Consider the following 57,671-nt stretch of genomic DNA (forward strand, 5'->3'; position numbering starts at 1 on the left):
ATCGTGCCGGTGGCAGACCGTCTGCCGCTGAATGGATGCGCCTGTAGTTATAAAAGTCGTCGATGTAGGCCCCGATGTCGCGTTCCGCATATGCGTGGTCGGGGTACCCTTTATCGTCGATCCATTCGCTTTTGAGACTTCTAAAGAAGCGCTCCACCGGCGCGTTATCCCAGCAGTTCCCCTTTCTGCTCATGCTCTGGATGATGCCGTTTGCCTTCAGCTCGTTCACGAAGTGCGCGCTGGTGTACTGGCATCCCTGATCCGAGTGGAACATCAGGCCCGGTGGCGGCCGTCGATGCTCGCGCGCCTGCTGCAAAGCCCTGATAACCAGTACCGTATCGGGCAGTTGCGCAAACGCCCAGCCGACGATACGGCGTGAATACAGATCCATCACGATGGCCAGATAGGACCAGCCCTGAAGCGTTCTCACGTACGTAATATCGCCCGCCCATACCTGATTGATCGACGACGGCTCGAACCGACGCTCAAGCAGGTTGGGAGCCACCAGCGCTTCACCGTCAGTCTTGCGATAACGGTGCGTTCGTCGTCGCGCCACCGCCAGTTGTGCCTCGCGCATCAGCGATCGGGCACGGTAACGCCCGATCGCGTGGCCTCGCTGCTGCAAGGCCTGAGCCATTCTGCGACTGCCATAGCTGGCGCGGCTTTCGCCGTGAATTTCGCGCACCGCCTTGAGCAGCGCGGGCGCAGCAGCAACTCTGGCGGGCCGTGTGGAAACGGCGTAATAGCTGCTTCGAGGCACCTTCAGCAGCTCGCACATCACGCTCACCGGCCAGGCCTTCTTCAGCGAATGGATCACTTCGATGAGCGATCCATTTCCTTGACGAAGAAGGCCGTGGACTTTTTTAGGATCTCGCGCTCCCTTTCGAGCTCGATCACCCGCGCCTCCAGTTCCCGGATGCGTCGCTGGTCGGCCTTGACCTGAATCTCAGTGCGCGGCGGCTCAGCCTGTTCGGCCCGCCACTGCGCAACCCATCGCCGCAAGGCCGTGTCTCCTACGCCCAGCGCCTCACAGGCCTTGGAGAATGAATAGCCCTGGGCAACCACCAGTTGCACCGCTTCAGCCTTGAATTCGTCAGTTATGTTCCGTCTGCTCATCTCTCACCTCAGTTGGAGAATTATCCCCTTTAGAGGTGTCCAGGACCATTGGACCACTACAGTGCCGCCCCGCACAGGGGCAACGCTAATAAACCAATAGCAAATCAAGGAAAGGCCAAAGAGTAAGTGCCGCCCCGCACAGGGGCAACGCTAATAGACCACTAGCAAAGCAAGGAAAGGCCAAAGAGTAAGTGCCGCCCCGCACAGGGGCAACGCTAATAGACCAATAGCAAATCAAGGAAAGGCCAACACCACAAAACCACAACCAAACCAGACCACAGACAAAACAAGGAAAGACCAAAAGAAGTCAGAACAAGCCCCCCCCAACTCCGTAGGCAAACAGCACAAAACCCCAACCCGTTACATGCAAACCCGATATAGATATGTCCGATCAATATTTAACAACCGCATGTAGCGCTGCTACCTTAAACCCTTCGAACGGAGCAAAGAAAAGCCCCCAGCAAAAGCCCCAGCCCCGCCGGGCAAAAAACACCACTTAGGGAGACACACACCGTGTCCATCGAATTCATCGGCATGATCCAGACCCGCAAGGTGTCTGAAACCCACGCACCGCAAGGTCCGGTCGTCGACATCGGCTATGTCGAACAATTCGCCCGCGCACACGAAGCCGCGGGCTTCGACCGTATCCTCGTGCCGCATCATTCGACAAGTCCCGACGCGCTTCTCACCGTCGCCCACGCGGCCAGCGTCACAAGCACGGTGCACTTCATGCTCGCGCATCGCCCAGGCTTCGTCGCGCCCACGCTCGCCGCGCGTCAACTGGCTACACTCGATCACTACTCGGGCGGCCGTCTCGCCGTCCACATCATCTCCGGTGGCGACGACGCCGAACAACGCCGCGACGGAGATTACCTTTCGCACGACGAACGCTACGCCCGCACCGACGAATACCTGCACATCCTGCGCCGTATCTGGACCGAGACGAAACCCTTCGATCACAACGGGCAGTACTACCGCTTCGAACAAGGCTTCTCCGAAGTGAAACCCGTGCAGCAACCGCATATCCCCGTGTACTTCGGCGGGGCGTCGGCACCCGCGCTCGAAATCGCCGGCCGTCACGCGGACGTCTACGCACTATGGGGCGAATCGAAAGCGCAAGTACGCGAACAGGTCGCCCGTGTACGAGCCGAAGCCGCCAAACACGGCCGTACAGTGCGCTTCTCCGTGTCGTTCCGGCCCATTCTCGCCGTTACCGAGGCGGCCGCGTGGGAGCGCGCGGAGCACATCCTCGAAGAAACCAGGCGGTTACGTGCGGCGCAAGGGCTCGGTGTCGGCGGCCCGGCGCAAAGCGAAGGTGCGCGGCGCCTGCTCGCGGCATCCGGTGAATCGGATCGTGTCGATGAACGTCTGTGGACCGGCGTCGCCAAGGAAATCGGCGGACGCTCGAATTCGACGGCACTGGTCGGCACGCCCGAACAGGTCGCCGACACGCTCGCGGAGTATTACGCGCTCGGCGTCTCGACTTTCCTCGTGCGTGGCTTCGATCCGCTCGAAGACGCAATCGACTACGGCCGTGAACTGATTCCGGCCACCCGTGAACGGATCGCGCGCGTCGAGCGCGTGGCCGCCTGAACGGAGCCGCGATGACCGATCTGTCCGCCGCGCTGCAAAACACCCCGGCGCCGCAAAGCGCCCCCAAACTGCACACCACGCCGGATACAGCGCCGCTTCAGCGCCACGCGCCGCTGCGCAAATTCTGGTTCGACGAGGTTCCGCCGCGTGAAAGCATCGCGGCAGAACGGCGCTACCGGCAAGAACGGCTTGCCGTGGCGTTTCGCCTGTTCGCGCGCTATGGCTTCGATCAGGGTCTCGCGGGCCACATCACCGCGCGCGATCCGGAATGGCCCGATCACTTCTGGGTCAATCCGTTCGGCAAGCATTTCAGCCGTATCCGTGTGTCCGATCTGCTGCTGGTGAATGCGGAAGGGGAGATCGTGGTCGGCGAGGGGCCGCTGAATCAGGCTGCTTTCGCGATTCATGCGGCGATTCACGAGGCTCGCCCCGACGTGGTCGCCGCCGCGCACACGCATTCGCTGTACGGCAAGGCATGGTCGACGCTCGGCCGCACGCTGGATCCGCTCACGCAGGACTCGTGCGCGTTCTATCAGGACCACGCATTGTTCGACGACTTCCGCGGCGTCGTGCTCGATACCGATGAAGGCGCGCGTATCGCCGCCGCGCTGGGCGAGCGCAAAGCGGTGATCCTGAAGAATCACGGCATTCTCACGGCGGGGCCGAGCGTCGAGGCGGCGGCCTGGTGGTATATCGCGCTCGATAACGCCTGCCATGCGCAATTGCTCGCCGAAGCCGCCGGCACGCCGCAGGCCATCCCGCACGATATCGCCACGCTCACGCACGAGCAGGTAGGCCGCCCGGGCGGCGCGCTGTTCGCGTTCGAGAGCCTGCTGGAAGGGCTGGTCGAAGCCGAGCCTGACGTCCTCACCTGAACGGCCCCACAAGATGACCCAACGTTTCGATTCGCCGGTTTCGCTCCGGCGCCGCCGGTTCGTGTCCGCGCTGCCGGCGGCCGCGTTGCTCGGCGCGGCAGGCACCGGACTGATTTCGACTGCCGCTATGGGCGCCACGCCGGCTGCCGGCGAGCAAGCCGATCCGCACGTCGACCTCAGCAAGGTCCGTTTGCGCGTCGCGACCTACAAAGGCGGCGACGCCACGCTGCTGAAAACCGCAGGCCTTGCGGATACGCCTTACGCCATCGACTGGTCCGAGTTTCAGTCCGGCAACGCCATGGTCGAGGCCATGAACGGCGGCTCGCTCGACATCGCCTCGGGTAGCGAGATTCCACCGATCTTCGCGCGCCTGCAGAACGCCCAGGTCCGCGTGATCGCCGTCTATAAGGACGACGTCAACAATCAGGTCGTGCTGGTCCCGAAGGGTTCCACGGTACGCTCGATCGCCGAGCTGAAGGGCAAGCGCGTCGGCTATCTGCGCGCCACCACGACGCATTACTACCTGCTGCGCATGCTCGAAGAGGCAGGGCTTTCGTTCAACGATATTCAGGCCACCTCACTTGCGCCGCGCGACGGCTTCGCCGCGTTCAACGCCGGTTCGCTCGATGCCTGGGCGATCTATGGCTACAACGTGCCGCTCGCGATCTCGCAAGCGGGCGCGCGCGTGCTGAAAAACGCCAACGGCTATCTGTCTGGCAATTACCTGTACTACGGTCACCCGTCGGTGCTTGCCGACGCGCAGCGGCGCGCGGCATCGGCGGATCTGCTGGTGCGGCTGCAGCGCGCCTGCGCGTGGTTCGGCCAGCATCAGGATGCGTACGCCAAGGTGTTGTCCGCCGAGTTGCGCGTGCCCGAGGAGGCGATCCGCTCGCTGTATCGCAACCAGAGCCAGCCATGCCGCGTGACCGGCGTCACGGCAGCGGACATCGCGAGCGAGCAGCAGGTTGCCGACACCTTCGCGCGTGCGGCGGTAATCGACCGGCACGTCGACGTTGCACCGTTGTGGACCGACACCTTCAACGCCGCGCTCGCCCGCGGTGCGTAACCGGATGTACCCCATGAACGTACCCGAACGTACCCAGGCGTAATCGGATCAAGCCACCCTACCTTCTGATCATTCGATGACTCAAACCCTGAGGCCGGACCGGCTGCGCACGTTCGTCGGCCGGATTGCATCGCTCGTCGACGAACATGTCCCCGAAGCCCATCTGCTCGAAGCGGGCGGCGCCGCACTGCGCGAACTGATCGCCCACGACGACTGGTTGCCCGACGCCTTCGCGCAACCCGATCCCGAGCGCTACCAGCAATTCCTGCTGCACGCGGATTCGCGGCAGCGTTTTTCAATCGTCAGTTTTGTCTGGGGACCGGGTCAGTCGACGCCGGTACACGATCACACCGTATGGGGTTTGATCGGCGTGTTGCGTGGTGCGGAAATTGCTCAGGGATATCGCATCACGTCAGGCGGCGCGCTGGAAGAAGAGGGCGCCGCAAAGCGCCTCGATACCGGCGCCGTGGATGCCGTGTCGCCAGACATCGGCGATATCCATCGCGTGAGTAATGCTTTTGGCGACCGTACGTCGATCAGCATTCACGTGTACGGTGGGAATATTGGCGCAGTGACGCGTTCCGTCTATCCTGCGGGCGGCGGGCGCAAAACTTTTATCTCCGGTTATTCGAATGACGTGTTGCCGAATATCTGGAATGTCTCGAAGGAGTCCCTGATCTCATGAGTTTCGCTAAAGAGTTCCGTACCCGCTCATTCAAAGACGTGCGCCGCGCACTGCTCGAACGCGAGGAAATCGCGCTCGTCGATGTGCGCGAGGAAGATCCGCACGCGCGCAGCCATCCGCTGTTCGCGGCCAATCTGCCGCTGTCGCGGCTCGAACTGGACGCGCCGGTGCGCTTGCCGCGCCGCGACGTGGCGCTGGTCGTGTTCGACGACGGCGAAGGGCTCGCCGAACGTGCCGCGAGCCGTCTGAGCGAGCTGGGCTATACCGACATCGCGCTGCTTGACGGCGGTTTGCAAGGCTGGCGCGCGGCGGGCGGTGAGTTGTTCCAGGACGTCAACGTGCCGAGCAAGGCGTTCGGCGAACTGGTCGAAAGCGAACGCCATACGCCGTCTCTTGGCGCGCCACAGGTGCTGGCGCTCCTCGATCACGAAGCCGATGTGGTGGTGCTCGACGCACGCCGCTTCGATGAATACCAGACCATGAATATTCCCGGCAGCGTCAGCGTGCCGGGCGCGGAACTGGTGCTGCGCGCGCGGCAACTCGCGCCGAACCCCGCCACGCGGATTGTCGTCAACTGCGCGGGGCGTACGCGCAGCATCATCGGCGCGCAGTCGCTGATCAACGCAGGTGTGCCGAATCCGGTTGCGGCGCTGCGCAATGGCACCATCGGCTGGACGCTTGCGGGCCAGGCGCTCGCGCACGGCAGCTCGCGCCGCTTCGAGCCGATCGTCGATGACACGCTTCGTCTCGCCGCCGCCGATTCCGCGCGCGAGGTGGCCGATCGCGCGAGGGTGGCACGCACCTCGCGCGACGAAGCGCGCCGCTGGGCCGACGAAGCGGTACGCACCGTCTACCGTTTCGACGTGCGTACGCCGGAGGAATACGAAGCGGGGCACGTGCCCGGTTTTCGTCACGCGCCCGGCGGCCAGCTTGTGCAGGAGACCGACATGTTCGCGCCCGTGCGCGGCGCGCGCGTGATCCTTGCCGACAACGACGGCGTGCGCGCGAACATGACCGCCTCGTGGCTCGCGCAGATGAACATCGAGGTGTATGTCGTAGACGGCTTGAGCAACGCGGACTTCGCCGAGAAAGGCCCTGCACCCGCGGCGCGCTATGCGCCCACGCCGCCCGAAGTCGATGAGATTTCACCCGCTGGACTGGCAGCGCTCCTGCAGTCGCCGGGCACGGCCGTATTGGATTTCACGACCAGCGCCAACTATGTGAAGCGCCATATTCCGGGCGCGTGGTTCGCGATTCGTGGGCAACTCGAGCAGGCGTTGCGCAAGCTGCCGGAGGCGCAACGTTATGTGGTGACCTGCGGCAGCAGTCTGCTTGCGCGCTTCGCCGCGCCTGAGCTGGCGGCGTTGACGGGTAAGCCCGTGCAGGTGCTAAGCGGAGGCACGAGCGCGTGGATCGAAGCGGGTCTCGCCGTTGAAAGCGGTGAGACGCGTCTGGCATCGCCGCGCATCGATCGGTATCGTCGCCCGTATGAGGGAACCGATAACGCGCGCGAAGCGATGAACGCCTATCTGGAATGGGAGTACGGGCTCGTCGCTCAACTTGGGCGCGATGGCACGCATGGTTTTCGCGTGCTCTGAGGCGCTAGCTTGAGCGAAGCAGGTGAGGCGGGCTACGCCGACGAATCAGCCGAAGCAAGCAAAGTCAGCGCGTGGCTCAAGCCGCGCGCTGTGCACGCGCTTCCTTGAATTGCCGCTCGATTGCCGCGCCGAACTGCTCGACCGGCTGTTGCAATTTGCCCAGCACGCGCGGGTGCACGAGCCAGATGTCGATGAGCGGCTTGAAGTCGCTAATCGAGACGATGTCGAGCGCGTTTGCGTGGGTGCTCGCCTGCAGCAGCGGCAACGGCACGAGTCCAAGGCCGTTGCCGTCGGCAACCAGTTGCAATTGCAGTTCAGTGCCGAGCGTTTCCAGATTGAGCTTGAGCGCGAGCCCCAGGCCCGTCAGCGCGCGTTGCAGTCCGTCGCGAAAGCCGCAACCATCCGGATTCAACACCCAGCCGATCGATTGACATTCCGCCAGCGTATGCGCGCGCTTTTTCAACGCGCCTTTCTGCGCGACCACCGCCAGCTTGATGCGGCCAAGCGAGCGCGCCGACAAGGTCTCGCCGAAGGTCTTGTTGCTCGGCAGCAGGATCGCGGCAGCGTCGAGTTCGCCCTGTTCGACGCGTTGCAGCAGCTGGCTGCCCCAACCGGTTGAAGCCCGCGCCTGCAGATCGGGGTAGGCCGCCTTGAGACCGCGCATCGCGTCGGTGAGTGCGATATCGGCAATCGTCTGCGCGACGCCGAGGCGCAGCGTGCCGACCGGAGGTGTGTCGGTGGCGACGATTTCGCGCAGCACGTCGAGTTCGCGCTGGATCACGCGGCATTGTTCGTAGACGATGCGGCCGGTTGCGGTCGCCTTGAGCGGACGCGTGTTGCGGTCGAGCAATTCGACGCCGAGCGCCTCCTCGAAGTTCTGCAGGCGGCGCGTGATCGCCGGTTGCGTGAGGCCGAGCGACAGGGCCGCCTGTTGCAGCGACTGGCAGCGAATGACGGTGACGTATGCGTCGATTTCGTCGATCTTCATGATGAACGGTGGCTCAATGAGTGCGCTATGGATGCAGCGTTTTGTGCGTCCGATGATACCCGTATCGATGCGCGCGCATGCGCGGGTGCTCAAGAAAATTCGCATATTTGCTTAGCAGAATAATGCGTTTGTCTTATACAGATGGGTGCCTTATCGTCGATGGCACATCATCCGGATGCCACGACGCTATCGCCGCTATGCAGACTTCCCGCTCATCTTTGTTCACCTTATCAACCCTATCCGTCTTGCAACGCGCGTTGTCCAAACCGCTCGGCGCGGCAATATTCGCTTTGTGCGCGACCGTGAGCGCAACGCAGTCTCATGCCGCGGATCTGCCGGTGCTCAAAGTCGGCGACCAGTCTTTGCAAACGCGCGGCATTCTTGAGGCGTCCGGTCAACTGAAAGACCTGCCGTACAGGATCGAGTGGTTCAACTTTCCAGCGGCGCAACCGCTCGGCGAAGCACTGAATGCCGGCGCCGTGGATGTCGGTGGTCTGGGCGATGCACCGCTGGTGTTCGCGCTCGCGGCCGGCGCCCGCGTCCGGGCCGTTGCGGCAACGCGGTCGAATCCGCTGGATCTGGCGATCGTCGTCGGCGTACATTCGCCGTTGAACGATGCGGCGAGCCTGAAGGGCAAACGCATCGCCACCACGCGCGGGTCGATCGGCCACTATCTCGCGCTCGCGGCACTGAAGAAGGCCAATGTGCCACTGAGTGACGTCTCGTTCGTCTTCCTCGCACCCGCCGATGCGAAGGCGGCGCTGGCGTCGGGCAGCGTCGATGCATGGTCGGTGTGGGACCCGTACACGGCACTTGGCGAAGCGCGCGATCACGATCGCATCATCGCGAACGGTGTCGGCCTTTCCGAGGGACTCAGCTACCAGGTCGCGACCGAACGCGCGATCGCGGACAAACGCCCGCAACTTGCGGACTTCCTGCGACGCGTGGCGATCGGCCAGCGTTGGGCGCTTTCGCATCCCGACGAAGTGGCGGCGATGCAATCGAAAGTCACAGGCTTGCCGACCGATGTGCTGAAAACCGTCTATCAGCGTGGCCAGGTGCATCCGGTGGCGATCGACGACAGCGTCGTCACCGCACAGCAGCGCACGGCCGATACGTATGAAGCCGCCAACGTGATCCGTGCGCATCTCGACGTTCGCGCGAGCTTCGATCGCAGCTTCCCTTTGCCTTGATGCCGGCGCGCTTTCCTGGAGACCTTGTATGAATGCCCCGATTGCCGAAAGCGCGGTGACACGCCGTCATCCACCGCTCGATAGCGATGCGTTCGACGCTTTGCTGGCGCGGCTCACGAACGAGTTCGCAGCCGGCGCGGCTCACTACGACCGCACGGCGGAATTTCCGCATGCCAATCTCGCACGCCTGCATGAATTCGATCTGCTCTCGCTGACGGTGCCCGCATCGCTCGGCGGCGCGGGGGCGAGCTTGCCGCAGGCCTTGAAGGTGGTGCGCGCGGTGGCGCGCGGCGAGCCTTCCACCGCGCTGGTGCTGGTGATGCAGTACCTGTTTCATCATCGTTTGCAGGGCAATCCGCACTGGCCCGCCGAATTGCGCGAACGCGTGGCGCGCGACGCGGTGCACGACGGCGCGCTGATCAACTCGCTGCGTGTGGAACCCGAACTGGGTTCGCCGGCACGCGGCGGCTTGCCGTCGACTATCGCGAAGCGCAGTGCCGATGGCTGGATCATCGACGGCAGCAAGCTGTACTCCACCGGCAGCCCGGGTCTCACCTGGCTCGCGGTATGGGCGCGCAGCGACGAGACCCCGCCGCGCGTCGGCGTGTGGCTGGTGCATCGCGATACGCCCGGCGTGCGCGTCGGCAGCGAATGGAATCATCTCGGCATGCGCGCCACGGGCAGCCATGAACTCGTGTTCGACAACGTGCTGGTGCCAGCCAGTCATGCGGTTGACGTTCATCTGCCCGGCGCGCCGAGTGCCGGACTCGACCCGCTCGGTTTTGCGTGGATGAGCGTACTGTTGTCCGCGGTGTATGACGGCGTCGCGCGGGCCGCGCGTGACTGGTTCGCGCAATGGGCCGCCGGGCGCACACCAGGCAGTCTCGGCGCGCCGCTCGCGAGCCTGCCCGCGTTCCAGCAGACGCTCGGCCGCATCGACGCGCTGCTGTTCAGCAATCGCGTGTTGCTCGACGCAAGCGCGCATGCCGAACGCGTGACGCTCGACGAAGCGCCGCTCGTCAAATACACGGTGACGAATCAGGCCATCGAGGCCGTGCAACTGGCCGTCGAGGTGAGCGGCAATCCCGGCTTGAGTCGTGACAATCCGCTCGAGCGCCACTATCGCGACGTGCTGTGCGCGCGGATCCATACGCCTCAGAACGATTCGGTGCTGCAGGGGGCGGGGCGCGCGGGTTTCGCGGCGTGGGTTCGCGCGTGACAAGGGGCGTGCGATCCACACATAAGCCACACACAGGCGGCACACAAGCCGGCTGCGCCGACGGCGCGGCGCAGGGCGAATCATCTGCCGATTTGGTGTAAACGCGCACTCGTCTAAATCCGCCAATCCGTTTAGATTAGCTGCACCTGTAAGGCTTATCGAGGGACCAGGGCGGCCAGACAAGCAGCGGTCTGCCATTCCGGCGATGGCGCAAGGTTAGAGGCCAAGGTCTCTCGCCGCTTCGCCCGGAAACGGACCGCTGCGCGCCGTCCACGGTGCTTCGCTTCAGGCGGCTGGCTGGCCGCTTTCACGTTTGCGCCAGCTCCTGCGCCTGATCTCGCGTCTGACCCGCGCCTAACCCTGTCGGCCGTACCCGGCGATTCTGGCGACGCTTTGCACAGCGTCGCTTTTTTGCGTGTGGCGCCCGTTTTCACGGGTTTCGCCCCTCAGCCAGAACATCACACCGCACGACGGCTTTGGACCCCGTGCCGCTCTCGCTCGCGGTTTTTTCCGTGCGCGGTTATCCTGTAGTAGACCCTACATAACGGGACGCGGGCGAAATTACCGCTGCGCGTCCGTACAGGAAACTCGCTGTGAGCCTGAAACTGCTTACTGTCGCCATGCTGGCCGCGTGCGTCGCGCTGACCGGTTGCGACGACCAACAGAGCGATCGCGCCGTGCAAAAACTCAAGGACTTCTTCAACGCCGTCAAGCCGGATGCGTTACTGCTCAAGAATATGACGCCGGGGATCACCACCGAGGCGCAGGTCCGCGAGCAGATGGGCAAGCCGGAAACCGAGCGTACATTTACCGACGGCTCGAAGCGTTTCGAATATCCGCGCGGCCCGCAGGGACTGAACACGTATATGGTCGATATCGACCGTGACGGCAAATTGCAGGCGATCACCCAGGTGCTGACCGCCGACAACTTCGCGAAGATTCGCGTGGGCATGACCGAAGACGAGGTGCGGCGCCTGCTCGGCAAGCCTGGTCAGATTGCTGTGTTTCCGCTGAAACCGGAAACCGTGTGGAGCTGGAAGTGGCGTGAGCGGGGCGTGACCGAAGAGGGCATTTTCAACGTGCACTTCGATCAATATCAGAAGGTGTACACGACATCGCGCTCGGATGTGATACGTGGGCGATAGCCGATAAAAGGCAGGCAAAATGATACATCGACGTCGGTACAGCCGTATCGGGCTGGTGTTGGGGGGCGGCGCGGCGCGAGGCTGGGCGCATATCGGCGCGATTCGCGCGTTGCACGATGCGGGCATCAAGCCGGATGTGGTGTGCGGCACGTCGATCGGCGCGCTGGTGGGGGCGATCTACGCGAATGGCGACCTCGACTGGCTGGAGGAGTGGGTCTCGCGGCTCACCTGGCAGACGGTGGTGCGGCTGCTTGATCTGCGGCTATCGGGCGGATTGCTTGGCGGGCGCAAGGTGATCAAGTTATTCGCGGACAAATTCAACGGCTGCTCGATTGCCCAGTTGAACATGCCGTTTGCGGCGGTGGCTACCGAGCTCGATTCGGGGCGCGAGAGCTGGTTGCAGGACGGCAGCGTGGTCGACGCGGTGCGTGCTTCGATCGCGATTCCGGGGATTTTCACACCGGTGTTTCACAACGGCGTGTGGCTGGTGGATGGCGGTTTGAGCAATCCGGTGCCGGTTTCGGTGGCGCGCGGCATGCGGGCGGACTGTGTGATTGCTGTCGATCTGAACAACGACATTCTGAATGGCCGCGATTTTGACAGTGCGGTGGTTGATACGCCCGCGCTCGATCCGGCTGGGCCGCCGCCGGGGTCGTTGCGGCGTAACGGCAAGCCTTGGCCACGTTGGCTGGCGCCTGCTGAAGGGCGCGTTTCCGACGATGTGCGTGTGCCGCCGGCGCCGAGTGCGCGTGTGCCTTCGATGCTGAGCTCGATCGCGCAGAGTATCGACATCATGCAGGTGCGGATTACGCGGAGTCGCCTGGCTGGCGAGCCGGCCGATATTCTGATTCAGCCACGGCTGGGGGGAATGGGGATTTTTGATTTTCATCGGGCTGGGCCGGCTATTGAAGAGGGCCGGGCGGCGGTGGAGGTTATGTTGCCGGCGATTCGGGCTCGGTTGGGGATTGGGTGAAGGTTTTTTTGCCTGTCCAGGCTGGGGTGGGCCTTCGCGGCGCTTGTTTTGTCTGTTTGCCTATGGCATTGGTCTTTCCTTGTTCTGGTTTTTTTGGCCTTTCCTTGCTGTGTTATTGGTTTATTAGCGTTGCCCCTGTGCGGGGCGGCACTTACTTTCTTTGCCGCCGCAAAGAAAGATAAGCAAAGAAAGCGGCTTCACACCGCCAGCCCATAAGCGGGTCCCCCGCACAGCCACGGTAGTGGTGCATCTGGAATCTGTGTTCTCGCACATTCGGCGCTCGTGACAAGGGTGTCATACTTCCGGCGGCGCTGCGCGCGCCGAAGCGCGGTTCGAGAACCAGCGCGTTTTTCGACACATCGCCGAGGCGAAGCCGATGGCCCCCGCTACGCGAAACGACCCCCCTGGTTTCCCATGCAGACCCATCCGCGACGCACGCAGTGCGGAGTGGGAGCGGATGAATGCTTTGTCACTTGCGCGGAGTGTGCGAGGGCACAGATTCCAGATGCACCACTACCGTGGCTGCGCGGGGGACCCGCTTATGAGCTGGCGGTTTGAGCCGCTTTCTTTTGCCTATCTTTTCTTTGCGGCAGGCAAAGAAAAGTAGGTGCCGCCCCGCACAGGGGCAACGCCAATAGACCAATAAGAAATCAAGGAAAGGCCAAAGAAGCCGGAGCAACCAAAGCCGAAAGCAGCCAAAACACCGAAACCCCAACACCGTAGGCAAACAGCCAAACAATCGCCGAGCAGGCAAACAACCAGTCCACCGCCTATCAAAAAAGCGACTCAAAACTTGCTAAATCGCCCCAGCGCGCGCAACGCGCCCCACACCTTACAAACCCATACCCCCCACAAAACCAAGCCCTGCAAGCGGGCAGCCGTGGCAAACGGCCCATTGCTGCATCGCAGCATGCGCTCCCCATCCCTTTGAGAAATTAATTTCCGCCTGCGAGACTCCGCGCCATGCCGGATGAGTCGGGCAGGCATGACCCGCCCCCATCCATGACATCCTCAATGAAACCTGGATGGAGACACGCGTGTTCCTTTACGGCTTTGGTCCGGTGTTGCTGGCCGGCACGATCCAGACGATCGAGCTGTCCGTCCTGTCGCTGGCCGCCTCCGTGCTGCTCGGCCTCGCGGGCGCGGCGGCGAAACTCTCGTTCAACCGCCCGCTGCGGGCAATCGCCACCGGCTATACGACACTGATCCGCTCTGTCCCCGATCTGGTGCTGATGCTGCTGCTCTTCTATAGCATCCAGATCGCCGTCAACAATCTCACCGACGCGCTCAATCTGCCGCAATTCGATATCGATCCGTTCGTGGCCGGCGTGCTGACGCTCGGTTTCATCTACGGCGCGTATTTCACCGAAACCTTCCGCGGCGCCTTTCTCGCGGTGCCGCGCGGTCAGCTCGAAGCGGGCAGCGCCTACGGCATGAGCGGCGCACGCGTGTTCACGCGCATCCTGTTTCCGCAAATGATGCGCTTCGCGTTGCCCGGCATCGGCAACAACTGGCAGGTGCTGGTCAAAGCCACGGCGCTGGTGTCGATCATCGGTCTCGCCGATGTCGTCAAAGCCGCGCAGGACGCCGGCAAGAGCACCTTCAACATGTTCTTCTTCATTCTGATCGCCGCGCTGATCTATCTGGCGATCACCACCGCGTCGAACCTCGTGCTGATCTGGCTGGAAAAGCGCTATTCGATCGGCGTGCGCCACGCGGAGCTCTAAGACCATGATCGACATCCTCAATCAATTCTGGCGCGCGTTCCTCTACTGGGACGGTCAGCGTATCTCAGGTCTGGCCGTCACCCTGTGGCTGCTGGTGGCATCGGTCGGGATCGGCTTTTGCCTCGCGATTCCGCTCGCGGTCGCGCGCGTATCGAAGAAACGCTGGCTGTCGACGCCCGTGCGTCTCTATACCTACGTGTTTCGCGGCACGCCGTTGTATGTGCAACTGCTGCTGATTTACACCGGCATGTACAGCCTCGAATTCGTGCGCTCCCATGAGTTGCTCGACGCCTTCTTCCGCAGCGGTTTTCACTGCGCGATTCTCGCCTTCGCACTGAACACCTGCGCGTACACCACCGAGATTTTCGCCGGCGCGATCCGCTCGACTTCGCACGGCGAAGTGGAAGCAGCCCGCGCCTACGGGATGAGCTGGTTCACGATGTACCGCCGCATTGTGATACCGTCCGCGCTGCGCCGGGCGCTCCCGTTGTACAGTAACGAAGTGATCCTGATGCTGCACGCCACCACGGTCGCCTTTACGGCCACGGTGCCGGACATCCTGAAGGTGGCGCGCGACGCGAATTCCGCCACCTATCAGTCGTTCGATGCGTTCGGCCTCGCGGCGCTGATCTATCTTGTGGTGTCGTTCGCGCTGGTGGCCTTGTTCCGCCGCGCCGAGCGCCACTGGCTGGGTTACCTGGCGGTGCGTACGCACTGAGCAGGCGTGTTTCGATTGAGCGGCGCGTCCCGTTTCGCGCCGTCATGTAGATTGATCCGTATTTTCAAAGGGAGAGCATCTTGCTCCACACGACTCAAACCGAAGCTTGCAAGCTCGCCGTTCAGGACATCCACAAGCGCTACGGCGACAATGAAGTGCTCAAGGGCGTCTCGCTGAACGCGAACAAGGGCGACGTGATCAGCATCATCGGCGCGAGCGGGTCGGGCAAGAGCACCTTCCTGCGCTGCATCAATTTTCTGGAGCGGCCGAACGCGGGGCAGATCGTCGTCGACGGCGAAATGGTCAAGACCAAGGCCGACCGCGCCGGCAATCTGGAAGTGGCCGATCACAAGCAACTGCAACGCATCCGCACGAAGCTGGCGATGGTGTTCCAGCACTTCAACTTGTGGGCGCACATGAATGTGCTCGAGAACATTATCGAAGCGCCGATTCATGTGCTCGGTTTGCCGCGTCGCGAAGCCGAAGACCGGGCGCGCGAATACCTCGAGAAAGTGGGCCTCGCGCCGCGTCTGGAAAAGCAGTATCCGTCGCATCTGTCGGGCGGTCAGCAGCAGCGCGTGGCCATTGCGCGCGCGCTGGCCATGGACCCTGACGTGATGCTGTTCGACGAGCCCACCTCCGCGCTCGACCCCGAACTGGTCGGCGAAGTGCTGAAGGTGATGCAGAAGCTTGCCGAAGAAGGCCGCACGATGATCGTCGTCACGCACGAAATGGGTTTTGCGCGCAACGTGTCGAACCATGTGATGTTCCTGCACCAGGGCCGCACCGAAGAAGAGGGCTTGCCCGCGGAAGTGCTGACCACGCCGCGCAGCGAACGGCTCAAGCAGTTCCTGTCCGGCAGCCTGAAGTAACGCGCGGCTCGCGCGTTTCGCGTTGTACCGATCAGTGATGGCTCGCACGTCCAACCCGGCACGCACGACGCAGGTCGCAATCGTCGCCTTGCCGCCGGTGTCGATGTCGGGCGTCGGGCCGATCGTCGACGCGCTCAATCTCGCCAATGAAATCGACGGCCGCGCGCTCTACCGCGTGCAGGTTTGTTCGTGGGACGGCCGCGCGGTGCCCTTGTCGGGCGGCGCGCAATGGCCGGCCGATGCGGCTTTCGGCGATGCGATCACGTGCGACTGGCTGATCATCGTCAGCGAACGGTTCCAGCAGTTCGCCGACTATCGGCTCTTTCTCGCAAGTCTTTCGCGGGTCGGGCAGCGCACGCCGCTCGTCACGGGTATTCATCATGGTGTCTGGTGGCTCGCCATGGCGGGGCAATTGTCCGGCTATCGCGTGAGCGTCAACTGGGAAACCTATCAGCAGTTCTCCGAGCAGTTCGAGCGCTCGATCGTCACTCAGCAGATCTTCGAAATCGACCGTGATCGCGCCACCTGCGCGGGCGGTCAGGCAACCGTCGACTTCATGCTGGCGATGATCGGCCGCGATCATGGGCCGGAGCTGGCTGACCGGATTGCCGATACGCTGGGCGTGGGCGTGTTGCGCGCGGGCGACGAGCGGCAGCGCATTCCGTTCGTGACCGCGCCGGGCGAGCGGCATCCCCGCCTGAACGACGCGTTGATGCTGATGGAAGCGAATATCGAAGACCCGCTGACCACCGATGACATTGCCGGTCTTGTCGGCGTGTCGCGGCGTCAGCTGGAACGGCTGTTTCGCCAGTATCTCGGCTCGATGCCGTCCAAATACTATCTTGGTCTGCGGCTTTCGAAAGCGCGCACGCAATTGCAGCGCACCAGCAAATCGGTGGTGCAGATCAGCCTCGCGTGCGGGTTTTCGTCGGCGGCGCACTTTTCGAATGCTTACCGCGAACGCTTTGGTGTCACACCGCGCGAGGATCGTCGTAACTGGATCGACAAACAGACCGGTGCGAGCGGCGCCGCAGCCAGTGAGCCGCGGCCGGCCGCGCTGATCGAACGGCCCGGCGAGGCGGACTAGGCTGGCCGGGACGTGCGCGAAACGTACTCGAAACGTGTGCAAGACGTACCCGCAGCGCACACGAAGCGCACACGCAAGGCATACGGAAAACGCGCGGTTTGCGGCCCACGCGTGAGCGATTCGCCCGGAAGCTCATAGAAAGCGTCGCGTATGCGCAAGACGTATCGCCTGCGGTTTCCTACACTACGTGTATTACCTCTCACCTGTAACGAGGATTTGCCATGAACGACCTGACTGTGACACGCCAGACTTTCGACGAAGTGATGGTGCCGGTGTTTTCGCCCGCCGCGTTCGTGCCGGATCGCGGTCTCGGCTCACGCGTCTGGGATACGCAAGGCCGCGACTATATCGACTTCGCCGGCGGGATTGCCGTCACCGCGCTCGGTCATGCGCATCCTGAACTCCTGAAAGTCCTGCATGAGCAGGGCGGCAAGCTGTGGCACATCGGTAATGGCTACACCAACGAACCGGTGCTGCGTCTGGCCAAACGTCTCGAAGACCTGACCTTCGCCGACCGCGCGTTTTTCGCCAACTCGGGCGCGGAAGCGAACGAAGCGGCCCTGAAGCTCGCGCGCCGCGTCGCGTTCGACCGTCATGGCGCCGACAAGGCCGAAATCATCTCGTTTACGCAGTCGTTCCACGGCCGCACGTTTTTCACCGTGAGCGTCGGCGGCCAGCCGAAGTATTCGGAAGGCTTCGGCCCGGTGCCGGCCGGCATCACCCATCTGCCGTACAACGATATCGCGGCGGCGAAGCAGGCAATCGGCGCGCAAACCTGCGCGGTGATCGTCGAGCCGATTCAGGGCGAGGGCGGCGTGATCCCGGCCGATCCGGCGTTCCTGAAGGCGCTGCGCGAAGCATGCGACGAGCACGGCGCGCTGCTGATTTTTGACGAGGTACAAACGGGGGTGGGCCGCAGCGGCTATTTCTACGCGTATCAGGACACCGGCGTGACGCCGGACATCCTGACCACCGCGAAGGCGCTCGGCAACGGCTTCCCGATCGGCGCGATGCTGACCACCAACGAACTGGCAGCCTACTTCAAGGTTGGCGTGCATGGCACGACCTATGGTGGCAATCCGCTGGGTGCGGCGATCGCCGAGAAGGTGGTCGAGCTGATCAGCGATCCGAAGGTGCTCGAAGGCGTGCGTACCCGCAGCGAAGCCTTGAAGGGCCAACTCGCGAAGCTTAACGAACGCTTTGGCCTGTTCAAGGAAGTGCGTGGCAAGGGTCTGCTGATCGGTGCTGAATTGACCGATGCGTTCAAAGGCCGCGCAAAAGATTTCGTCACGGCTGCGGGTCAGCATGGCGTGATCATGTTGATGGCGGGTCCCGACGTGCTGCGTTTCGTGCCGTCGCTGATCATGCCGCTCGACGATATGTACGAAGGCTTCGCGCGTCTCGCGAAGGCCATCGAAGAGATCGTCGGCGCGAAAGCCGAAACGGCGTCGCACTGATCGCCGGCACAGACTGACTGCATGATCATGCGTCACATTCAACAGGAACGATGATGCTCTTCGTACGCCCCGGCCGCCTCGCCGATCTCGACGCGCTCGAACACATGGCGCGCACCGCGCAACCGGTGCTGCATTCGCTGCCGCACGACCGGCATGCGCTCGAAGCGCGCGTCGCGTTGTCGGAAGACTCGTTTCGCGCGGACGTCGATTTTCCGGGCGAGGAGTTCTATCTGTTCGTGCTTGAAGATGCGCAGAGCGGCAAGCTGATGGGCACGGCGAGTATCGTCGCCGCGGCCGGTTATTCGGACCCGTTCTACGCGTTTCGCAACGACGCGCTGATTCATGCGTCGCGTGAGTTGCACGTGAATCGCAAGATTCACGCGCTGACCATGTCGCACGAGTTGACGGGCAAGAGCCGGCTGGCGGGTTTTTACATCGACCCGTCGCTGCGCGGCGATGCGGCCGCGCATCTGATGTCGCGCTCGCGCATGATGTATATCGCCGCCAATCGTAAGCGCTTCACGCCGGAGGTGTTCTCGCTGCTGCTCGGCGTGACCGACGACTCAGGCGTGTCGCCGTTCTGGGAAGCGGTGGGGCGCAAGTTCTTCGGCCGCAATTTCGCCGACATCGAAATCGAATCGGGCGGCCGCAGCCGTACCTTTATCGCCGAGGTGATGCCGACCTATCCGATCTACGTGCCCTTGCTGCCGGAGGCGGCCCAGCGCGTGCTCGGCGAGCCGGATTCGAAGGCCTTGCTCGCGTATGAGATTCACCTCGAAGAGGGCTTCGAGACGGACCGCTTCATCGATATTTTCGATGCGGGTCCGGTACTGACCGCGCAGGTGGATCGCAGCGCCTGCGTGACGCGCAATGAAACCCGGGCGGTGCGGGAGGCGGGCGCGGCAGCTGGCGGCGCGACGCATCTGATCGCGCATAACGGCGCGGACGGTGAGTTCCGCTGCGTGCTCGATACCTTGCCCGAGGGGAAGGCAAGCGGCGCTTCACTGTCGCATGCGGCGCGTGCCGCGCTCGGCGTGCAGGAAGGCGACACGGTACGCTGCGTGCCGCTGCATCAACCGCATCAGGAAGTACTTTCGGGAGACGCACAATGATCGTCGTTCGCGTTGTGCAACGAGGCGATGTGGACGCGCTCATGCGGCTCGCGCAGGAGACCGGCCCCGGTCTCACCACCTTCAAGCCGGATCGCGATGCCCTCGCGGCGCGCGTCGAACGGGCGCGCCGCACAATGGAAGACAAGGCCGAACCGCACGAAGCCGGCTATTTCTTCGTGATGGAAGATACCGATACCGGCGACGTGGCCGGCGTATGCGGGATCGAAACTTCGGTGGGTTTGCAGCAACCGTTCTACAACTACCGCGTGAGCACGGTGGTGCACGCGAGCCAGGACCTCGGCATCTGGACGCGCATGCGCGCGCTGAACATTTCCCATGACCTGACGGGTTACGCCGAAGTGTGTTCGCTGTTCCTGAGCCCGCGTTACCGCACGAGCGGCGTCGGCGGTTTGCTGTCGCGCTCGCGCTTCATGTTTCTGGCGCAGTTCCGCGAACGTTTTCCACAGCGCCTGTGCGCGGAATTGCGCGGCCATTTTGACGCGAACGGCACCTCGCCGTTCTGGCGCGCCGTGGGCTCGCATTTCTACCAGATCGATTTCAACGCGGCGGATTATCTGAGCTCGCACGGCCGCAAGGCGTTTCTCGCCGAGTTGATGCCGCGTTATCCGGTGTATGTCGAACTGCTGCCGGAAGAAGCGCAGGAATGCGTGGGTCTCACGCATAACGACACGATTCCGGCGCGCCGCATGCTCGAGTCCGAAGGGCTGCGCTACGAGAATCACGTCGATATCTTCGATGCGGGCCCGGTGCTCGAATGCCATATCGCCGACTTGCGCACCGTGCGTGAAAGCGTGCTGGTGCCAGTCGAGATTGCCGATGTGCCGGCGGGCGCGCCGCAGGATGCGCCGCGTTCGCTGGTATCGAACACGTCGCTGGGCGATTTTCGCGTGGGCGTGGCTGCGGGCGTGCCGCAAGACGGCGTGTTCCGCATGAGCGCCGCCGAGGCGGCCGCACTCGACGTCAAGGCAGGCGACCCGGTACGGGTGCTGCCGCTGAAACACAAACAAGGATGATCATGAGCGAGCTTTTCATCGACGGCGAATGGGCCGCCGGCACAGGACCCGCATTCGCGTCGCGCAACCCGGGTACGGGCGCGACGGTTTGGGAAGGCAACAGCGCGTCGGCGGACGACGTGGATCGGGCGGTGCGCAGCGCACGCCGTGCGTTCGCGGCGTGGTCGGCCTTGAGTCTCGACGAACGTTGCGGCGTGGTGCGCCGCTTTGCTGCGCTCGTGACGGAGCGCAAGGAAGCGCTCGCCGAAGCGATTGGCCGCGAGACGGGCAAGCCGCTGTGGGAAGCGCGCACTGAGGCAGCTTCGATGGCGGCGAAGGTCGAGATTTCGATTCAGGCTTATAACGAGCGCACCGGCGAAAAGCGCTCGCCGATGGCCGACGGCACCGCCGTGCTGCGGCATCGTCCGCACGGCGTGGTCGCGGTGTTCGGGCCGTATAACTTTCCGGGGCACCTGCCGAACGGGCATATCGTGCCGGCCCTGATTGCGGGTAACGCGGTGGTCTTCAAGCCGTCCGAGCTCGCACCGGGCGTGGCGGCGCTCACGGCGCAGATCTGGCGCGATGCAGGCTTGCCTGCGGGCGTGCTGAACCTCGTGCAAGGCGAGAAAGAGACCGGCATTGCGCTTGCCAATCATCGGCAGATCGACGGCCTGTTCTTCACGGGTAGTTCGGATACCGGAACATTGCTGCACAAGCAATTCGGCGGCCGGCCGGAGATCGTCCTCGCGTTGGAAATGGGCGGTAACAATCCGCTCGTGATCGGCCCCGTGGCCGATGTCGACGCCGCCGTGCATCACACGATCCAGTCGGCGTTTCTCTCGGCAGGGCAGCGCTGCACGTGTGCGCGCCGCATCTTCGTGCCGAACGACGCATTCGGCGACCGCTTTGTAGCACGCCTGACCGAAGTCACGTCGCGCATCAGCGTCGGTGAATACAACGCCGATCCGCAGCCGTTCATGGGCGCGGTGATCTCGGCACGTGCGGCTTCGCGTCTGGTCGCGGCACAAGAACGTCTGCTGGCCGACGGTGCGACGGCGCTGCTGAAGATGGAGCAGCGCGATCCGAAGCTTGGCTTCGTCACGCCCGCGATTCTCGACGTCACAAACGTGAAGAACCTGCCGGACGAAGAGCATTTCGGACCGCTGGCACAGATCATTCGCTACGGCACGTTCAACGAAGCGCTCGAAAAAGCCAACGACACCGAGTTCGGTCTTTCCGCCGGCCTGCTCGCCGACGACGAAGCGCTGTGGACGCATTTCCAGCGCACGATCCGCGCGGGCATCGTCAACTGGAATCGTCCGACTAACGGCGCCTCGTCGGGCGCGCCATTCGGCGGCCCGGGACGTTCGGGCAATCACCGGCCGAGCGCATACTACGCCGCCGACTACTGCGCGTATCCGATGGCGTCCGTCGAAAGCGCGCAACTGCAAATGCCCGCGAGCGTCTCGCCGGGCCTTCAATTCTAAGGATCGACGATGCAAGCCACTGAAGCCAATTTCGACGGTCTCGTCGGCCCGACCCACAATTATGCGGGGCTCTCCTTCGGCAACGTCGCGTCGCAGAACAACGAGAAGTCGATTGCGAATCCGAAAGCGGCCGCGAAGCAGGGCCTGCGCAAGATGAAGCAGTTGGCCGATCTCGGCTTTCATCAAGGCGTGCTGCCGCCGCAGGAACGTCCTTCCATGCGCCTCCTGCGTGAACTCGGTTTTTCGGGCGACGACGCAACGGTGATCGCGCGCGTGGCCAAAGACGCGCCCGAGTTGCTGGCTGCGGCGAGTTCGGCCTCGGCGATGTGGACCGCGAATGCGGCGACGGTGAGTCCGTCGGCCGACACGCACGACGGCCGCGTGCATTTCACGCCGGCCAATCTGTGCAGCAAGCTGCATCGCGCGATCGAGCATCAATCCACGCGCCGCACCCTGAAGGCGATTTTCAGCGACGCGGACCGTTTCGCGGTACATGAGGCATTGCCCGGCACACCCGCACTCGGCGACGAAGGCGCGGCGAACCATACGCGTTTTTGCTCGGAATACGGCACACGTGGTGTCGAATTCTTCGTGTACGGCCGCAGTGAATATCGCCGCGGACCGGAACCGAAGCGTTTTCCCGCCCGCCAGACTTTCGAGGCGAGCCGCGCGGTCGCGCATCGTCACGGTCTGGAAGAAGCGGCCACGGTGTATGCCCAGCAGAACCCCGACGTGATCGACGCCGGTGTGTTCCATAACGACGTGATCGCGGTCGGCAATCGCAATACGCTGTTCTGCCATCAGCTTGCGTTTGTCGAACAGAACGCGGTGTACGACGAACTGCGTACCAAGCTCTCCGGACTGAAGGCCGGGTTCAACGTGATCGAAGTGCCTGACGCGCAGGTGAGCGTGTCCGATGCAGTCACGTCGTACCTGTTCAACAGCCAGTTGCTGACGCGCCCGGACGGCAAGCAGGTGCTGGTCGTGCCGCAGGAATGCCGCGAGAACGCGCGTGTCGCTGCGTATCTGGACGATCTGACTTCGCACACCGGTCCGATCGACGACGTGCTCGTGTTCGACCTGCGCGAAAGCATGAAGAATGGCGGCGGTCCTGCTTGCCTGCGTCTGCGCGTGGTGCTGAACGATGCTGAGCGCGCGGCGGTGACGCCTGGCGTATGGATCAACGACGCGCTGTTCGGCCGCCTCGATACATGGATCGAAAAGCACTACCGCGATCGTCTCGCGCCGTCCGATCTGACCGATCCGCAACTGCTCGCCGAATCGCGCACCGCGCTCGACGAACTGACGCAGATTCTCGGTCTGGGTTCGCTGTATGACTTCCAGCGCTGAGCAGGACATGCAGGTTTCGATGCTCGACGATTTCCTCGCCTACACATTGGCGGGGACGCGGCCCGGCGCGCAGGAAGCGCAGGGCGTATGCGCCGGCGGCGGCGTGCGCTGGTCGTGGCTTGACGACGGCATTCTGGAACTCGAACCTGCGGCGCTGGAGACGGGCGCGCGCAGCGTGCTTGCTTCCGCGGGCGTGCATGGCGACGAGACCGCGCCGATCGAACTGCTTTCGTATCTCGTGCGCGATATCGCACAAGGCAGCGCCGCGCTGACGTGCCGTCTGCTGGTGATTCTCGGCAACGTCGACGCAATGCGCGATGCGCGCCGGTATCGCGACGACGATCTGAATCGCCTCTTCAGCGGACGTCACGCGCAACTGCCGCATAGCCATGAAGCGCCGCGCGCGGCGGCACTGGAACGCGCGGCGACGCAATTCTTCGCCCCGGCATCGGCCGAACGCGGCGCGCGCTGGCATATCGACATGCACACGGCGATTCGCGCATCCGCATTCGAGCAGTTTGCGCTGCTGCCGCATACCGGCGTGCCTTTTTCGCGCGCGATGTTCGAGTGGCTCGGCGAGGCACGCATCAGCGCGGTGCTGCTGCATACGACCAAGGGCAATACGTATTCACACTTCACCGCGCAGGCGTGCGGTGCTGAGGCGTGTACGCTGGAACTCGGCAAGGTGCGCCCGTTCGGCGAGAACGATCTGACGCGCTTTGCCGGTGCGGACCAGGCGCTGCGCTATCTTCTGGCGGGTATCAACGGTATCAACGGCGCCGCCGGCACAACGAATCATGCGAATACCGCGTTGCCGCGCGCTTTTACGGTAATCGACCAGATCACCAAGCAGAGCGATGCATTCGAATTGCGGGTTGCAACTGACGTGCCGAACTTCACGCCGTTCGTGAAGGGCACGGTACTCGCCTGCGACGGCGATTATCGCTATGTCGTGAGCCGCGACGAAGAGCGCATTGTGTTTCCCAACGCGACGGTCAAACCGGGCTTGCGTGCCGGCTTGATGGTAGTCGAGACGACGCAGGAGACGTTGTCCGGTCTGGTCTGACACCGCAGCGTGGATGAAACGTTATGCACCGGAGGTGCTCAACATTTCATCCACGGCATACGGCGGGGCGCTTAAGCCGCGTTCGCCTTCACCAAACCTTCCGCCACCATCGCCTCACGCACTTGCGGCCGTGCCGCGACGCGTGCCAGATACGCGTTCAGATGCGGATACGCGTCCAGATCGATCGACAGCATCCGCGCCCAGCTCAACACCGTGAACGCGTACGCGTCGGCGACCGAGTACTGTCCATTCAGGTAGTCACGTTCCGTGAGCACGCGCTCGAGTTCGCTGAACCGGGTGGCGAGCTTGGCGCGGCATTCGGCCTTGGTCGATTCGGCGGTCTCCTGATGCCATAGCCACGGGCTGAACGTCTTGTGCAGCTCCGTGCTGATATAGGTGAGCCATGCGAGCGCCGCGAGCCGTTGCGGCGAACCTGCGGCCGGCAATAAGGCCTGCTCGGGCGCGAGATCGGCGATGTGCTGCAGCAGTGCGGCGCCTTCCGTGTGGCGTGAGCCGTCGGCGAATTCGACGAGGGGCACATAACCGCGCGGCGAGATCGCGTAGTAATCGTCGCCGTTGGCGAGTTTGTGCGTTTGCAGGTTGACCTTGACGGTTTCGAAGTCGAGCCCGGCTTCGCGCAAGGCAATGTGAACGGCCAGCGAGCAGGCGCCCGGCGCATAGTAGAGTTTCATGGTGTCACCGCAAATAAAACAGGAGTGGAGGTCCGGCAGGCGCCGGGGGCAAGGCTCGTCGGCCGACAAGTCGATGTGGTAAAAGTAGCCCGGATCGCATTCAGAATAAACAGGCGGCTTGCCAAACCATGCGTGCAAAAACGCAATACGAACTGACTTCGGCGGATACGCAGACCATTCTCGCGTTGGTGCGCGCCGGCACACTGGCGGAAGCGGCCCTGCGTCTGGGCATCGACGCGTCGACGATTTTTCGCTCCGTGCAGCGGATCGAACGCGGGCTGGGCCAGCGTCTGTTCGAGCGCTCGCGCAGCGGTTATCGCGCGACGCCGCTCGGCGCACAACTGGCACGTCATGCCGAGCGCATCGAAAGCGAACTGGCGGCGGCGCGCTCGACCGTTCAGGCGAGCAGCGATCGCGTATCCGGCAGTGTTCATGTGACCACCACGGACACCGTGCTCTATGGCCTCGTGCTACCCGCCTTGCATGATTTCGCGGCGCTGCACCCCGCGTTGTCGTTCGAGTTGACGGCTGCCAACAGCCTCGCGAGCCTCACTAAACGCGACGCCGACATCGCCGTGCGTGCCACGCGCCGTGCGCCGGAGCATCTGGTGGGCAAGCATGTCGGCCCGCTGCGTATCGCGGTGTTTGCCGCGAAGGGGACCGGCATCCACGCGAGCGACGCCGATGCGCTGTCGCGCTGCGATTGGGTGGCACCGGACAGCTCGCTCGGCGATCATCCTTCGATCCTGTGGCGCAAGCGTCACTGCCCGACGGTCGAACCGCGTTACAAGACCAATAGCGTGATGGCGGTGTTCGAGATGGTGGTGCGTGGCTTTGGCGTCGGCATCTTCCCGACCTTCCTCGCGCGCGGCCGCGACGATCTCGTGCAATTGACGCCGCCGCTCGACGAAGCCGAATCGCAGGTCTGGGTGCTCGCGCATCCGGAGTCGCGTCATTTGCCGCATGTCGCGGCGGTCTATACGCATCTGTCACGACGGCTCGGTGAAGATTTCGCTGCCGGTGACGGAGCGGTCTAACGGCTATTCGACGCGTATTTTTTTGCCTGAACGCGACACGCAATTGCGCCTTTATGCATGCCGAACCGGCTTCGTCAAACGAGGCGCGCGCCGTCGCGCCCGCCAGGCGTGCATTGCGAAGCCTGTACAATTCCGCCCGCGCGGCTGTTGCGCTGCACCACACCGGCCGCTGGAGTTTGAATCGCATTTTTGGCCCGGCAATCATGCTGGCCCGGATTCGGCTCCGTCTTATTCAATACCGTAGAGGAACACCCGTAATGAAGATCAATTGGCGAAACATGGCCGCGCTCGCGCTGTTCGCGACGGCAACGGTAACGGCAGGCGTCGCGTCCGCGGCGGATATCAAGGAAGTGCGCTTCGGCGTCGAGGCGTCGTATGCGCCGTTCGAATCGAAGTCGCCGTCGGGCGAGCTGCAAGGTTTCGATATCGACATCGGCAATGCCGTGTGTGCGAAGCTGAAGGCGAAGTGCGTATGGGTCGAGAATTCGTTTGACGGCCTGATTCCGGCGTTGGAAGCGCGTAAATTCAACGCGATCAACTCGGACATGACGATCACGGAACAGCGCCGCCAGGCCATCGATTTCACCGATCCGATCTACACGATCCCCAATCAGATGATCGCGAAGAAGGGCAGCGGTCTGTTGCCTACGGCGGCCTCGCTCAAAGGTAAGCACGTTGGCGTGCTGCAAGGCACGATCCAGGAAACGTATGCAAAGGCGCGCTGGGCGCCGGCGGGTGTGGACGTCGTGCCGTACCAGACGCAGGACCAGATCTACGCCGACCTCGCGTCGGGTCGTCTGGACGCCGCGTTCCAGGATGCGGAAGCTGCTTCGAAGGGCTTTCTGAAGAAGCCGCAAGGCGCGGGTTTCGAATTCGCCGGTCCGGCCGTGACTGATGAGAAGCTGCTCGGCGCGGGCGTCGGTTTTGGGATTCGCAAGGGTGACAAGGCGTTGAAGGACGCGTTGAACCAGGCGCTCAAGGAACTGAAGGCCGACGGTACGATCGACCGCTTCGCCGCCAAGTACTTCGACGTGAAGGTGGTGTTGAAGTAAGGCGTGTGAGTAGTTGAATGAGTGACATGCAAACGGCCGCTGATGCGGCCGTTTGCATGTTGGGCCGCGCGAGCGCGGATCAGCGGAGGTTGGCCTTCGGTTGATCGAGATAGTCGAAGGCGACCTCACCGAGTCCGAGCGTCAGATCCGCCAGCAGATGGCGGGCTTCGACGATTTCCAGCACCGGCAATTCCGCGACCGGCGCGAGGGCATGGTGTGCCAGTTCGAGCGATGCGGGACCCGTCCATGCGCCCTTCAGGGTGATGTTCTGCAGGTAGTAGCGCACCAGTTCGCAAATGCGCGGTGTGCCGTCCACGTGCGGAATGACTTTCAGCAGGAAGTTCGGCGCTTCCAGGCGCTTCTGCTGCTGCGCGAGATCCAGTTGTCGATGCTTGTAACCCATCGTGCCGGTGGCGATGCGCACCGGGCCGTAATCGAGCGTGCCGACGAGCGTATCGGTATGGACTTGCAGCACCGGCGAGGCGAGCTTCTTCGGAAAGCCCCACAGCTCGCGGCCGCCGGCGATCGGCGGGTGGTCGTCGAGATACATGGCGAGCGTGTAGCTGCCTGCCACACCGTTGTACGACACCGGGATCACCTGACCGCTTTCCGTGTAATCGCCGAAGCCGGTCGAATCCGGCATGCGAATGAATTCGTAATGTACGAGCGGCTCGCCGATCTGGAGCGGCTCGGGCACCACCGCGCGCAATTTGTCCGGATCGGTGCGGTAAGTGATGATCAGGAATTCCCGGTCGACGAAACGATACGGACCCATCGGAAACGCCGGGCTCGTGATCGGCATCGCGAAGGCATTTGACAGCACGCTTTTGACGTCCATGATTTTCCTTGGTGGTTGAAGGCGGGATTGCAGCCAGGTGGTGCAGGCGACGGAACGCTTTTGCACTGCACAAGAGTATCGTCGATTCTGTCCCGGCCTTCAGCGAGACCGGCATCCAATTCCATCCAATTATTTCGAGATATTGCGGCGTTGACATGTCCGCGCGCGATGGCCTGCGCTAAAATCGGCGGGCGCACCGCACACGCCAAGGGCCTCGGGCTCTGGATGTGCGCGATTGGTGCAGCGAAAACCAAAATACAGCAGGAAGCGCCAGGGCGGCGCTTAGCGGGGGAGCAGAATGACCACCATCGCAATCGAGAATCCGAGGCAGTTGAGCGCTTCGGACGATGCGCAACTCAATGCCAGCTTTGCACGTCAGCCGATTCTGAATCGTGACGGCATGCTGTGCGGGTATGAAATCAAAGTGCGTGCGCCGGATGTGCCCGCGGCCGTCGAGTCCGACGCGGCAGCGGCCCATGGCGCCGATTCGGCCGCGACTGCCGATGCCTTGCCGGGCCGCGCGCCCGAGCCGGCGCAGCTGGTGGCGCGTGCCGTGCTGCGCGGTCTGCTCAGCGGCAACGTGCGCAGCGCGCTCACCGGGCATCCGGCTTACGTCGATGTAAGCCGCGAGATGCTGTTCGACGATTCGATCCTGCACCTGCCGGCCGAGCGCTTCATGTTCGAATTGTCGCCGTCGATGCAGGTCGACGATGCGCTGATTGCGCGCATTGTCCAGTTGCACGGACGGCGCTATCGCTTCGTCCTCGACGAAGTGACGCAACCCGATGAAACGTTTGCGAAGCTGCTGCCTTACGCGGAAGTGGTCAAAATCGATTTCACGCACGCGTCGCCGGCGCTGTTGCCCAAATTGACGAGCGTGCTCAAGTCGGCGGGCAAGCTCCTGATCGCGCTGGGTCTCGACGCGCAGGCCGATTTCGAAGCCGCGCACGGTCTCGGCTTCGACCGCTTCCAGGGCTACTTCTTCGCGCGTGCGCAGACTTCCACGACGCGGCGTGTCAGTGCGCCGCGGCATGCCTTGCTGAATCTGCTGCAACTGCTGTCGGGGGACCCGACCGTCGCGCAACTCGAAGCCGAACTCAAGCTGAATCCGGTGCTGGTGATGCATCTGATGAAGCTCGCGAATTCGAGCGGCCTTGCGGTCGGCCACAAGGTCACGACGCTGCGCGAAGCGATCAACGCGACCGGCACGAACCGGATCGCACGCTGGACCCAATTGCTGTTGTACGCGGACGGCCGCAAGGTTGCGCTCGAGGACGATCCTCTGCTGCAACTGGCGGCGACCCGGGCGCGTTTCATGGAACTGGCGATTGAACGTTTGCCCGAAGCCGGGCGCGACGAAGCCGATGCGGCGTTTCTGACCGGCGTGTTTTCGTTTGTCGACGCGGTGTTCGGCGGCTCGCTGGAAAGCACGCTGAATGTGCTGACGCTGTCACGGCCGATTCAGGCGGGCATCCTGCATCGGCAGGGCGTGTTGGGCCTGCTGCTGACCGCGGTGGAAGCACTGGAGCGCGGCGCTTGGGATGAGATCGAAGCCTTGTGCGCGCGTTTGCAACCGTTGACGGTGGAAGAGATCGCGGTGCTTGGGTTGGCGGCGGGGGCGTGGGCCGGGGTCGGAGATCACAGCGCCGAGGGGTTGGAGCGGATCGAGGATTGAGGGGGTAGGTCGGTTGGCGAATTGCTGGATGAAGTGCGTTGAACCACAAGTGGGAATGTGGCGGCGCAAACAGATGTGATCTTCCCTGAATGTCGATTGAAAGGTACAGGCAATTCATTGCATTGCAAAACGGCGAAGCACGGCTTCGCCGTTTTACGTTTACGACGTGCCATGCTTTGAACGAGTACCAGACCGAAGCTCGAGGTATTTACCTTCCTTGAGTTCTGACGACGCTGTCAGAAGGGGCCGATAGCGCATTTTGGTTAGGTGCGATAGATTCGCGACCAATTCTTTCGACGTGAAAGGATTGATTGCCGTCCTTTTGATTCCTCTATCGTATTCATGGCCGCTTCTGTCGACTACAACGCCGCTGCTGACGCTTTCCAGATAACGTTTTCGACCGGCTACCGGGTCAGATTTTTCATCATCAATCTTCTTTTGTTGGTCTTGGCGCTACTGGTGCTGATCGCGACGCTTATCGTGGCGACAAAAGGCGGCGGACTATTTGGCGCTCGCTGGTTCTGGTTGCCTGCTGCGCTCGGCGTGGGCGCGCTTGTTTTTCGCAGGATCCTGATCGCGGGTCTAACGGCGCCGCCGATCATTGTTGATCGTTCTGGTCATGTTCGCCGCGGATTTCAGCGCGTGCAATTCGGAGATCGACCCGGTGTAATTCTCACAGGGCCTGCGGCAGAGTCTGATGAGCCGATTGGCTTCAACCGGCGTGGCGTGAGGCTCAATTCATCGATCATTCTGGTTGGGCCGTACGGAGCGCGCTTTGTCATCTACTCGGCGAAGAATGTTCACACTGTCCGCCATATCTTTGGTGGCATTCGTGAATGGACGGGCGTTACAAACCGCGTTGTGCCACAAACGAGTGTGCCGGCAGGACGCCTATTGCTATTCGGACTGGTCGCAGTGGGGATTGTGTCGATCGTCGGCTTACTCGTACTCGTTTCCGATTACCTGCTTTTTTACCCCGCTTACATCGGTGCTTGGGCGCTCGGAGCCAGCGTATTAGCGACTGCGTGCCTGATTCAGTTTGCATTGATAGTGAGGCGTTGCAACTGGCCGGTCCAAGCGTTGAGAGTGCCACGTGTTCTGCGAGCGGCACATACGCTACTTGCGGGGCTGTCCATCGCCTGCTTCGCAGCATTGTTCTTTCACCTCGCTAACCTGATCGAGTTTCGCTGGACCCCGGGGCAGGTACGCACTGTGCAGACCGTCGTTTTGCGAACACAAACATCGACGAAAGGATGTCATACGCCGGTGTACCTGCTGGAGCCGACTGCCAATCACGAAATCCGTTTCTGCGGTACCGGTTCGCGGAGCGATTGGCCGGTAGGGCAGCGGGTGGAGATCGACGAATATGTCAACAGGTTTGGTGTGCGGTTGATTGGCGTGCGGGCTTTAAATGGTGAGTAGAACGCGCGTGCGTCGGATGTGGCGAAGCACGCCTCATCAAAACTGGCGCTTAACGAAGGAGACGCAGTGGATTTTTTAGTTTGGTTCTTCATCGACATACTCTGTTGGGGCGTCGGGGCGTTCGGATTGAAGATTTTATCTTTTGGAAAACTAAGGGTTTCGAAGTTGGAACCCAACTGGGTTGCCGGATTCGGAGCTGTCGCCATAATTGTTGCGTTAGCTTCGGTGATTTATATGGTCAAGGGGAGGTAATTTGAAAATTGCAAGTCGCATCAAATGTCGGGTAGAGCGATGTGGACATCTTGAGAAATAGAATGGGTAATAAAAATATTAGTCTGCCATCGCATTTATAAGATGTAATTTGAAAATGCGCGGTTGTCGATGAAACATGAAGGATGCCTGAGGTCCCTGTCAGAATGTCGGTGGCGCTGTTTTTTACTTTGTGAATTTTCCTCATTATATCGAGAAAAAGCGCATGGCGTGACTCGGGGTCAGGCCGGTATAAAATCAATACGAATGAGGTCGTCGCTGCCGCGGCGGTCAGAAGAGTCTGATTGGCGATAAGCGATCGGCGTGTTGTCATACCTGAATTTTCGTACGTGTAGTCGAAAATATGATTTTAAAATTTTTTAAATTTATTCTTCTGACGATAGCTTTCCTCTATTTTGGAAGCGGGCCAGTCAGGATATTGCTCTACAGTCCGCCAACGCACGAAATGCTCAGTTATTCATCGGGTGTCGCGAAGGTTGGAAAAATATACAGGGGGGGCGAATATATATCTCTGATTGGAGATTCGGGCGGAATAACGTATCACTGTGGATATCGTCAATCTGGTTTGGACGTAGGGTTTTGCCCTCTGGAGATCCGGGGTGGGAAAAATATCGATGGTAAGCAGGTTGTTATTGGTTGGTACGTTCAGAAGAGAAGCTTTTGGGCTTTTTCTCAGAGACAGATTTTTGAGGTGCGTCAAGGTAAGGGAGACGTATTGGCGTTTGATCAGGCAGTTAAATACTATCAGTCCCAAAGTAATCCGATTTTTTGTAAATCATTGTTGTTTTTTATGGCTTTAATCTATTTTGTGGTATTGCGCAAGATTTTTTATATGAAGCAGGATCGAAGGTTGAGGGCAGTGTTATGAAAGGTTTGAACGTTGATTACATCGGCATTGCTATTGGCCAGTTGGCGAACGGTCAAAACGCTGCGCAGGTTGGAAAATCGGTTGGTTCCGTCGCTGAGGGCCAGAAGGGTTCGGGATATCAAGCGGCACTGTCAACACTTCAATTCGTTGATGGCTTGATGGGCTCCGTGGGAAGGTCCGTTCTTCCAATTGGAACATCCGTTGGCAATATTCCGTGGTTCGGACCATTGATTGGAGCTGCTGCTTTGGTCAACGACGTTTCCGACCTCGCGTCGCAAGTTCCAAATGGTACGGTAAGCACTGGAACCTTATACGCGGCCATCGGGGATGCGTCGTCGCTGATCGGGGGAGTCATGCTGAACGTCGCCGGACTATCGATCGCCAGCGGTGCGGCTGTCCCCGGACTAGCCGGGGTGGGCGCAGCCCTTCTCGTCGCCGGAGTAGGCCTCAGCATCGCATCGATGCTTGCCGGCAACGAAACGACGAGCGTCATCAACGACATGCTAGACGCAGCTGCCGCTCTGCAAAGTGCGCTTGGAAACGCAATTAGCGATGCAGTAGGTGACATTGGCGCCATGCTCAACTCCGTTGCTACCGGTGTCGGCGATTTCGCTGATGCATTCTCGAACTGGCTCAAAGGCAAGTACGACGACGTCCTGAAATTCGCAAAGGAATACTTCTTTGGTGCCAATCTTGTCGACCCCCTCATCCTCGACATCGACGGTGACGGTATCCACACCACCAATCCCGACAATTCGAATGCCTACTTCGATTTCGACGGCAGCGGCAGCCGCACACACACCGGCTGGATCAGCGCGGGTGACGGTTTCCTCGTTCTCGACCGTAACCACAACGGCATGATCGACTCCGGCGCAGAACTATTCAGCAACTTCACGCCGCTTGCGAACGGCACACTCGCTGCGAACGGCTTCGACGCACTCCGCGAATTCGACATCAACAAAGATGGCGTCATCGACCGCAACGACGCGATCTGGTCTTCGCTAAGAATCTGGCGCGATGCAAACGGCGACGGCACCTCACAATCCGGCGAGCTGCTAAGCCTCGACGAACTCGGCATTATCTCGATCAACCTGAGCAAGGACGCGACCATCCGCACGCTCGAAAATGGCAACATGGTGCGCGGCACCGGCTCATTCGTGCAGATGGTCGACGGCGTTCCCGTCGAGCGTGACATGCAGGAAATATGGTTTGGTCAGGACACGCTGCATCAGAAGTTTGATACGACCATCCCGCTGCGTGATGACGTAATCGCAATGCCGTACGTACAGGGCGCGGGCAATGTGCGCGATCTTTGGCAAGCCGCGAGTCTGGATACGGCAGAGGGTATGGCCCTGCGTACGCTGCTTGACCAAATCACGCACGCAAAGACCGCTACAGAACAGCAGGCGCTGATCGAACCGTTGCTCAAGGCGTGGGCCGCGACATCGGGCATGACAACCTCACAATCGCTCAAAGAATCCGGCAAGCGCACTATCACAGGATTCGCAACCGACGCCGACTGGCTCGGCCGCCTCACGGTGCTGGAGAAGATGTCCGGCACGATGTTGGGCGCGAACGCGCAAGGCACCGTAAGCCTGTCAGGTACACGCGGCGAATATGTGTCGAATGCATGGTCGACCCTTGTCGAGTCCGTGTACAAGGCCATCGCGATGCAGACGGTCTGGAAACCTTATCTCGACGCAATCGCGTATGACGTCAACGACGCAGGTCAGGTGCACGTGGACTTCAGTGCCATGATGGCGAAGCTGAAAGCGGCAGAAAGTGTGGTCGGCGCGGCAGATGTCGCGTTCGTGCTGGCCGGGCTGACGAAGGCTTTCGGTGTGAACTGGATACAGCAGGGTTTCGATATCGGTGCGGAACTCCGCAGTTATGTCGAAGCGCACCAAAGCGACGCGTTGCGCGAGGCGCTTGGGCAACTGGGCATCTCATTCGGTAGCGGTTCGCTGAACGCTGCAACCGGTGGTCCGATGTCGGGCAGCATTCTCATCGGCTTCACAGGCAAAGACGTGCTCAACGGCGGCAGCGGCGATGACATCCTGCTAGGCGGCGACGGCAACGATACGCTTTACGGTGGTGCTGGCGATGACGTGCTTGATGGTGGCGCAGGTGACGACCTGTTGGTCGGCGGAACGGGCAGCGACACTTACCTGTTTGGACGGCACTCGGGCAACGACACGATCGAAGAGGCCTACGACTTGTACGGCAACGACACCGACGTGGTGGTTTTCGACGCGGACATCCGTCCGCAGGACGTTACTGTGCGTCGTGACGGTCAAGGCGCTGATCTGTTAATCACGTTGTCCGGCTCGAACAACGTCTTGCGTATCAAGATGCAGTTTTATCAGAGCGGTTTGGTTTTCCCTTACGGCGTTGAACAGTTCAAGTTTGCCGACGGCACGATCTGGACCAAGCATGACGTTGCCTTGATGGCATTGCAAGGGACACCAGGCAACGACGTGCTGGTCGGCTACAACGGCGACGACATACTCGACGGAGGTGCCGGCAACGATTTGCTGATCGGCGGCACAGGCAGTGACACGTATCTGTTCGGTCGCAATTCCGGCAACGACACGATCGAGGAGGCATACGATCTGAACGGCAAGGACACCGATGTCGTGCTGTTCGACGCGGACATCCGTCCGGAAGACGTGACGGTGCGTCGCGATGGCCAAAGTTCGGATCTGCTGCTTACGATTGCCGGCTCGAACAATGTGCTGCGTGTGAAGATGCAGTTCTATCAGAGCGGTCTGCTTTTCCCCTACGGTATCGAACAATTCAAGTTTGCCGACGGTACGATCTGGACCAAGCAGGACGTCGCCCTGATGGCATTGCAGGGCACGCCGGGCAACGACGTTCTGGTTGGCTACAACGGAGACGACATACTCGACGGCGGCGCCGGCAACGATTTGTTGATCGGTGGAACAGGTAGCGACACGTATCTGTTCGGCCGCAATTCCGGCAACGACACGATCGAGGAGGCATATGACCCGCTAGGCAAGGACACCGACATCGTACTATTCGATGCGGATATCCGTCCGGAAGACGTGACGGTGCGTCGGGACGGCCAAAGCGCGGATCTGTTGCTCACAATTGCCGGCTCGAACAACGTGCTGCGTGTGAAGATGCAGTTCTATCAAAGTGGTTCGGACTTCGCGTACGGCATCGAACAGTTCAAATTTGCCAACGGCACGATCTGGACAAAACAGGACATCGCCCTGATGGCATTGCAAGGCACGCCGGGCAACGACGTGCTGGTTGGCTACAACGGTGATGACGTTCTCGACGGCGGCGCGGGTAACGACCTGCTGATCGGTGGCCCAGGCAGCGACACCTATCTGTTCGGTCGCAACTCCGGAAATGACACGATCGAGGAGGTGTACGACCCGCAGGGCAAGGACACTGATGTCGTGCTGTTTGACGCGGATATCCGTCCGGAAGACGTGACGGTGCGTCGCGATGGTCAAAGCGCGGATCTGTTGCTCACAATTGCCGGCTCGAACAACGTGCTACGTGTGAAGATGCAGTTCTATCAAGGTGGTTTGGACTTCCCGTACGGCATCGAACAGTTCAAATTCGCCAACGGCACGATCTGGAACAAGCAGGACGTCGCATTGATGGCATTGCAAGGCACGCCAGGCGACGACGTGCTAGTCGGCTACAACGGTGACGACGTACTCGACGGCGGCGCAGGTAACGACCTGCTTATCGGTGGCGCCGGCAGTGACACGTATCTGTTCGGCCGTCATTCCGGCAACGATACGATCGAGGAGGCCTACGACCCCAACGGCAGGGACACCGACGTAGTTTTGTTCGACGCCGATGTCAAACCTACTGACGTCACCGTGCGTCGCGACGGCAACAGCACTGATCTGCTGGTCACGCTGTCGGGTTCGGACAACACGCTCCGTATCAAGATGCAGTTCTATGAGAGCGGTTCGACTCTTCCTTACGGTGTCGAGCAGTTCAGATTCTCCGACGGTACCACGTGGGACAAGGTCACGATCAACGCGAAGGCGCTCGCGACACAGCCGAAGCTTATGTCAGCGTCGCGGGCTTTCACACCGGACACGACTGCTGCATCGGCGTACATCGAAAGTAGACTGGATTTGCTGATCCAGACAATGGCAAGTGCCGCGCCACCGCCGTTGTCGGACTCGACCTGGCAACAAGGTGCAACACAAGCGCTGACGGCGCCGATTGCAGTCAACTGCTTCTAGTTCGAACCACCACGCTCAGGGTCGCGCGACGCTTAAGTCGCGCGACCGGTTTACCCGTCGCAAGAAAGAAGCAATACCGAATGCAATCCAACGCCGTCCCGCATACCCAGCACACCGATCCATTCCCACACAAACCCGACGCTTCCACGATCGATCCCGGCATCTTCTGCCTCGTGATGTTGGCGCGCTATCACGGTATTGCGGCGGACCCAGACCAGCTAGCGCACGAATTCAAGCCGGGAGCCAGGTCTTTCAGCACGACGCAGCTTCTGCTCGCCGCAAAATCTCTCGGGCTCAACGCGAAGCACACTAAAGCGCGCTGGGATCGACTGGACCGGGTCGTGTTTCCTGCCATTGCTATCGACAACGCAGGTGACTTTTTCATCATCGGCCGCATAGAAAAGAACAAAGCGATCATTCAGCGCCCCGATGCCGCGCAGCCTGTCTCTATCGACATTGAAGTACTAAAAGGCGATTGGCCAGGGGAAGTGATCCTTTTCGCCTCACGGGCATCAATGCTCGGCGAACTGACGAAGTTCGACTTCACATGGTTTATTCCGGCCTTGATTAAATACCGGCGTCTTCTGTGCGAGGTGCTCGTCGTTTCATTCTTTATCCAGGTGCTGGCGTTGATTACGCCGCTGTTCTTCCAGGTTGTGATGGACAAGGTGCTGGTTCATCACGGATTGACTACGCTCGACGTAATCGCTGTCGGACTGACGATCGTTGTGCTATTCGACGTTGGGCTGACCGCGCTACGCAGCTACGTGTTCGCGCATACCACGAGCCGCATCGACGTCGAACTCGGAGCAAATCTATTCCGCCATCTGCTCAAATTGCCGCTGGCGTATTTCCAGGCGCGACGCGTCGGCGATTCGGTGGCGCGCGTCCGCGAGTTGGAGAACATTCGCGCGTTTCTGACCGGTAATGCGATCACTCTCGTGATGGACTTGTTGTTTTCGTTCGTCTTCATCGCGGTGATGGTGTTTTACAGCGGTCGGCTCACGTTGATCGTGCTTGTATCGCTCCCTTGCTATGTGTTGCTCTCGGTGGCTTGCACACCGGTGCTGCGCCGCCGTCTGAACGAGAAGTTCGCCCGTAGCGCAGAGAATCAGTCGTTTCTCGTTGAAACGATCAGTGGTATCGACACCGTCAAATCCATGGCGGTCGAGCCACAGTGGACGCGCCAATGGGGCAACCAGCTTGCTGCCTATATCGGTGCGACTTTTCGCGCGTCGACTGTCGGCATCTGGGCGAGCGGCGGCGTCAGCCTTGTCAACAAACTCGTCACTGTGGCGCTAATGTGGGTCGGTGCTCGGCTCGTGATCGACAGCAAGCTCACAGTCGGCGAATTGATCGCATTCAACATGCTGGCCGGTCAGGTCGCGGGACCGATCATGCGGCTTGCGCAACTCTGGACCGATTTCCAGCAAACCGGTATTTCAGTCGCGCGTCTCGGCGACATTTTGAACAGTCGCACGGAAGCAGCTGGCGCGAAGAGTGCGTTGCCCGCTGTCAAAGGGCGTATCGAACTGGAAGAGGTCGTGTTTCGCTATCGTGCGGACGGCCCGGCCATTCTCAGCGGCGTGAACCTGTCAATCACGGCGGGCGAGGTGATCGGCATCGTCGGGCAGTCCGGTTCGGGGAAGAGTACGTTGACGCGTCTGGTGCAGCGCCTTTACACACCGGAGCGTGGGCGAATCACGATCGATGGACAGGATCTCGCGTTGATCGACACGACATCGTTGAGGCGTCAGATCGGTGTCGTGTCGCAGGAAAATGTGCTATTCAGCCGGAGTATCCGCGACAACATTGCGCTGACTGATCCGGGTGCACCGCTCGATGCGGTTGTCCACGCGGCGAAACTGGCCGGTGCGCATGAGTTCATCGCGGGCTTGCCGGAAGGCTACGACACGCCAGTCGGAGAGCATGGCTCGACGTTGTCGGGGGGGCAGCGGCAGCGCATTGCCATTGCCCGGGCACTGATGCACGAGCCGCGTATTTTGATCTTCGACGAGGCGACCAGCGCGCTCGACTACGAGTCCGAACGCATTGTGCAGGACAACATGCGTGCAATCTGCCGCGGACGTACGGTGCTGATCATTGCGCATCGTTTGTCAGCCGTGCGGCGGGCGGACCGGATCATCGTGATGGAACGTGGCGCGATTATCGAGCAAGGCGCGCACGACGTTCTCATTGCTGCAATGGGCGCTTATGCGAAGCTTTGGCATTTACAGGCGGGTGTATGACGAACCGTGCGCTGCTTTGGCTAGGCGCGGCCCGGGACCTGACTTGCCAGTATTTTAAAGTCTGGCGCGCGGCATGGCGCGTGCGCGAGCGGAACGCACCGCGCTGGTCGGCCGCTGAATCGGAGTTTCTCCCTGCGGCACTGGCGCTCCAGCGGCAGCCTGTTTCGCCGCTGCCACGTGTTGCGATGGCGACAGTCGTCTCGCTGCTATTGATTGCTCTCTTGTGGGCCATAGTCGGGAAGATCGATATCGTCGCGACCGCGCAGGGAAAAATCGTCCCTGACGGCCGCGCGAAAATTATCCAGTCGATCGAAACCGCCAAAGTCACCGCCATTCATGTTACTGACGGCAAGCTGGTAAAGACCGGCGACGTACTTCTCGAACTGGATTCAACGATATCTGCGGCGGATCGTCTGCGGCTACGCGACGACTGGGCCGAAAGCTGGCTGAGTGCGGCGCGTGCGCGGGCTTTGCTCAAAGGTATCGATAGCGGTGAGGCACAACCCATCGACATGACGGTCGAGGCGGAGGTGCCCGCCGAACTGATGCCACCGGTCGCTCGTGTTGAACAGGAGCAACGTTTCCTGGATGGTGAGTTCGCCGAGTTGCGTTCCAAACTCGCGCGCCTGGACGCAGAGATTGCGCGCAGTGCAGCTGAACTTCAAACGGTCGGGGCGGTAATCAACAGATTGCAAAGCACGCTGCAAATTGCTCGCAGCAGGGAAGCCGATCTGGACGAACTGGCAGCAAAGAACTATGTCTCGCGTCACGAATATCTGGAGAAGCAACAAATCCGGATCGAGCAGGAAGGCGAACTGGCCGCACAGAAAAGCCGTCTCGGCGAGATCCGCGCATCGATCGTGAGTGCTCGGCGCCAACGCGAAGAACTCACGGCTTCGACCCGCCGTGCGACGCTCGAAAGTCTTGGCAACGCGACGCAAAAAGCGGCTGAGCTTCGCCAGGAGTACATCAAGGCGGATGCACATGATCGCTTCATGACGCTCAAGGCGCCGGTGGATGGCGCAGTGCAGCAACTCGCGGTGCATACCATCGGTGGCGTCGTGACTGCAGCTCAACCGCTGATGGTGATTGTTCCAAACGAACGTCCCGCCGAGATCGAAGCGTTCCTGGAGAACAAGGACATTGGATTTGTCGCAGTGGGGCAACTTGCTGCCGCGAAGATTGAAACGTTTCTTTATACACGCTATGGCACGCTGCCGGCTGAGGTTGTCAGCGTGTCGCACGACGCCATCGAGGACGAAAAACGTGGGCTGATCTACGCAGTGAGGTTGAGGCTGCATCAGTCGAGCATGATGATCGACGGCCAGCGTGTGGCCCTCAGCCCTGGTATGGCGGTGAGCGTCGAGATCAAAACCGGCAAGCGTAGATTGATCGAATATTTTTTGAGCCCCTTGCTCACACGCGTCGATGAGAGTTTGCATGAGCGCTGATACCCATCACGTTGGGCGCGTCACGCGGCTTACAGCAAATGGCTTGCTTGTGACGTTGACCGCGCTGTTGCCGCCGTGTCTGTACGCGCATCCGGGTCTGGATGGCTTCGATCCACTCGGCACGCAACAGCAAATAACCGCACCCCCCGTTATTTCACGCGTACCCGACATGGTCGGCGTGGCGCCGTGCGAATTCGGTCCGCCGAGTACGACCTTGTCGCTGGAGGACGTCGCGGCACGCGCGTTGTGCCGCAATCCGCTGACCCGGCGAGCCTGGGCGAGCGCTCAGGTTCAGGCCGCCCGTTTGGGCGAAGCCAAAGCCGCACAGTGGCCGACGCTTTCGGGCGTGTTGAGCGGCTCGCGTAACCGGACGCAGACGTCTTCGACAAACAGTTGGATGTCGCAGGAATCCTACAACGGCACGGCGCGTGCGGCAGAACTTGCCTTTGACTGGGTAATGTTCGATTTTGGTGCGCGTTCAGCTGAAATGCGGAAGGCGCGTGAACTGCTGGTCGCCGCCAGTGAATCCTTCAACGCAGCGGTACTCGACGTCCTCTACACCAGTGCTCGTGATTATTTCGCGGCGCTTACCGCGCGAGCACAAGCCGACGCGGCGCGCGAGGCCGAGTCCAATGCTGCACAAAGCCTTGCTGCTGCACATGCGCGGATGCGCTCCGGGATCGTGTCGATCGCAGATGACCTGCAGGCGCGCACAGCGCTCAATCAGGCGAAGTTAAGCGTAGTCAGAGCCGACAGCGCGCTGCACGAAGCGATTGGCACGTTGGCGCTCGACATGGGTCTCACGCCGGACGTGCCGCTCATGCTTGCCGAGGCGCCAGTTATGTTGCCGGGATCGGCTCCGCAAATGGACGCGATCAAGGCACTGCTGGATCAGGCACTCGAAAGCCACCCCCGCTTGCAGGCGGCGCGCGCCGAATTGCAAGCCGCGCAGGCGTCGATCGATAGCACGCGTGCGCAGGCGTGGCCGAGTGTTCGTCTGCAAGCTGGGCTCTCGGCGAGCAACCGGCCAGCGGCGTCGATCGATGCGGCTGGCGGTATGTCGTCGACGTCGCGAAACAATTATGTGGGCGTACGGGTGACCATTCCGTTTTTCGAGGGTTTTGCCTCGGCTTACCGGATTCGCGAGGCGAGGGCGCAAGCGGATTTCCAGCAGGCAAATATTGCCGAGACCGAACAACAGGTTGCGTTGAATGTCTGGAAAAGCTATGAGGCGGTGAGGGCCGGCGCACAAACCGTCCAGCAGGCCCGAGCTCTGCAGGAGGATGCGGAATTGGCGTTCGATGCAGCGCAATCGCGCTACAGAGTCGGCGTGGCGAACATCATTGAACTGCTGCACGCCCAGGATGCGCTGGTGGCGGCCAACCAGCAGCGTATCGTGAGCGTTTCCGACTGGCTTACCGCTCGCCTGAGCCTGGCGGCGAGTCTTGGCAAACTTGACTTAGGGCAAATACAAAACTGGTGAGAGTGAAGCACCGTGATCAACGATCACGCCACGTCTTCACATCGTCTCCATTTCCTGCATCTGCCCCAGGCCGAAAAAACGTCCTAACTCCCTTGCCAGCTCATTCAACGCGCTCATTTCCTTCTGCGATATTCGTCGCGGTTCGTAAGTGTGCGACCAGTCGCCGTAGAGCAGCGCCACCGTCTGATCGGTTTCGTCGACTACCGGCAGGAGCACGAAGGAGCGGGCATCGTCGAACGAACGCCGGAACCACTCCGGTAATCGCGCCACCATCTTCGGGTCGCGTGCGTTCTCGATGAAGATACCGACCGAGTTCGCGATCGCCAGATGAAACACATCGGGCTCGAACGCGGTGCTGAACGACAGCTTCGGCATCGCCGCGTCGATCTTCGGACCGAGCCCGAGGCGCGCCTTGAAGGTACCGTTGCTGTGCTTGACGAACACGACGGTGCGCGCAAAACCGAGCGCCGCCAATACCGTTTCCGCAGCCAGTGCGAGCGCCGGCGCGAGCGGGCTGCCGTCGGGCAGGCCGCGCAGATCTCCCACGCCCGCCGCGATGCGCGCTTCGGGATTGAGCGCTTCGCGCGCGATCGCATCCGCATTGGCGCGCAGCTCGACGATCTCGCGCATCACGCCGTCGCCACCTTCCTCGCGGGCGAGCGCGACGCTCATCTGATGCAGCACTTCGGGGTCGGTATTCAGCGCGTGGCTGTATTGTTGCGCCAGCTCGGCGATGCGCTCCTCACGCTGCCAGTCCGGCATGTTCTGCTGGGTCAGCACGTCGGCGACCGCCGTCGAATAGTTGGTGATGGCACGCAGCCATTGCACCTGGCGAGGCTGTTCGACGTCCAGCGGATCGAATTCGCCCATGCCGGAGCGGATCATGTCGGGCAAACGCCAGCGTACCGCGGCTTCCGCGCCGATTTCCTCGAACGTGACGCCGAGCACCAGCACGCAGGCATCGGCTTCGAGCGTGCCGTCGTCGATATGCCGGCGGATCTGATCCCACTCGGTATCGAGATAGAACACCACCAGCAGCTTGCCGATCTGCCGCATCAGCGTGCAGACCACGGCTTCCTCGCCGGCGCGCAGATCGCCGCGCTCGGTCAGCTTGCGGGCGACGCAGCCCGACAACAGCGTGCGGTTCAATTCGAGTTTCGCGTCGATGCGGCGCGGCGCGCTGTGATGAAAGTGATCGACGATTTTCAGGCCGACCACCAGATGGCCGACCGCGTCCATGCCGAGCACCATCAGGGCGCGCGACACGGTGGTGATATTGCCGCCGAACGCCATATACATGGCCGAGTTGGCAAGCCGCAGCACCTTTTGCGTCAGGGCGAAATCCGACAACACAACCTGCACGAGGCCGGTGAAGTCGAGATCGTCGTTGTTCATTGCCGCCATGGTGGTACGCAACGACTGCGACAGCATAGGGAAATCGCCGCGCTCGCTCATTCGCGTCCAGAGCCGGTCGAGCACCGCCGCCTTTACCATGTGAGTCCCGCAAAAGCCATACATGTTCCAAAGAGTGCCACGCCGGCGTTACACCGGCATCTTGCGCTGCGCACGAGGTTTGTCTGCATCGCTATGCGGTGTGCAGGTGCAGCGTGCGCGCTTCGAATCGCTGCGCGAGTTCGTCGGAAGGCAACGCCTTGCAGACGAGCCATCCCTGTATGTGGTCGCAACCCATCTCGGTGAGCAGGGCGCGCTGGGCTTCCGTTTCGACGCCCTCGGCAACCAGTTCGAGATCGAGTGTCTGTGCGAGTCCGACGACCGCGCTAACGATTGCCTGATCGTTCCGGGAGGTTAGCAGATTCTCAACAAAACTCCTGTCGATCTTGAGTTTGGCCAGGGGGAATCGTTGCAGGTAAGCCAGACTCGAATAGCCGGTGCCGAAGTCGTCGACGGCAAAACGGATGCCCATGGCGGTCAACTCTTCGAGCAAACCCTTGGCGTGAGCAGGGTCATGCATCAGCAGGCTTTCGGTGATCTCGAACACGAGGCGGCGCGGATCGATGCCCGTCAGCTCGATCGCTTCGCGCACGGCATCCTTGAAGCGCGGATCGCGGAACTGCTGCGGCGACACGTTGACGGCCACGTACTGCAACGTGATGCCTTGTGCATCCCACTGGATCAACTGCATGCAGGCGACCTTGAGGACCCAGTTGCCGAGGAAGTTGATCAGGCCGATCGATTCCGCAAGCGGAATGAACATCGAAGGCGGAACCAGGCCATGCACGGGATGCAGCCAGCGGATCAACGCTTCGACGCCCACCACGCCGTGCGTGCGGCTGCTCGTGATCGGCTGGAAGTGCAGCGAGAACTCGCCATTGCGCACGCCGTCGTACAGGTCGGCCTCCAGCTTGAGGCGCTCGGCGTCGGCGGGATTGTCGTCCGGTACGTAGAAGGCGAGTGTGTTGCCGCCGGCCGCCTTGGCCTGCAGCAGCGCATGGTCGGCCCAGCGCAGCAGGTGGGTGTCGTGCACGGCGGTATCGTTGGCGTGGCGCACGTCGGGGTAGAGCGCAATGCCGATGCTCGCCGACAGATGCACCTGCTGGCCGCTGAAGACATACGGCTGCTGGATCGCGGTCAACAGGCGGCGCGCCAGTGCTTCGGCCGCGGCGGCCGCGTCGGTGCGGCTCGCGGCCGGTTTCACGAGGATCGCGAACTCGTCGCTGGCCACCCGCGCCACCGTCTCGTTCGGGCTCGTCATATTCAGGAGACGCCGCGCGGTGTCGCGCAACATCTCGTCGCCGGCATCGTAGCCGAGCGCGCGGTTCACGCGCTGATAGTCGTCGAGGTCGAGCAGCAGCAGCGCGGCCGGCGTGCCATGGGCATCGGCCTGCTGTTGGGCGTCAAGCAGCGCGGGGATCAGCGCCGACTGATTGGCCAGGTTGGTCAGGCGGTCCAGGTGTAACGCCTGGGTCAGACGTTCCTCGGTGGCGCGCCAGGCGGACACGTCGAAGCCGGCGATCGCGTAGCCGTCGGTGCCGTCATGGCTGCTGCGCACCACGCGCAGTTCGACCGTGATCGGATAGGTCAGTGACTTGATGAGGCCGAGCGTGGCTTTCTCGACGTTGCCCGTGGCGGTCGCGCGCGTCAGCAGCGCGTCGAGGCGCGGCACGTCGGCGGGCGCCACGAGATCGTGCAGCGTGATGGTCTCGAGGTATTCCCGGTGATAGCCGATGAAGCGCAGGCTGGCGTCGGAAACATAGAGGAAGCGCAGTTCTTCGTCGACGTGCGCCAGCAGGTCGACGGCGCCGACCACCTGTTCCAGCTGCGCCGTGCGGCTCGCGCGTGCCTCCGGTTTGCCATAGGCGCGCCGGCCGAGCGCACGAAACCGGTCGATGACCGTTCGCAAGGAGCCCCGGCGGGGCGCGGTGATCCTGTTCGCTTCCATGTTTGTCGCTGGCAACCTGTGTTCGTCTGCAGGCGGAGCGGCTCGCCGCCCACCGTGTCCGGGCGGTTAAGAGGTATCAGGCCGCCCCATCAGAACAAGATAACGACCCGTGGCCGGAAATCTTTAGCGCCTGCTGTAAAAAACAAATGGTAAGGAAACGGCAACCGGGCGCGCCGTCGTGGCGGGGGCGATTCGGTTAAAGTGCAACGGCCTCGCGTCCGTTAATACGACAAACCCTGTGCAGTGCCGGCTGTGACGTCGCTGCGCAGCTTTCCGAATACTTGCACCGATGAGCCATGTCTGAACGTCACTTTGTCAGGGCCACTCCCCGGCACATCGAGGTGCTTGATCCGTGTGCCGAAGACGCCGACCCGGCGGCCGGCGCGCAGTTTGTCTATCTGGGCCGTCAGCCGATCCTCGATCGCAACGGCGCGCTCAATGCGTATGAGCTGCTGTTCCGAGCCAGTGCGCATAACTACGCCGAGGTCACCGACGACGCCCAGGCAACGGCGCAGGTGGTGGCCCGCGCGATCGGCGGGATTGGCGTCGCGGCCGTGCTGGGCCAGCACCGCGGTTTCGTCAATATCGACCGCGCGCTGCTCTTTAACGACATCGTCCATTTGATGCCACCCGAGCGCTTCGTGCTCGAGATCCTCGAAACCGTCGAGTTCGACGCGCATCTGGCCCGCCGGCTCACCGAATTGCGCCGCGCCGGCTTCCAGATAGCGCTGGACGACGTCAGTGAGCTGTCCGACGAACTGCTGGCCGCGCTGCCGTACGCCGACATCGTCAAGATTGACTTTTTGCAGACCGAGCGGTCCGCGCTGGCCAGGCTGGCCTCGGCGGTACGCAGCCATGACAAGGTACTGATCGCGGAAAAGGTCGAGACGCGCGACGACTTTGCGCTGGCCCGCGAGCTTGGCTTCGATTTGTTCCAGGGGTACTTTTTCGCTCGGCCGCAGGTTCTGGCCGCGCCGCGTAACCGCTCGCCGCGGCCCGGCTTGCTGCGTCTGCTGGCGCTGCTGTCGCGCGATGCCGGAATTATCGAGCTTGAAGCGGAGCTCAAGCAGAATCCGAGCGTGGTGGTGCAACTGCTGCGCCTCGTCAATTCGAGCGCGTTCGGGCTGGGACGCAATATCGCCTCGCTGCGCGAGGCCATCATTGCCGCCGGCACGCGGCAGATCGCCCGCTGGGCGCAACTGCTGCTGTACGCGGACAGCGGCGAGCTGCCGTGGCGCGCCGATCCGCTGGTGCAACTGGCCGGTACGCGCTCGCGCTTCATGGAACTGGCCGCGGGCTGGATGCGGCCGTGCGACGACGACTTTGCCGACGCCGCTTTTATGACCGGGATTTTTTCGCTGGTGCACGTGGTGGTCGGCAGCACCCCCACCACGGTTCTCGAAAAACTGGGCCTCGCGCCACAGATTCGCGAAGCGATCGTCACACGCGGCGGCGCGCTCGGCGCCTTGTTGCGGATTGCCGAAGTGGCCGGCGAGGGGGGCGATGCCGCCGCGATCGCGGCTGGGCCCGATGCGCCGCCCGGCTTCGCGGTGCTCACGCCGGCGATACTGGCCGAACTGAACCTGTCGGCTGCGGCGTGGTTCGGCGCGCATATCGACGAGGCGGCCGCCTGATGCATCCTTTCTGCAGATTCTGACGTACCTTGTCTGTACGTGGTCCAATAGCGTGTGGAGATTGCCGGGGGCTCGCCTGAGCGCCTCGGCCTTGCCAACCATGGGCACACGTGCACACGTGTATTAACGCTTCGAGGGACTGCAGATGAACAGGAAACTTATACCGGCGGCGCTCGCCGCTGTCTTGTCGGTCGGATTCGCGCTGCATTCGCTGACGGCCTCGGCCACGCTCAAACCGGGCGATACCGCGCCAGCGTTTACCGCACAGGCATCGCTCGGCGGCAACACCTATACGTATTCGCTGGCCGACGAGTTGAAGAAGGGGCCGGTGGTGCTGTACTTCTATCCGGCGGCTTTCACGAAAGGCTGCACGATCGAAGCCCATGAGTTTGCCGAGGCTGTTGACGAGTACAAGAAGTACGGCGCGTCGGTGATTGGCGTGTCGCACGACAACATCGACACGTTGACGAAGTTTTCGGTAAGCGAATGCCGCAGCAAATTCCCGGTGGCGGCCGATGCCGACGCGAAGGTGATCGGCGCCTACGACGCCGGCCTGCCGATGCATAACTCGATGGCCAATCGCGTCTCATACGTGATCGCGCCGGACGGCAAGATCATTTACGAGTACACGAGCCTGTCGCCGGAGAAGCATGTCGAGAACACGCTGAAGGCGGTGAAGGATTGGGCGGCGGCGCATAAGTAAGCCCATCACGCCTGGGCTTTGCGCGGCGGCGCATTTTTCGCAATGGTTTTTTGCCATCAGGTTTGGGGCTGCGCCGTGCTAGGCTGATTTTTTTGTCTGACGAGCAAGCGATGCCGATTCTTGTTGCGTTTATTGCGCTGATCGCGCTGGTGTATGGTGCTGTGCGAGCGTTTTATGCCTTGCAGGCGGCTTGGGGTCTGGCCGTTGCTGTTGGTGTTGCTGTGCTTGTTGGTTTGCTTTTGATTGCCGCGGTTGTTCGTTGGTGGCGGCGTCGGAAGGAGGTCGCTCCTAATATTCGCGACGGCGATTGGACTCATGAGCTTAAAGGGACCTGGGGAACGGTCCGGCTTGCCGCCGGGAAGCGGCTATGTGAGATTCGCCTTGGCGGCGAGCATGGGGCGTATATCTTTGCCGATCTGCTCGGCGCTGAGGTGCAAGGCCATGATGCTCAGTGGCAGGTTGCTTTGACGGTTAAAGATGCAAGGCATCAGGTTTGGGTTTTGCCCATGCTGGGCGAGCGGCAGGCTAAGCAGTGGAGGCGGGTTTTTTTGCTTGCTGTTGAGCAGAGGCTTTGAGGTTTTTTTTGCCTGCGGCGTGGGGGCTTTTTCTGGCTGCTTTGGCCTTTCCTTGATTTGTTAGTGGTCTGTTCTGTCTGTGGTTTTATGGTTTTGGCCTTTCGTTGCTCTGGCCTCTTTGGCCTTTCCTTGTTTTGTTAGTGGTCTATTAGCGTTGCCCCTGTGCGGGGCGGCACTTACTTTCTTTGCCGCCGCAAAGAAAGATAAGCAAAGAAAGCGGCTCACCCCGCTAGCGCATAAGTGGGTCCCCCGCACAGCCACGGTAGTGGTGCATCTGGAATCTGTGTTCTCGCACACTCCGCGTTAGTGACAAGGGCGTCATACTTCCGGCGGCGCTGCGCGCGCCGAACGGTCCTTCATAAAACTACCCGCCACGCGTTCGCTCCCACGGTTTGCCCCGTTCCCTGATTCGTCGTTGTATCGCAGTCGCTGGCACGACTGCAGCCGTGCCGTGAATGCAACGCATCGCTGTTTGATTTGAAGTGGGGGTTTGCCAATGAGAGCGAAAGCACCTCGCCGAGGCGAAGCCGATGGCCCCACCAAACCCAACCGAAGCCCCTGGTTTCCCGGGCAAACCCGTCCGCGACGCACGCAGTGCGGAGTGGGAGCTGATGAGCGCTTTGTCACTTGCGTGGAGTGTGCGAGGGCACAGATTCCAGATGCACCACTACCGTGGCTGCGCGGGGGACCCGCTTAAGAGCTGGCGGTTTGAGCCGCTTTCTCTTGCTTACTTCTCTTTGCGGCAGGCAAAGAGAAGTGAGTGCCGCCCCGCACAGGGGCAACGCTAATAGACCAATAACAATTCAAGGAAAGGCCAACGCTGCAGCCGCACAGACAGAATAGACCATTAAGAAATCAAGGAAAGGCCAAAGAGGAAGCCATAACAAGAAAAGGCCAACCCCATAGGCAAACACCCAAAGCGCCGCGCAGGCAAAAAAACATCAACCTGCCGCCATCCCGGCCCGGCGAGCCTTCCTCGCCTCCCATCTAACTCGAATCCGATCCATATAGAGATACACCACCGGCGTGGTATACAGCGTCAACATCTGACTAACAATCAACCCACCCACAATAGCAATCCCCAACGGCGCCCGCAGCTCCGCTCCTTCTCCGCTCCCGAAGGCCAGCGGCAACGCCCCAAGCAGCGCCGCGCAAGTCGTCATCATGATCGGCCGGAACCGCAGCATGCACGCCTGATAAATCGCATCCCGCGACGACAATCCCTGCCGGGAGGCCTCAATCGCAAAGTCCACCATCATGATGGCGTTCTTCTTCACAATGCCGATCAGCAAGATCACCCCAATCAGCGCGATGATGCTGAACTCAGTCCTGAACAGCAACAAGGCCAGCAACGCCCCCACGCCCGCAGAGGGCAGCGTGGACAAAATCGTCAGCGGATGGATATAACTCTCGTACAGCATCCCCAGCACGATATACACGGCCGCCAACGCGGCCAGAATCAGAATCGGCTGGTCGGACATCGACTGCTGAAACGCCTGAGCCGTGCCCTGGAAACTGCCATGTATCGTCCCCGGCATGCCGATCTGCGCCATCGTGTCGTAAATCGCCTGCGTCGCAGTCGATAAAGACACGCCCGGCGGCAGATTGAACGAAATCGTCGAAGCCACGAACTGGCTCTGGTGATTCACCGACAACGGCGTATTCCCCGGGCCGAAGCTAGCGATCGCCGACAACGGCACCATCGTTTCCTTCGCGGTCGATACCGCCGCGCCCGACGAAGCACTCGACTTGCCGCTCGCCGCAATCGAATTGATCGCCTGGTTGCGCGCGGAATCGGCAGCGATGCTTGCCGCGCTCGAAGCAGTCGTGCCCGCCGTGCCGCCGGTTGTCGCGCTCGAGGTTGTCTGCGCAGTCACCGTGCCGGCCGGCGCATTGGTGGTCTGCGCACCGCTCGCGCTGCCGCCTGAGGTGCTGACGTAAATCTGATTCAGGATGTCCGGGCTCTGCCAGTACTTGGGCGCGACTTCCATCACCACGTGGTACTGGTTCAGCGGGTTGTAGATCGTCGACACCTGGCGCTGGCCGAACGCATCATACAAGGTGTTGTCGATCTGCGCCGGCTTGATGCCGAGGCGCGCGGCGGTTGCGCGGTCGATCGTCACCATCGCCTCGAGTCCGCCTTGCTGCTGGTCGGAATTCACGTCCGCGAGTTCGGGGCGCGCCTGCAGTGCCTCCGTGAGTTTCGGTCCCCACTTGTACAGATCAGGCGTCGAATCGGCCAGTAGCGTGAACTGATACTGCGCGTTCGATTGCCGCCCGCCGACGCGAATGTCCTGCACCGCCTGCAGGAAGGTCCGCGCGCCGGCGACATCGCCGAGCGGGGCGCGCAGTTGCTGGATCACCTCGTCGGCGGATAGCTTGCGTTCACTCTTCGGCTTGAGCGACACGAACATGAAACCGGAGTTGGTCTGCCGGCCGCCGGTGAAGCCGGCCACGCTGTCCACCGCCGGATTCTTGCCGACGATCTCCATCATCTCCGAAAACTTGCCCTTCATCGCCTGGAACGACGTGCTCTGGTCGGCCTGGATGCCGCCGATCAGGCGGCCCGTGTCCTGCTGCGGAAAGAAGCCCTTCGGCACGATGATGTACAGCCAGATGTTCAGGCCGATGGTCGCGATCAGCACCGTCACGATCAGGCGCGGATGCAGCAGCGCCCAGCCGAGCGTGCGCTCGTAGCCGCGATGCATCGCGCTGAAGCCACGTTCGAGCCAGCGCCCGAAGCGGCCTTCTTCCTCCTTCTCGTGCGGCTCGCGCAGCAGGCGCGAACACATCATCGGCGTCAAGGTGAGCGAGACGATCAGCGACACGCCGATCGCAAGCGACAGCGTCAGCGCGAATTCACGGAACAGCCGCCCGACAATGCCGCCCATCAGCAGAATCGGCAGGAACACGGCGACGAGCGAGATACTGATAGACAGCACCGTGAAGCCGACTTCGCGCGCGCCGAGGAAAGCGGCCTTCATGCGCGGCACGCCGTTTTCTATATGCCGTGAGATGTTCTCCAGCACCACGATGGCGTCGTCGACCACGAAACCGGTCGCGATCGTCAAGGCCATGAGCGACAGATTGTCGATCGAGAAGCCCAGCAGGTACATCGCGCCGAACGTGCCGATGATCGAGATCGGCACGGCCACGCTCGGAATCAGAGTGGCGCGCCAGTTGCGCAGGAACAGGAACACCACCATCACCACCAGCGCCACCGCGATCATCAGCGTGCGCTCGGTGTCTTTCAGCGACGCGCGGATGGTCGTGGAACGGTCGGAGGCCGGCGCGATGTCGACGTCGGCGGGCAGCGACGCGTGCAACTGCGGCAGCATGCCCATCACGCGGTCGATGGTGTCGATGATGTTGGCGCCGGGCTGGCGGTACAGAATCACCAGCACCGAACGCTTGCCGTTGAAGAGACCCAGGTTGCGCAGATCCTCGACCGAATCGACCACCTCGGCCACATCGGACAGCTTGACCGCCGCGCCATTCCGGTAGGCGATGATCAGATCCTTATACTGCGAGGCCTTGCTCGCCTGGTCGTTGGTGTAGATCTGCACGCGGTTCGGGCCGAACTCGATCGAGCCTTTCGGGCTGTTCGCGTTGGCCGCGGCAAGCGCCGCGCGCACGTCTTCGAGGCCGATACCGTAGTGGGACAGGGCGTGAGGCTCAAGCTCGACACGCACCGCCGGATTGGCCGAGCCGCTCACGTCCACTTCGCCGACGCCGTCCACCTGCGACAGCGACTGCTGCAACACAGTGGCCGCCGAGTCGTACAACTGGCCGGCGGTCAGCGTTTTCGACGTGAGCGCCAGAATCAGGATCGGCGCGTCGGCCGGATTCACCTTGTGATACGTCGGATTGCTGCGCAGGCTCGCCGGCAGATCGGCGCGCGCGGCGTTGATGGCCGCTTGCACGTCGCGGGCGGCGCCGTCGATGTCGCGATTCAGGCCGAACTGCAGCGTAATGCGCGTCGAGCCGACCGAGCTCTGCGAGGTCATTTCGGTGACGTCGGCGATCGAGCCGAGATGCCGTTCAAGCGGACTGGCGACACTGGTCGCCACCGTGTCCGGGCTCGCGCCCGGCAAGGTGGCCTGCACGGAAATAGTCGGAAAGTCGACCTGCGGCAGCGGCGCCACGGGCAGTTTGGTGAACGCAAAAATCCCCGCCATGGCGATGCCGATCGCCAACAGCGTGGTGGCGACCGGACGGGAGATAAACGGACGCGACAGGTTCATCGCTTAAGTCCCTGCATCGGTGACGGGCGGCACCGGTTTGCCGCGATTGAAGCGCTCACGCACACGGCGCGCAAGCGAGTCGAAGCCGAGATAGATCACCGGCGTGGTAAACAGCGTGAGCAACTGGCTGACGATCAAACCGCCGGCAATCGCGATACCGAGCGGACGGCGCAACTCCGAGCCCGCGCCGGTGCCGAGCATCAGCGGCAGGGCGCCTAGCAGGGCGGCGAGCGTGGTCATCAGGATCGGCCGGAAGCGCAGCAGACAGGCCTGATAGATGGCTTCGCGCGGCGACTTGCCTTCCTCGCGCTCGGCGTAGAGCGCGAAGTCGATCATCATGATGGCGTTCTTCTTCACGATACCGATCAGCAGCACGATCCCGATGATGCCGATGATGTCCAGATCGTGCCCGGTGATCAGCAGCGCGAGCAGTGCACCCACGCCAGCCGAGGGCAGCGTCGACAGAATCGTGATCGGGTGAATGAAGCTTTCGTACAGCACGCCGAGCACGATATACATCGTGACGATCGCCGCCAGGATCAGGAACAGCTCATTCGACAACGACGCCTGGAACGCGAGCGCCGCGCCCTGGAAGCGCGTCTGGAACGAGGGCGGCAAGCCGATATCCTTCTCCGCCTGGGCGATTGCTTTTACCGCCGCCCCGAGCGACGAACCCGGCGCGAGGTTGAACGACACGGTCGTGGCCGGGAACTGGCTCAGGTGCGTGACCAGCAGCGGCGCGGGCTTCTCGATGAACTTCGCAATCGACGATAACGGCACCTGGCCGCCCGTCGAGGTGGAAGAGGGCAGGTAGATCGAGTTCAGCGATTCCGTGTAGTGCTGCATGGACGGCTGCGCTTCCAGAATCACGCGGTACTGGTTCGATTGCGTGAAGATGGTCGAGATGATGCGCTGACCGAAGGCGTCGTACAGCGCGCTGTCCACGGTAGCAGGCGTGATGCCGTAACGCGACGCGGTGGCGCGGTCGATTTCGATGTAGACCGACTGGCCGTTGTCCTGCAAGTCGGTGGCCACATCCGCCAGTTCGGGCGACTGCTTGAGCCGGTCGATCAGCTTCGGCACCCAGGTCGTGAATTCGCTGATGTTCGGGTCGGTCAGCATGAACTGGTACTGCGTCGGGCTGACCGTGGAGTCGATCGTCAGATCCTGCACCGGCTGCATGTACAGCGCGGCGCCCGGAATATGCGCGACGTCCTGCTGCAACTGGCGGATCACGTCGCTCGCGGTATTGCTGCGGTCGTCGCGCGGCTTCAGGTTGATCAGCATGCGGCCGCTGTTCAACGTGATGTTGCTGCCGTCCACGCCGATGAACGACGTGAGGCTTTCCACGTCCGGATTCTTCAGGATCTGCGCGGCGAGTTCCTGCTGACGCTCGGCCATCGACGCATACGACACCGATTGCGGGGCCTGCGTGATCGCCTGGATCACGCCGGTGTCCTGGACCGGGAAGAAGCCTTTTGGAATGAACACGTACAGCACGCCGGTCAGCACCAGCGTGAGCAACGCGACAAACAGGGTGGAGCGCTGCCGGTTGAGCACCCAGGTCAGCGCGACCGCGTAGCGGGCGATCACCCAGTCGATAAACTGGTGGGCCTTGGCTTCGAAACGGTGGCTTTCAGGCGGCGGTGTGTGGCGCAGGAGCTTCGCGCACATCATCGGCACGAGCGTCAGCGAGACGACGGCCGAAATCACGATCGTCACGGCGAGCGTAATGGCGAATTCGTGGAACAGGCGCCCGACCACGTCGCCCATGAAGAGCAGCGGGATCAGCACGGCGATCAGCGAAACCGTCAGCGAAATGATCGTGAAGCCGATCTGCTTCGAACCCTTCAGCGCGGCCTCCAGCGGAGACTCGCCATCTTCGACATAGCGCGCGATGTTCTCGATCATCACGATGGCATCGTCGACCACGAAACCGGTCGCGATGGTCAGCGCCATCAGCGACAGGTTATCCAGCGAGAAACCGCACAGGTACATCACCGCGAGCGTGCCGATCAGCGAGAGCGGTACCGACAGACTCGGAATGATGGTGGCGTAAATGTTGGCGAGGAACAGGTACATCACCAGCACCACCAGCACTACCGACATCAGCAATTCGAACTGCACGTCGCGCACGGAAGCGCGGATCGTCGTGGTCCGGTCGGTGACGATTTCAACTTCGAGCGCGGCGGGCAGCGACTGTTGCAGTTGCGGCAGCAGCGCCTTGATGCTGTCGACCACCTGGATCACGTTCGCGCCCGGCTGGCGTTGCACGTTCAGGATGATCGCCGGCGTGTTGTCGACCCATGCGCCGAGCTTGGTGTTCTCCGCGCCCTGCACGATGTTGGCGACGTCCGTCAGCATGACCGGGCGGCCGTTCTTATAGGCGACCACGGCGCTCTTGTAGGCGTCGGCGTCGGTCAGTTGATCGTTCGCGTTGATGGTGTAGTTGCGCGTCGGGCCGTCGAAGTTGCCCTTCGGTGTGTTGACGTTCAGGTTCGAAATCGTGGTGCGCAAGTCGTCCAGATTCAGGCCGTATGCGGCAAGCGCGCGTGGATTCGCCTGAATCCGCACGGCCGGGCGTTGACCGCCTGACAGGCTCACGAGACCCACGCCCGCCACCTGCGAAATCTTCTGCGCGAGACGCGTGTCGGCCAGATCCTGCACCTGCGTGAGCGGCATCGTCTTCGAGGTGATCGCGAGCGTGATGATCGGCGCGTCGGCGGGATTGACCTTCGCGTAGATCGGCGGCGCGGGCAGGTCGGACGGCAGCAGGTTGCCTGCGGCGTTGATTGCCGCCTGGACTTCCTGCTCGGCGATATCGAGCGGCAGATCGAGGCTGAACTGCAGCGTGATGATCGACGAGCCGGCCGAGCTTTGCGACGACATCTGATTCAACGACGGCATCTGCCCGAACTGGCGTTCAAGCGGCGCGGTGACCGAGGAAGTCATCACGTCCGGGCTCGCGCCGGGATAGAACGTCTGCACCTGGATCGTCGGATAGTCGACCTCGGGCAGCGCGGAGAGCGGTAAAAAGCGCAGCGCGACGAGACCGACCAGCATGATTGCCGCCATCAGCAGCGCGGTGCCGACGGGGCGCAGAATAAAGGCGCGGGATGGATTCATGCAGTAGTCGCCGTGCCTTTATTCCGAGGCTTGCGCCGCGTGTTTGCGACGATGCCCACGTGCGCCGGACGCGCCCGAAGCGGCGGCCGCGCCGCTCGCACCGCTCGCGCCTGAAGCACCGCGCGGCTTGTCGGCCGGAATCGTGATCTTCGCGCCTTCCTTCAGCCGGTCCGAACCGTCGATCACGACGCGCTCGCCGACCTCGAGGCCGGATTTGATGCTGGTGCGCTCGCCATCCACCGGACCGACCTTGACCGCGCGCACCGTGACCGTGTTGTCCGGCTTCACGACGTACACGAACGGGCCCATCGAGCCGTTCAGCACGGCCGGCGTCGGCACGATCACCGCGTCCTTGATCGTATCCACGAGCAGGCGGGTGTTCACGAACTGATTCGGGAACAGCAGGTTCTTGTCGTTCTGGAAGATCGCGCGCAGCTTGACCGTGCCGGTGGTGGTGTCGATCTGGTTGTCCAGCGTTTCGAGCGAACCGCCTTCGAGCGACGTGGTGTTGCTGCGGTCGTACGCGGTGACCGAGAGCTTCGCGCCGGTTTGGGTTTGCTGGATGATCTGCTGCAAGTTGTCTTCAGACGTCGTGAAGATCACGCTGATCGGCTGCAACTGCGTAATCACGACGATGCCGTTGGTCAGGCCCGGCGTCACGTAGTTGCCCGGATCGACCTGGCGCAAGCCGACGCGCCCCGATACCGGCGCGGTGATGCGCGCATAGACGAGGTCGAGCTTGTAGGTATCGATGTTCGCCTGGTCGGACTTCACCGTGCCTTCATACTGCCGCACGAGCGAGGCTTGCGTATCGACTTGCTGGCTGGCGATCGAGTCTTGCGCGAGCAGCGTCTGATAGCGCTTCAGGTCGAGGCGGGCGGTTTGCAGCAGCGCCTGGTCGCGCGCGAGCGTACCTTGCGCGTTTTCCAGCGAGATCTGATAGGGGCGCGGGTCGATCTGGGCGAGCACATCGCCCTTCTTGACCATCTGGCCTTCCTTGAAATACACGTCCTGCAGCATGCCGCTCAACTGCGGCAGCACGGTGACGTTGGCAAGCGGTGTGACCGTGCCGAGCGCGGTCAGTACGACCGGCATCTCACCCTGTCTGGCCGTCGCGACGTGAACAGGCTGCGGCATGCTTGCGAAGCTGGCGGGGCCGCCGCGGCCAGCACGGCCGCCACTCGCACCGCCCGCCGCGTTCGCGCCGCCGGGCGCGCCCCACGGATGCCAGCGCCACAACACCACCCCGAGGATAACCAGCGCCGCCACGAGCAGCGCGATATTGCGGCCGCGATGACTCTTCGCCGGGACCGGCTTGGGGCCGGGACCGCCGGCAGGCTTGCCGGGGGCGGACGGGTGAGAGCCGGGTTGAGGAGCCGGAGCGGCTGGGCGTGTGGTTTCCGAAAACTTTTGTTGTTCGTCCATCGGTTCGGTCAGGTGACTGGCTTTGATGTGAGCTGCTCGTGCGATTGCGCCGCTTCGACAGCTTGGAGGGCCGGCACGCAGGCGGCATGGCAGGCGGTTTCGACAGCGGACGCGCCACAAATGTTCAGCGCGATGCTACCCGAGGCGCGGGACAAAGATGTTAACGCAATGCGGCGGTGCGCCATCATGACAGGCCGGCGGGCCGTTATCGAAAGAGCGATAGCGGCAAGCCAGGCGCGCGGCCCGCGACGGGAATGCGTGATCCTACGTTGCGGGTGCTGTAACAGTCCACCCGTCTATTTTTCTATTGATTACGAAAGTTACAGTGCGCGCGGAGGATCGCCTTGCAAATGCCGTGGCCGCCGCGGCGATCCTTCGCATATTTCAGTTGTCCAGACGGCGCCCAGGTGTGCCGCCGATCTCGAGAACGATCTTGCTGATGCACTCGAGCAGCGCCGGCGCTGCGCGCGATATGAGCCAATCGCGCGGGCACTGATCCGCCGAGCCGCCGCAATTGACCGCATAGCGCTCGCCCGAGGGGCCGATGAATCCCAGGGCGATGGCGTTCAGGCCGTTGTACCATTCGCCCGTGGCGATCGCGAAGCCTTGCTCGGCGGTTTCCCGCAACGCGCTTGTCAGGCGGCCGCTGATATGGGCCCAATCGTCGCCCTCGGCGGCCTGCAGGCCGATCAATAATTTTTCCCGTTCCGGTTCGGCGAGCGCCGACAAATAGGCACGGCCCACCGCGGTGCGGGTAAGGCTCATGCGCGAACCGATTTCGAGACGCGATACCAGCACCGCCGAACGCGGCCGGATCGCGTCGATCACCACCATGTCGAGGCGGTCGCGTACGGCCAGATGAACGGACAATGCGGTGCGTTCGGCGAGTTCGATGAGGAAGGGGCGGGCGCGGGCCCGGATGTCGAAGTTGCGCAGAAAACCATTGCTC

At 62.0% G+C, this 57,671-nt stretch carries 41 protein-coding genes (1 of these 41 running past the window's edge); 31 read left to right on the forward strand and 10 right to left on the reverse strand.

The window, feature by feature from the left end; genetic code table 11:
- Nucleotides 1-1,116, reverse strand: a protein-coding gene (locus BCY88_RS05160; RefSeq protein WP_220669656.1) for an IS3 family transposase whose coding sequence is annotated in 2 segments (ribosomal slippage) — nucleotides 1-858 and nucleotides 858-1,116 — 1,117 coding nt annotated over the 2 segments. Because the reading frame shifts where the segments join, the coding sequence is not laid out codon by codon here. This gene is flagged as partial in the annotation.
- 513 nt (nucleotides 1,117-1,629) lie between these two features.
- Between BCY88_RS05160 and BCY88_RS05170 the strand changes: the two genes are divergently transcribed.
- From BCY88_RS05170 to BCY88_RS05190, 5 genes are all read left to right on the forward strand, one after another.
- Nucleotides 1,630-2,709, forward strand: a complete 1,080-nt coding sequence (locus BCY88_RS05170; protein ID WP_120343235.1) for an LLM class flavin-dependent oxidoreductase — start codon at nucleotides 1,630-1,632, stop codon at nucleotides 2,707-2,709.
- 11 nt (nucleotides 2,710-2,720) lie between these two features.
- Entirely contained in the window at nucleotides 2,721-3,584 is an 864-nt protein-coding gene (locus tag BCY88_RS05175; RefSeq protein WP_259461251.1) for a class II aldolase/adducin family protein, read from the forward strand.
- Nucleotides 3,585-3,597: 13 nt separating this feature from the next.
- Nucleotides 3,598-4,650, forward strand: a complete 1,053-nt coding sequence (locus BCY88_RS05180; RefSeq protein WP_120343236.1) for an ABC transporter substrate-binding protein — start codon at nucleotides 3,598-3,600, stop codon at nucleotides 4,648-4,650.
- Nucleotides 4,651-4,726: 76 nt separating this feature from the next.
- Nucleotides 4,727-5,335 carry a cysteine dioxygenase family protein gene (locus BCY88_RS05185; RefSeq protein WP_120343237.1) on the forward strand — a complete coding sequence of 203 codons (609 nt, stop codon included), beginning with the start codon at nucleotides 4,727-4,729 and terminating at the stop codon, nucleotides 5,333-5,335.
- Nucleotides 5,332-6,933, forward strand: coding sequence for a rhodanese-related sulfurtransferase (locus BCY88_RS05190; protein ID WP_120343238.1), 1,602 nt, complete (start codon nucleotides 5,332-5,334; stop codon nucleotides 6,931-6,933). The genes BCY88_RS05185 and BCY88_RS05190 overlap by 4 nt, the downstream gene beginning before the upstream one ends.
- Nucleotides 6,934-7,009: 76 nt before the next feature.
- Here the strand turns inward: BCY88_RS05190 and BCY88_RS05195 are convergent, their stop codons facing one another.
- Nucleotides 7,010-7,921, reverse strand: a complete 912-nt coding sequence (locus BCY88_RS05195) for a LysR family transcriptional regulator (protein WP_120343412.1) — start codon at nucleotides 7,919-7,921, stop codon at nucleotides 7,010-7,012.
- 197 nt (nucleotides 7,922-8,118) lie between these two features.
- On the opposite strand from BCY88_RS05195, the gene BCY88_RS05200 reads away from it, so the two are divergent.
- The 14 genes from BCY88_RS05200 (at nucleotide 8,119) to astE (ending at nucleotide 24,340) form a co-directional block, all read left to right on the forward strand.
- Nucleotides 8,119-9,114: an ABC transporter substrate-binding protein gene (locus BCY88_RS05200; RefSeq protein WP_120343239.1), complete on the forward strand. Its 996-nt coding sequence runs from the start codon at nucleotides 8,119-8,121 to the stop codon at nucleotides 9,112-9,114.
- 28 nt (nucleotides 9,115-9,142) lie between these two features.
- Nucleotides 9,143-10,333, forward strand: a complete 1,191-nt coding sequence (locus BCY88_RS05205; RefSeq protein ID WP_120343240.1) for an acyl-CoA dehydrogenase family protein — start codon at nucleotides 9,143-9,145, stop codon at nucleotides 10,331-10,333.
- Nucleotides 10,334-10,926: 593 nt separating this feature from the next.
- Complete coding sequence (gene bamE, locus BCY88_RS05210) at nucleotides 10,927-11,478, forward strand: outer membrane protein assembly factor BamE domain-containing protein (protein ID WP_120343241.1); 552 nt, start codon at nucleotides 10,927-10,929, stop codon at nucleotides 11,476-11,478.
- A gap of 19 nt (nucleotides 11,479-11,497) precedes the next feature.
- Nucleotides 11,498-12,451, forward strand: a complete 954-nt coding sequence (locus BCY88_RS05215) for a patatin-like phospholipase family protein (RefSeq protein ID WP_120343242.1) — start codon at nucleotides 11,498-11,500, stop codon at nucleotides 12,449-12,451.
- A 1,037-nt stretch (nucleotides 12,452-13,488) separates the two neighbouring features.
- The gene (locus BCY88_RS05225; protein WP_120343413.1) at nucleotides 13,489-14,178 is read left to right on the forward strand and encodes an ABC transporter permease; all 690 of its coding nucleotides are present in this window, start codon (nucleotides 13,489-13,491) and stop codon (nucleotides 14,176-14,178) included.
- A gap of 4 nt (nucleotides 14,179-14,182) precedes the next feature.
- Complete coding sequence (locus tag BCY88_RS05230) at nucleotides 14,183-14,896, forward strand: ABC transporter permease (RefSeq protein ID WP_120343243.1); 714 nt, start codon at nucleotides 14,183-14,185, stop codon at nucleotides 14,894-14,896.
- Nucleotides 14,897-14,976: 80 nt separating this feature from the next.
- Nucleotides 14,977-15,768 (forward strand): ABC transporter ATP-binding protein, encoded by a 792-nt coding sequence (locus tag BCY88_RS05235; protein WP_120343244.1) that lies wholly within the window; start codon nucleotides 14,977-14,979, stop codon nucleotides 15,766-15,768.
- Between the two features lie 37 nt (nucleotides 15,769-15,805).
- The gene (locus BCY88_RS05240; RefSeq protein WP_120343245.1) at nucleotides 15,806-16,855 is read left to right on the forward strand and encodes a GlxA family transcriptional regulator; all 1,050 of its coding nucleotides are present in this window, start codon (nucleotides 15,806-15,808) and stop codon (nucleotides 16,853-16,855) included.
- Between the two features lie 221 nt (nucleotides 16,856-17,076).
- Nucleotides 17,077-18,312: an aspartate aminotransferase family protein gene (locus BCY88_RS05245; protein WP_120343246.1), complete on the forward strand. Its 1,236-nt coding sequence runs from the start codon at nucleotides 17,077-17,079 to the stop codon at nucleotides 18,310-18,312.
- A 53-nt stretch (nucleotides 18,313-18,365) separates the two neighbouring features.
- Nucleotides 18,366-19,424 carry an arginine/ornithine succinyltransferase subunit alpha gene (gene aruF, locus BCY88_RS05250; RefSeq protein WP_120343247.1) on the forward strand — a complete coding sequence of 353 codons (1,059 nt, stop codon included), beginning with the start codon at nucleotides 18,366-18,368 and terminating at the stop codon, nucleotides 19,422-19,424.
- Nucleotides 19,421-20,458, forward strand: coding sequence for an arginine N-succinyltransferase (gene astA, locus BCY88_RS05255; RefSeq protein WP_120343248.1), 1,038 nt, complete (start codon nucleotides 19,421-19,423; stop codon nucleotides 20,456-20,458). The genes aruF and astA overlap by 4 nt, the downstream gene beginning before the upstream one ends.
- Nucleotides 20,459-20,460: 2 nt before the next feature.
- Nucleotides 20,461-21,924 (forward strand): succinylglutamate-semialdehyde dehydrogenase, encoded by a 1,464-nt coding sequence (gene astD / locus BCY88_RS05260; RefSeq protein WP_120343414.1) that lies wholly within the window; start codon nucleotides 20,461-20,463, stop codon nucleotides 21,922-21,924.
- A 9-nt stretch (nucleotides 21,925-21,933) separates the two neighbouring features.
- Nucleotides 21,934-23,274 (forward strand): N-succinylarginine dihydrolase, encoded by a 1,341-nt coding sequence (astB, locus tag BCY88_RS05265; RefSeq protein ID WP_120343249.1) that lies wholly within the window; start codon nucleotides 21,934-21,936, stop codon nucleotides 23,272-23,274.
- Nucleotides 23,258-24,340: a succinylglutamate desuccinylase gene (gene astE / locus BCY88_RS05270; RefSeq protein WP_259461252.1), complete on the forward strand. Its 1,083-nt coding sequence runs from the start codon at nucleotides 23,258-23,260 to the stop codon at nucleotides 24,338-24,340. Before astB ends, astE begins: the two co-directional genes overlap by 17 nt.
- A 71-nt stretch (nucleotides 24,341-24,411) precedes the next feature.
- Here astE and gstA read toward each other — a convergent pair whose 3' ends face one another.
- Nucleotides 24,412-25,032 (reverse strand): glutathione transferase GstA, encoded by a 621-nt coding sequence (gstA, locus tag BCY88_RS05275; protein ID WP_120343251.1) that lies wholly within the window; start codon nucleotides 25,030-25,032, stop codon nucleotides 24,412-24,414.
- A gap of 128 nt (nucleotides 25,033-25,160) precedes the next feature.
- Between gstA and BCY88_RS05280 the strand changes: the two genes are divergently transcribed.
- Nucleotides 25,161-26,069 (forward strand): LysR family transcriptional regulator, encoded by a 909-nt coding sequence (locus BCY88_RS05280; RefSeq protein WP_120343252.1) that lies wholly within the window; start codon nucleotides 25,161-25,163, stop codon nucleotides 26,067-26,069.
- A 257-nt stretch (nucleotides 26,070-26,326) separates the two neighbouring features.
- Nucleotides 26,327-27,121: an ABC transporter substrate-binding protein gene (locus BCY88_RS05285; RefSeq protein WP_120343253.1), complete on the forward strand. Its 795-nt coding sequence runs from the start codon at nucleotides 26,327-26,329 to the stop codon at nucleotides 27,119-27,121.
- Between the two features lie 79 nt (nucleotides 27,122-27,200).
- Here BCY88_RS05285 and BCY88_RS05290 read toward each other — a convergent pair whose 3' ends face one another.
- Entirely contained in the window at nucleotides 27,201-27,959 is a 759-nt protein-coding gene (locus BCY88_RS05290) for an acetoacetate decarboxylase (protein WP_120343254.1), read from the reverse strand.
- Between the two features lie 298 nt (nucleotides 27,960-28,257).
- On the opposite strand from BCY88_RS05290, the gene BCY88_RS05295 reads away from it, so the two are divergent.
- The 7 genes from BCY88_RS05295 (at nucleotide 28,258) to BCY88_RS05330 (ending at nucleotide 41,615) form a co-directional block, all read left to right on the forward strand.
- Entirely contained in the window at nucleotides 28,258-29,634 is a 1,377-nt protein-coding gene (locus tag BCY88_RS05295; RefSeq protein ID WP_120343255.1) for an EAL and HDOD domain-containing protein, read from the forward strand.
- Nucleotides 29,635-29,976: 342 nt separating this feature from the next.
- Entirely contained in the window at nucleotides 29,977-31,056 is a 1,080-nt protein-coding gene (locus tag BCY88_RS05300) for a hypothetical protein (RefSeq protein ID WP_120343256.1), read from the forward strand.
- A 613-nt stretch (nucleotides 31,057-31,669) separates the two neighbouring features.
- A complete protein-coding gene (locus BCY88_RS05310) occupies nucleotides 31,670-32,194 on the forward strand; it encodes a hypothetical protein (protein ID WP_120343258.1) in 525 nt (174 codons plus the stop codon).
- A 353-nt stretch (nucleotides 32,195-32,547) separates the two neighbouring features.
- Nucleotides 32,548-36,432 (forward strand): calcium-binding protein, encoded by a 3,885-nt coding sequence (locus BCY88_RS40690; protein ID WP_183081289.1) that lies wholly within the window; start codon nucleotides 32,548-32,550, stop codon nucleotides 36,430-36,432.
- 80 nt (nucleotides 36,433-36,512) lie between these two features.
- Nucleotides 36,513-38,681, forward strand: a complete 2,169-nt coding sequence (locus BCY88_RS05320; RefSeq protein WP_120343260.1) for a type I secretion system permease/ATPase — start codon at nucleotides 36,513-36,515, stop codon at nucleotides 38,679-38,681.
- Nucleotides 38,678-40,132 carry an HlyD family type I secretion periplasmic adaptor subunit gene (locus BCY88_RS05325; RefSeq protein WP_120343261.1) on the forward strand — a complete coding sequence of 485 codons (1,455 nt, stop codon included), beginning with the start codon at nucleotides 38,678-38,680 and terminating at the stop codon, nucleotides 40,130-40,132. The genes BCY88_RS05320 and BCY88_RS05325 overlap by 4 nt, the downstream gene beginning before the upstream one ends.
- Nucleotides 40,122-41,615 carry a TolC family protein gene (locus BCY88_RS05330; protein WP_183081290.1) on the forward strand — a complete coding sequence of 498 codons (1,494 nt, stop codon included), beginning with the start codon at nucleotides 40,122-40,124 and terminating at the stop codon, nucleotides 41,613-41,615. The genes BCY88_RS05325 and BCY88_RS05330 overlap by 11 nt, the downstream gene beginning before the upstream one ends.
- Before the next feature lie 36 nt (nucleotides 41,616-41,651).
- On the opposite strand, the gene BCY88_RS05335 is transcribed toward BCY88_RS05330, so the two are convergent.
- Nucleotides 41,652-43,109, reverse strand: coding sequence for an HDOD domain-containing protein (locus BCY88_RS05335; protein ID WP_120343263.1), 1,458 nt, complete (start codon nucleotides 43,107-43,109; stop codon nucleotides 41,652-41,654).
- A gap of 91 nt (nucleotides 43,110-43,200) precedes the next feature.
- A complete protein-coding gene (locus BCY88_RS05340; RefSeq protein ID WP_120343264.1) occupies nucleotides 43,201-45,015 on the reverse strand; it encodes a putative bifunctional diguanylate cyclase/phosphodiesterase in 1,815 nt (604 codons plus the stop codon).
- Nucleotides 45,016-45,311: 296 nt separating this feature from the next.
- Here BCY88_RS05340 and BCY88_RS05345 point away from each other — a divergent pair, with 296 nt between their 5' ends.
- The 3 genes from BCY88_RS05345 (at nucleotide 45,312) to BCY88_RS05355 (ending at nucleotide 47,927) form a co-directional block, all read left to right on the forward strand.
- A complete protein-coding gene (locus BCY88_RS05345; protein ID WP_120343265.1) occupies nucleotides 45,312-46,649 on the forward strand; it encodes an EAL and HDOD domain-containing protein in 1,338 nt (445 codons plus the stop codon).
- A 145-nt stretch (nucleotides 46,650-46,794) separates the two neighbouring features.
- Complete coding sequence (locus BCY88_RS05350; RefSeq protein ID WP_120343266.1) at nucleotides 46,795-47,352, forward strand: peroxiredoxin; 558 nt, start codon at nucleotides 46,795-46,797, stop codon at nucleotides 47,350-47,352.
- A 110-nt stretch (nucleotides 47,353-47,462) separates the two neighbouring features.
- Complete coding sequence (locus tag BCY88_RS05355) at nucleotides 47,463-47,927, forward strand: hypothetical protein (protein ID WP_120343267.1); 465 nt, start codon at nucleotides 47,463-47,465, stop codon at nucleotides 47,925-47,927.
- A gap of 941 nt (nucleotides 47,928-48,868) precedes the next feature.
- On the opposite strand, the gene BCY88_RS05360 is transcribed toward BCY88_RS05355, so the two are convergent.
- From BCY88_RS05360 to BCY88_RS05375, 4 genes are all read right to left on the reverse strand, one after another.
- Complete coding sequence (locus tag BCY88_RS05360) at nucleotides 48,869-52,171, reverse strand: efflux RND transporter permease subunit (RefSeq protein ID WP_120343268.1); 3,303 nt, start codon at nucleotides 52,169-52,171, stop codon at nucleotides 48,869-48,871.
- Between the two features lie 3 nt (nucleotides 52,172-52,174).
- Nucleotides 52,175-55,297, reverse strand: a complete 3,123-nt coding sequence (locus BCY88_RS05365) for an MdtB/MuxB family multidrug efflux RND transporter permease subunit (protein WP_120343269.1) — start codon at nucleotides 55,295-55,297, stop codon at nucleotides 52,175-52,177.
- Between the two features lie 18 nt (nucleotides 55,298-55,315).
- Nucleotides 55,316-56,722 carry an MdtA/MuxA family multidrug efflux RND transporter periplasmic adaptor subunit gene (locus tag BCY88_RS05370; RefSeq protein ID WP_120343270.1) on the reverse strand — a complete coding sequence of 469 codons (1,407 nt, stop codon included), beginning with the start codon at nucleotides 56,720-56,722 and terminating at the stop codon, nucleotides 55,316-55,318.
- A gap of 384 nt (nucleotides 56,723-57,106) precedes the next feature.
- A protein-coding gene (locus BCY88_RS05375) for an IclR family transcriptional regulator (RefSeq protein WP_120343271.1) crosses the window boundary here: on the reverse strand, nucleotides 57,107-57,671 show its 3' portion. 272 nt of this gene lie beyond the right edge of the window; 565 of the gene's 837 nt are visible here — the last part of the coding sequence; its start codon lies beyond the right edge, outside the window; its stop codon occupies nucleotides 57,107-57,109.

The organism is Paraburkholderia fungorum, from assembly GCF_003610895.1.
Lineage (GTDB): Bacteria > Pseudomonadota > Gammaproteobacteria > Burkholderiales > Burkholderiaceae > Paraburkholderia > Paraburkholderia fungorum_B.

Excerpts from the sequence above, each read along its gene's own strand:
- astE (WP_259461252.1), top strand. The coding sequence starts at position 23,258 with ATGACTTCCAGCGCTGAGCAGGACATGCAGGTTTCGATGCTCGACGAT.
- astA (WP_120343248.1), top strand. The coding sequence starts at position 19,421 with ATGATCGTCGTTCGCGTTGTGCAACGAGGCGATGTGGACGCGCTCATG.
- gstA (WP_120343251.1), bottom strand. The coding sequence starts at position 25,032 with ATGAAACTCTACTATGCGCCGGGCGCCTGCTCGCTGGCCGTTCACATT.
- BCY88_RS05320 (WP_120343260.1), top strand. The coding sequence starts at position 36,513 with ATGCAATCCAACGCCGTCCCGCATACCCAGCACACCGATCCATTCCCA.
- BCY88_RS05345 (WP_120343265.1), top strand. The coding sequence starts at position 45,312 with ATGTCTGAACGTCACTTTGTCAGGGCCACTCCCCGGCACATCGAGGTG.
- astB (WP_120343249.1), top strand. The coding sequence starts at position 21,934 with ATGCAAGCCACTGAAGCCAATTTCGACGGTCTCGTCGGCCCGACCCAC.
- BCY88_RS05215 (WP_120343242.1), top strand. The coding sequence starts at position 11,498 with ATGATACATCGACGTCGGTACAGCCGTATCGGGCTGGTGTTGGGGGGC.
- BCY88_RS05280 (WP_120343252.1), top strand. The coding sequence starts at position 25,161 with ATGCGTGCAAAAACGCAATACGAACTGACTTCGGCGGATACGCAGACC.
- BCY88_RS05285 (WP_120343253.1), top strand. The coding sequence starts at position 26,327 with ATGAAGATCAATTGGCGAAACATGGCCGCGCTCGCGCTGTTCGCGACG.
- BCY88_RS05330 (WP_183081290.1), top strand. The coding sequence starts at position 40,122 with ATGAGCGCTGATACCCATCACGTTGGGCGCGTCACGCGGCTTACAGCA.
- BCY88_RS05365 (WP_120343269.1), bottom strand. The coding sequence starts at position 55,297 with ATGAATCCATCCCGCGCCTTTATTCTGCGCCCCGTCGGCACCGCGCTG.
- BCY88_RS05175 (WP_259461251.1), top strand. The coding sequence starts at position 2,721 with ATGACCGATCTGTCCGCCGCGCTGCAAAACACCCCGGCGCCGCAAAGC.
- BCY88_RS05205 (WP_120343240.1), top strand. The coding sequence starts at position 9,143 with ATGAATGCCCCGATTGCCGAAAGCGCGGTGACACGCCGTCATCCACCG.
- aruF (WP_120343247.1), top strand. The coding sequence starts at position 18,366 with ATGCTCTTCGTACGCCCCGGCCGCCTCGCCGATCTCGACGCGCTCGAA.
- astD (WP_120343414.1), top strand. The coding sequence starts at position 20,461 with ATGAGCGAGCTTTTCATCGACGGCGAATGGGCCGCCGGCACAGGACCC.
- BCY88_RS05370 (WP_120343270.1), bottom strand. The coding sequence starts at position 56,722 with ATGGACGAACAACAAAAGTTTTCGGAAACCACACGCCCAGCCGCTCCG.
- BCY88_RS05300 (WP_120343256.1), top strand. The coding sequence starts at position 29,977 with ATGGCCGCTTCTGTCGACTACAACGCCGCTGCTGACGCTTTCCAGATA.
- BCY88_RS05325 (WP_120343261.1), top strand. The coding sequence starts at position 38,678 with ATGACGAACCGTGCGCTGCTTTGGCTAGGCGCGGCCCGGGACCTGACT.
- BCY88_RS40690 (WP_183081289.1), top strand. The coding sequence starts at position 32,548 with ATGCTGAACGTCGCCGGACTATCGATCGCCAGCGGTGCGGCTGTCCCC.
- BCY88_RS05190 (WP_120343238.1), top strand. The coding sequence starts at position 5,332 with ATGAGTTTCGCTAAAGAGTTCCGTACCCGCTCATTCAAAGACGTGCGC.
- BCY88_RS05195 (WP_120343412.1), bottom strand. The coding sequence starts at position 7,921 with ATGAAGATCGACGAAATCGACGCATACGTCACCGTCATTCGCTGCCAG.
- BCY88_RS05240 (WP_120343245.1), top strand. The coding sequence starts at position 15,806 with ATGGCTCGCACGTCCAACCCGGCACGCACGACGCAGGTCGCAATCGTC.
- BCY88_RS05335 (WP_120343263.1), bottom strand. The coding sequence starts at position 43,109 with ATGGTAAAGGCGGCGGTGCTCGACCGGCTCTGGACGCGAATGAGCGAG.
- BCY88_RS05310 (WP_120343258.1), top strand. The coding sequence starts at position 31,670 with ATGATTTTAAAATTTTTTAAATTTATTCTTCTGACGATAGCTTTCCTC.
- BCY88_RS05290 (WP_120343254.1), bottom strand. The coding sequence starts at position 27,959 with ATGGACGTCAAAAGCGTGCTGTCAAATGCCTTCGCGATGCCGATCACG.
- BCY88_RS05185 (WP_120343237.1), top strand. The coding sequence starts at position 4,727 with ATGACTCAAACCCTGAGGCCGGACCGGCTGCGCACGTTCGTCGGCCGG.
- BCY88_RS05230 (WP_120343243.1), top strand. The coding sequence starts at position 14,183 with ATGATCGACATCCTCAATCAATTCTGGCGCGCGTTCCTCTACTGGGAC.
- BCY88_RS05360 (WP_120343268.1), bottom strand. The coding sequence starts at position 52,171 with ATGAACCTGTCGCGTCCGTTTATCTCCCGTCCGGTCGCCACCACGCTG.
- BCY88_RS05200 (WP_120343239.1), top strand. The coding sequence starts at position 8,119 with ATGCAGACTTCCCGCTCATCTTTGTTCACCTTATCAACCCTATCCGTC.
- BCY88_RS05180 (WP_120343236.1), top strand. The coding sequence starts at position 3,598 with ATGACCCAACGTTTCGATTCGCCGGTTTCGCTCCGGCGCCGCCGGTTC.
- BCY88_RS05350 (WP_120343266.1), top strand. The coding sequence starts at position 46,795 with ATGAACAGGAAACTTATACCGGCGGCGCTCGCCGCTGTCTTGTCGGTC.
- BCY88_RS05340 (WP_120343264.1), bottom strand. The coding sequence starts at position 45,015 with ATGGAAGCGAACAGGATCACCGCGCCCCGCCGGGGCTCCTTGCGAACG.
- BCY88_RS05295 (WP_120343255.1), top strand. The coding sequence starts at position 28,258 with ATGACCACCATCGCAATCGAGAATCCGAGGCAGTTGAGCGCTTCGGAC.
- BCY88_RS05245 (WP_120343246.1), top strand. The coding sequence starts at position 17,077 with ATGAACGACCTGACTGTGACACGCCAGACTTTCGACGAAGTGATGGTG.
- BCY88_RS05355 (WP_120343267.1), top strand. The coding sequence starts at position 47,463 with ATGCCGATTCTTGTTGCGTTTATTGCGCTGATCGCGCTGGTGTATGGT.